Raw genomic sequence first — 57,671 nt, forward strand, 5'->3', positions numbered from 1 at the left:
GACCCCGCGGCGTCCCCCCAGCTCAACCACCGGGGCCGGGCGTGGGCCCCCCCCCGAATCCGGTCGGCGCCCCTCGCGTTTCTTGTTCGATCCGTTGACACGAGTCAACGACAGTCATAGTTTCCGCTTCGGTTTTGCGGTGTCTAACGATGCGTCAAGTCCGTTTTGTCGCACAGTGCGTTTAGTGCTCGAACGCAACGAGGAGAGACAGCCCATGCCCCACAGCGGAAACAGCGCGGACGAGGTCTCCAGACGCGCGGCCCTGCGCCGGATGGGCGGCGCGATCATGGTCGCCGCCGCCGTCACCACCGGCCTCCCGGGCCCCGCGCGGGCGGCCGCCCCGCCCGCCCGCGGCGCCGGACCGCGCGTCGAGTCACTGCTCGGCAAGCTGACGCTCGACGAGAAGCTCACCTTCCTGCACGGCGCGCAGGACCCGGACGACCTCGGCCAGGCCGGCTACATCCCCGGCGTCCCCCGCCTCGCCGTCCCGCCGCTGCGCCTCGCCGACGGCCCCGCGGGCGTCCGCGTCCACAAGCACGCCACCGCGCTGCCCGCCCCCGTCCTCCTCGCCTCCTCGTTCGACCCGGCGCTCGCCCGCCGCTACGGAGAGGTCATCGGCCGCGAGGGCCGGGCGCTCGGCCAGGACGTGCTGCTCTCGCCGATGGTCAACCTGATCCGGACGCCGTACGCGGGCCGCAACTTCGAGACGTTCTCCGAGGACCCGCTGCTCTCCGCCGACATGGTCACCGAGGAGATCGGCGGCATCCAGGACGCGGGCCTGATCGCCACCGTCAAGCACTTCGCGCTCAACAACCAGGAGAAGCACCGCACTTCGGTCGACGTGCGGGCCGACGGGCAGACCATGCACGAGCTGGAACTGCGCGGCTTCGAGGCCGCCGTCCGGGCCGGCGCCGGCTCGGTCATGGGCTCGTACAACAAGGTCAACGGCACCTACGCCTGCGACAACAAGGAGCTGCTCGGTGGCATTCTGCGCGATCAGTGGCACTTCGCGGGCTGGGTGATGACCGACTGGTACGCCGCGCACACCACCGTCGCCGGAATGGCCGCGGGCCTCGACATGGAGATGCCGGGGGAGGACGCGTTCGGCGCCGCGCTGAAGAAGGCCGTCCGGGACGGCACGGTGCCCGAGGCGCAGGTGGACAGGGCGGTGCGCCGCATCCTGTCGGTGATGGACCGTTTCGGGCTGCTCGGCGGGAAGGTGCCGCCCAGGCCCGGCCGGGACGCGGCGGCGGGCGCGGCCGTCGCCCTCGACGTCGCCAAGGCGGGCGCGACCCTGCTGCACAACCGGGACCGCACCCTGCCGCTCCCCGAGGGCGGCTCCGTCGCCGTACTCGGGCCCACCGGCTACCTCCCGTTCGTCAGCGGCGGCGGCAGCGCGCACGTCGTCCCCGACCACGCCGAGAGCCCGTACGGGGCCATCAAGTCCCGGGCGCGCAAGGGCGGTTCGACCACCTACGCGCTCGGTGCCGACATCTACGGCAAGGCCCTGCCTGGCGGCGCGCTCGCCCCCGCGGCCGACCTGGAGGAGCGGCAGGTCGCGGCCGGGAAGACCTGGTCGTACGACGGGACGCTCACGGTCGACGAGTCCGACGACTGGACCTTCGTCATCCATCACTCGGGCGAGCGGCCCAAGGTGCTGCTCGACGGCACCGAACTGTTCCCCAAACTGCCCGGCAGCGCCGAGCACTTCAGCGGCGGCCTCGTCTCCGCCGCACCGGACGGCCTCTCGGTGCGCCGCAAGTCCCTTGACCTGGCGGCCGGTTCGCACCGGCTGAAGATCACGGCGAAGGGCGGCGCCAAGGGGCAGACGTTCCGGCTGCGCCGGGTGACCGGGGCGACGCGGGCGGCGGATGTCGCCGAGGCCGTCCGGGCCGCGCGCGGCGCCGACGACGTGGTGCTCTTCGCCTACGAGGACGCGACCGAGGGCTCCGACCGCACCTCGCTCGCGCTCCCCGACCACCAGGAGGCCCTCATCGCGGCGGTGGCGCGGGCCAATCCCCGTACGACGGTCGTGCTCAACAGCTCCTCCGCGATCACCATGCCGTGGCTCGACCGGGTCGGCGCCGTGCTCCAGATGTACTACCCCGGCCAGGAGGGCGCGGCCGCCACCGCCGCCGTCCTGTACGGGGACTGCGACGCCGGGGGCCGGCTCACCCAGTCCTTCCCGACCTCCGAGGCCACCCACCCGATGTCCGGGGACCCGCGCCGCTACCCGGGCGTGAACCGCGTCGAGGAGTACTCGGAGGGCATCCACCTCGGCTACCGCTGGTACGACGCGCAGCGCGTGGAGCCGCTGTTCCCGTTCGGGCACGGCCTGTCGTACACCTCGTTCGCGTACGAGGGGCTGAGTGCGCGCTGGGCGTCCGGGGGCGGCCTGGACGTGGGTTTCACCGTGCGCAACACGGGGCGGCGGGCGGGGATCGCCGTGCCGCAGGTGTACGTCGGCCCGTCGCCGGATCTCGAAGTCGACCAGGCCGTACGGGTGTTGGGCGGGTACCGCCGGATCGAGCTTGAGGCGGGGGAGCGGCGGCGGGTCACCGTGCGCGTCGCGCCCCGCACGCTCTCCTCGTGGGACGGCGAGCGGCACGGCTGGGTCCTCGGCACCGGCAGGCGAGCCGTATGGCTCGGCGCATCGGCCGGTGACCTGCTCCAGCGCACGGACGTGGTGATCGAGCGGAAGAGGGGGAAGTGACATGAGGCGCGGTCGAATACGTGTGGTGCTCGCGGCCGTGGTGGCGCTGACCGCCGCGGCCCTGCTGCCCGCACACGCCACCGAACGGTCCGAGGACCCGCTGGCGCGCACCACCTCCGGCTGGGTGCGCGGCGAGCACACCGGCGAGGGGCGGCAGTTCCTCGGCATCCCGTACGCCGAGCAGCCCGTCGGCGAGCTGCGCTGGCGGGAGCCGCGTCCCGCACAGTCCTGGCGCGGCGTGCGCGACGCCACCGCCTTCTCCAACAGGTGCGTACAGGCGTCGAGTTGGGACCCGGGATACGAGAAGCCGACCCACACGGAGGACTGCCTCGACCTGAACGTGTACGCGCCGGACGGTTCGGCGGGGCGGCCCGTGATGGTGTGGCTGCACGGCGGCGGGCTCACCGCCGGCGCGGGCGCCGACATCGTCCCCGACACCTTCGCACGGCGCACCGGCACGGTCGTCGTCACCGTCAACTACCGCCTCGGAGCAATGGGTTTCCTCGCGGCGGCGGGCCTCGACAAGCAGGCGTCCGACGGGGTCTCCGGCAACTTCGGCCTCCAGGACCAGCAGCAGGCGCTGCGCTGGGTGCGCGCCAACATCGGCTCCTTCGGCGGCGACCGGGACCGCGTGACGATCGCCGGCGAGTCCGCGGGCGGCCGCTCGGTGTGCACCCAGCTCGCGTCGCCGACCGGGCGCGGCCTGTTCCGGGCGGGAATCATCCAGTCCGGCGCGTACGGGGACTGCGCGGCCCGCGCACACCGTGCCGCCATCGCCGAGGGAGCGCGGTTCGCGGAGAAGGCCGGATGCGCCGCGGCGGCGGACACGGTCGCGTGCCTGCGTGGCAAGTCGGCCAAGGAGATCCTGGACGCGCAGGCCGGATTCGACTGGGCGCCCGTGACCGGCGGCCGCTTCCTGCCCGAACAGCCGGCCGCCGCGATCGCCGCGGGCCGCTCGGCGAAGGTGCCCGTCCTCAACGGCGCCAACAAGGACGAGGGCACCCTCTTCGCGTACGGCGCGTACGACGGCCAGGGCAAACCGCTCACCGCCGAGGCCTACCCGAAGGCGCTCACCGACACCTACGGGAAGACGACAGGGGAGCAGGCCCTGCGCGCGTACCCCCTCTCCGACCACGCGTCACCCACCCACGCCTACGCCGCCGCCCAGGGCGACCAGCTCATGGCCTGCCCGGCACTCCGCCTCGACGAGCGGCTCGCGGGGAGCGGGCCGCCCGTCTACGCGTACGAGTTCGCGGACCGCACCTCACCGCCGTTCGCCTCGATCCGGGAGGCGGGCAGGACGTTCGACTTCGGGGCCACGCACGTCAACGAGGTGCAGTACCTCTTCAAGCACTTCGGCCTCGACTCCCCGCTCGACGCCGAGCAGCGGGCGCTCGCCGACCGGATGGTGCGGTACTGGGGCTCCTTCATCAGGGGCGGCCCCCCGAAGGCCGACGGCGCGCCCGCCATGCCCGACCAGCGGCGGGCACCGGGACAGGTGTTGTCCCTGAGGACGGCCGGTGTGGGCGGGATCACGCTCTCGACGGACGTTCATCGTGCGCATCACTGCACCTTGTGGGACGCGGCGGCGTCATAGGGAGCAGGTAGGCTGCCCGGCGTGCGCGTACCGGAGGGGAGCGCGCGCCGGGCACAGGCAAGAAATCTGGTGGGTACGGGAGGCGACGTCGATGCACGTCCAGGCATGGCTCGACACGATTCCGGCGGTCGCCGTCTACGCCCTGGTGGCCGGGGTGATCGGAGTCGAGAGCCTCGGCATCCCGCTGCCCGGCGAGATCGTGCTCATCTCGGCGGCCCTGCTGTCCTCGCAGCACGGCGACGTCGACCCGTTCGTCCTGGGCGCCTGCGCCAGCGCGGGCGCCGTCATCGGTGACTCCATCGGGTACGCGATCGGCCGCAAGGGCGGGCGCCCACTGCTCGCCAAGATGGGCCGCAAGTTCCCCAAGCACTTCGGTCCCGGACATGTCGCCACCGCCGAGCGGTCCTTCGAGAAGTGGGGCATGTGGGCCGTCTTCTTCGGCCGCTTCATCGCCCTGCTCCGCATCTTCGCCGGACCGCTCGCGGGCGTCCTGCACATGCCGTACTGGAAGTTCCTCATCGCGAACGTCCTCGGCGGCGTGGTCTGGGCCGGCGGCACGACCGCCGTCATCTACTACGTCGGCGTGGTCGCGGAGGACTGGCTCAAGAGGTTCTCCTACGTGGGCCTGGCCATCGCCGTCCTGATCGGCATCGGTTCGATGCTCCTCGTGAAGCGCCGCGCGGCGAAGATGGCGGCGGAACACGAGGAGAAGGCCGCCCCTGAGGTGGAGCCGGTCAGTTCCAGCCCCTCCGGCGTTTGAGGAGCGGGGTCCGGGGCAGAGCCCCGAGACCGCAACCCCGTCGCAGGCTGAAGGCTTACCCGTGCACACCCCTGTGCACCTTCGCCAGCCCCACATAATGCGTCCCGTTGAGCGTCACCATCTCCCGCTCCTCCGCGGACAGCTCACGCCGCACCTTCGCGGGGACGCCCGCCACCAGTGACCCGGGCGGAACCACCATGCCCTGCGGCACGAGCGCCTGCGCCGCGACCAGCGAACCCGCCCCGATCACCGCGCCGTTGAGCACGGTCGCCCCCATCCCGATCAGGCAGTCGTCCTCGACGGTGCAGCCGTGCAGCACCGCGTTGTGGCCGACGGAGACGCGCTCGCCGATCGTCGCCGGGAAGCCGAGGTCGACGTGGACCGTGCAGTTGTCCTGGATGTTGCTGTCGGCGCCGAGCGTGATCGGCTCGACCTCGGACCGCAGCACCGCGCCGTACCAGACGCTCGCCCCCGCGTGCAGCGTGACGTCGCCGATCACCACGGACGTCGGGGCGACGAACGCCTCCGGGTCGACCTTCGGTTCCTTGTCACCGATGCCGGTGACGAGTGCCTCGTGGGACATGAGGTCTGTGCTCCCTACGTGTCGTACGTGTCATGCATGCGTCGCGCCAAGGGAAAGGTACCCGTGGGGCGAAGATCACAGGTCGTCGAGGTGGGGGTGGTCTGTACGCGTGGGTAACGTGACGCCGTGCCGAAGAAGCGGAACGACAAGGGTGGGCCGGCGCACCGGCTCGTACAGGCCGGCTGGCGCTGGGTGCAGCGCAAGGGCGCGGTCACCGCGCGGCAGCCCGGCGGGCACCGGTTCGGCGCGATCGGGCACGGCACGAAGCTCGCGTTCCCCCAGGGCACGGTGTTCGGCGAACCGTGGATCCGGCTCGGCGCGCACTGCATCATCGGCGAGCAAGTCACCCTGACCGCGGGCCTGATGCCGGACCTCGACCTCGGCCAGGACCCCATCCTGACCCTCGGCGACGGCGTCGTGATCGGCCGCGGCAGCCATGTCATCGCCGATACGACGGTGCGGATCGGCAGCGACGTCTACATGGGCCCGTACGTCTACATCACCTCCACCAATCACTCGTACGACGATCCGCACGAGCCCATCGGCAAGCAGTGGCCCCGGATGGAACCGGTCGAGATCGGGCCCGGCTGCTGGATCGGCACCGGCGCCGTGATCCTGCCGGGCGCCCGCATCGGCCGGAACGTGGTGGTCGCGGCCGGGGCCGTGGTGCGCGGTGAGGTGCCCGACCACGCGGTGGTCGCGGGCGCGCCCGCACGCGTCGTACGGAGCTGGGACGCGGAGTCCGGCTGGCAGCCGCCGCTCAGGACGCCGGCGCCGCGGGCGATACCCGAGGGCGTCACGCCGGACCAACTGCTCGCTCTGTCCGAACTCGACGACGGCGCCTGGGACACTGAACCCCGGACCAGATAGATGTAGCGAGCAACCAGGGAAGCCGTGGACACGAGCGAGACGAGCGACGACAGCAGAACCACCGGCGGCACCGACGGCGCGGAGGCCGAGGCCAAGCCGCGCGGCTGGCGCCGCTGGGCCATGGACACCCGGCCCCTGCGCATCCCCGCCTACCGCCGCCTGTGGTCCTCGACCATCGTCACGGCCGTCGGCAGCCAGCTCACCGCGGTCGCCGTGCCCAAGCAGATCTTCGACATCACCGGGTCCTCGGCGTGGGTCGGCGCAGCGAGCATGGCGGGACTCGTGCCGCTCGTCGTGTTCGCGCTGTGGGGCGGCGCGATCGCCGACCACATGGACCGCCGCAAGCTGCTCCTGATCACGAACTCCGGCATCGCCGTGACGTCGGTGCTGTTCTGGATACAGGCGATATCCGGGCTCGACTCGGTGGCCGTCCTGATGGTGCTGCTCGCGATGCAGCAGGCGTTCTGGGGCCTCAACGCGCCGGCCCGCAACGCGTCCATCGCGCGGCTCGTGCCAGAGAGCCAACTGGCGGCCGCCAACGCGCTCGGCTCGACGGTCATGCAGACCGGCCAGGTCGTCGGCCCGCTCCTCGCCGGTGTCCTCATCCCCGTCATCGGGCTGCCGGAGCTGTACCTGATCGACGCGGTCGCGCTGTGCGTCACCGTGTGGGCGGTGTACCGGCTGCCGTCCCTGCCGCCGTTGGTCGCGGCGGCGACGAAGCGGGCGGGCGTGCGCGAGATCGTCGACGGCTTCCGCTACATGTCCACGCACAAGGTGCTGCTGCTGTCCTTCCTCGCGGACATCATCGCGATGGTGTTCGGCATGCCGCGCGCGCTGTTCCCGCAGCTCGCCGATCAGACGTACGCGCCGTACGGGGAGGGGCTCGCGCTCGGGCTGCTGTTCGCGGCGATCCCGATCGGGGCGGTGCTCGGGGGACTGTTCTCCGGGACGTTCTCGCGGGCGAAGCGGCACGGGTGGATGGTGATCGGGGCGATCGTGGCGTGGGGCCTCGCCATCACCGGGTTCGGGCTGAGCGGGAGTCTGTGGCTCGCGGTCGTCTTCCTCGCCCTGGCCGGAATCGCGGACATGGTGTCCATGGTGTTCCGCGGGGCGATCCTGTTGTCGGCGGCGACGGACGAGATGCGGGGCCGTATGCAGGGGGTGTTCACAGTGGTTGTCGCGGGCGGGCCGCGTCTGGCGGATGTGTTGCACGGTTCGGCGGGGTCGGCCTTCGGTGCGCGGTCGGCGGTCGCCGGGGGAGGCCTGTTGGTGGTGCTGGCGATGCTGGTTCTGGCCATGGCGGCGCCTGCGCTGCGCCGCTACCGCGTCTGACCCGTCTGTTTCCCGCGGCGCCGTGGCTTGTGCGCCTACCCGTGCCCGGCGCCGAACCGGCCCTGTGCACGCGGCAGCGTGGCTTCTCGCTTCGCCGGGGCCGGGGTCGTCGTTCCTGTTGCGCGGCAGCGTGACTTCTCGCCTCGTCGGGGCCGGGTCCGTCGTTCTTGTTGCGCGGCACCGGGGGCCGCCTTGCCCACCCTGCCGCCCTAGGCGGCAGATTGCCCAAGGCGGGGCGGCACCTTGCCGTCACGGGTGGGGGTCCGGGGCGGAGTGGCGGGCTGCCCAAGGCGGGGCGGCACTCTCCCGTCACGGGTGGGGAGCCGTGGAGGATGGCGGATTGCTTCCGGGCGGGGCGGCACTCTCCCGTCACGGGTGGGGAGCCGTGGTGGGTGGCGGATTGCTTCCGGGCGGGGCGGCCCTCAGCGTCACGGGTGGGGAGCCGTGGTGGCGGCAGATTGTGCAAGGCGGGTGGCGGTTGACCGTCATGGGTGGGGAGTCTTGACGGGGGCAGGGTGCCCGAGGCGGGTGGGGTCGACCGTCATGGGTCGGGAGCTGTCCTGGCGGCAGATTGCTCAAGGCGTTGGCCGGCACCCCGTGAGGCCGAAGCCCCCGGAGGGGGCGGGTGGGTGGGAGATGGGCGGTGGTACGGGGCGGAGCCCCGAGGGTGCGACGCCGGTTCGGCAATTTCAGCCCCGCCGGCGATTGAGGCGCGGGGTCCGGGGCGGAGCCCCGGGAGCGGAACCACGTCCGCCGAAACATCAACCCGATGCCAACAGCACCGTTCCCACCAGCGCCAGCCCCGCCCCCGCCGCCTGCACTCCCCGCAACCGCTCACTGAGCACCGCCCGCGCGGCGAGCGCCGTCACCACCGGGTACGACGACGCCAACACCGCCGCCACGGTGACCGGCCCCGCCTGAGCGGCCAGCGAATACGTACCGTTGGCCGCCACATCCGCGAGCCCGACGAACGCCAACGCCGGCAGCGACGCCCGGATGAGCCGCCAGCCACCTTCCTCCGGCAGCACCCGCCCACCCCGCTTCCAGGACACGTACAACGCGCCCCCGCCCGCCAGGACGTTCGTCACCCGCTGCACGAACAGCGCGAGGAAGAGCCCGGTGAGCGTCGTGGACGCCTCCGCGATCAGCGCCATCACCGCACCGAACCCGAACGCCGCGAGCAACGTGAGCAGCACCGCCTGCCGCTGCACCGGCGCGCCCCTGAACTGCGGCCCACCCGCGAGGACCACTCCCACGACGGCGACCAGGATGCCCGCGAACTGCAGCACCCCCGGCCGCTCCCCGAGCACGAGCCCGACCCCCACCGGCACCGCGACCCCGACCGAGCCGAGCGGCGAGACGACCCCCATCGGCCCGAGGGCGAGCGCCTTGTAGAAGGCGAGCATGGCGACCGGTCCGACGAGCCCCGCGGCGACGGCGAACCACAGCTGCGGCCCCGCCTCCGAGAACGCGCCCGTGGCGACGACGACCACGCCGAGCACGACCACGGCGATCGCCTGCGAGACGACGACCACGGTGAGCGCCGGGGTGCGTCGCGTCAGCAGCCCGCCCCCGAAGTCGGCCAACCCCCACATGAGACTCGTGGCCAGGGCGAAGAGTGCTGTCATGCCGAACCTCGCAGTACAGTTTGCTGGACGCTTTGGTGCACCACACCGTAGTTCAACAAACTGAACACTGTCATCCAAAATAATGTCCCGCAGTCTCTATCAGTCTCTATCCTGGACGGAACGTGGCGGATCTCGATCTCCTGAACCAGGCGCTCGCGCGCAACGTCAAGCACTGGCGGTCCGAGCGCGGCTTCACCCTCGACGCGCTCGCCGCCCGCGCGGCCGTCAGCCGCGGCATGCTCATCCAGATCGAGCAGGCCCGCACGAACCCCAGCATCGGCACCGTCGTCAAGATCGGCGACGCGCTCGGCGTCAGCATCACCACGCTGCTCGACTACGAACAGGGCCCCAACGTCCGCATCGTGACGGCGGATCAGGCCGTACGCCTGTGGCACACGGACGCCGGCAGCTACAACCGGCTCCTCGCCGGAACCGAGGCCGAGGGCCCGCTGGAGATGTGGGACTGGCGGCTCGTCCCCGGTGAGGGCAGCGACTCCGACCCGCACCCGCAGGGCACCGTCGAACTGGTCCATGTCACGGCCGGCGAGCTGACCCTCGTCGTGGACGGCGCCCCGCACGCGGTGCCCGCGGGCGCCAGCGTCTCGTTCGAGGCGAGCACCGGGCACTCCTACCGCAACGACGGGACCGAGGACGTTGAAATGATCATGGCCGTGTCGGTGCCTTTCGTACGCTGAGACGCCCGGTCGGCGCCGGGGCGGCGGCTGTTAGCGTGCCGCCATGCGCGCACCCATCGGAACCTTCGACCACGTCCTCGCGGCCCCCGACGCCCTCGACCTCCTCACCCGGCCCGTGGCCGACGCCGTCCGCGCCTGGCGCGGCACCGTGCCCGCGCAGGACCTGATCCACGTCGACACCGATCCCGAGTGGGCCGACACCGCGACGTTCGTCGAGCACTACGGCCCCGACCTGCTCGCCACCTCCGCGAACTGCGTCGTCGTCGCGGGCAAGCGCGGCGGCGAGACCACCCTCGCGGCGTGCGTCGTGCTGTCCGCGACGAAGCTCGACGTCAACGGCGCGGTGCGCCGCCAACTCGGCGCCCGCAAGGCCTCGTTCGCCCCGATGGACACCGCGACCGGCGAGTCCGGCATGGAGTACGGCGGCATCACCCCGATCGGCCTGCCCGCCGACTGGCCGGTTCTCGTGGACGCGGCCGTCGTCGACCTCCCGCACGTCCTCATCGGCAGCGGCACGCGCCGCGGAAAGCTGATCGTGCCGGGCAAGGCGCTCGCCGAACTCCCGGGCGCCGTCGTGGTGGAGGGCCTCGGCGTCACGGTCTGATCCGCCCGGCGGGGCTCACCCCCGCCGCGCCTGCGCCGTGCTCTCCCGCACCACGAGCCGCGTCGGCACCAGCGTCGTGCCCTGTTCCGCCTCGCTCTCCCGCACCTGGCGCAGCGCGCTCTGGACGCAGCGCCGGCCGACCTCGGCGAAGTCCTGGTGGACCGTGGTGAGCGGGGGCTGGTACGAGCCCGAGTCGGGGATGTCGTCGAAGCCGATGACCGACACGTCCTCGGGGACCTTGCGCCCGCGCTCCTCCAGGGCCCGCAGCAGTCCGAGTGCCATCTGGTCGTTCGCTGCGAACACCGCGGTGCAGTCGGCCTGTTCGGCCAGGCGCAGGCCCGCGCGGTAGCCCGACTCGGCCGACCAGTCGCCCCGTACGAGCGGCGGGACGGCGCGGCCCGCGTCCTCAAGTGCCGCGCGCCAGGCGCCCGTTCGGCGTTGCGCCGCGAACGACTCGGAGGGGCCCGCCAGGTGCCAGACCGTGCGGTGGCCGAGGTCGAGAAGGTGGCGCACCGCGTCGCGGGTGCCGCCCGCCTGGTCCGTGTCCACCACCGCGTACCGGTCGCCCGCGTCGGAGTCGGCGACCACCACCTTCACGTGTGGCGGCAGGGAAAGGCGCGCCGAGTCGAGCAGGTGGACCTCCATGATGACGATGACCGCGTCGACGGCCAGCTCGCCGAGGCGGGAGAACGCGCCGCGCACCTCGTCCTGCGTGGGCACCGCGACCGGGAGCAGCGTGACCGCGTAGCCCTCCTGGGCGGCCGAGGTGGCGATGGCCTCCAGCGTGCGCATGTTGCCCGTCGTGGACAGCGTGAACGTGATGACGCCGATCGTGCGGAAGTCGCCCCGCTTCAGCGCCCGCGCCGCGCTGTTGGGCCGGTAGCCGAGCTCCTTCATCGCGGCGAGGACCCGCTCGCGGGTCTCCTCGTTGACGCCGGGGAAGCCGTTCGAGACGCGGGACACCGTCTGGGACGAGACGCCCGCGACGCGGGCGACGTCGGCCATCGACGCGTTCTGTGTACGGCGCCTGCCGCGCTGGGGGGCGCTCTCCTGGGTTGTCACCGTGTCCCTCACCGACTCTTGACCGTCCTCCTCGGGGCAGTGTAGACATGCCGCCACCGAATGTTTACGCAAACATAACAGCTGCCGGGCCCTTCACGCCCAAGGATGTTTACGCAAACATCGCGACCTGTGATCCACGGACGAGTGAGGGACGCGAGATGACCACGCTGCAACCGCCGGTCGCCCTGGGGCGGCGCCGCTCGTGGACGGGCTGGGGGTTCATCGGCCCCTTCGTGCTCGTCTTCGCCCTGGTCTTCCTGGCGCCGCTCGCCTACTCGGTCCACCTGAGCCTGTTTCGTACACAACTCATCGGCGGCACGACCTTCGTGGGCCTGGAGAACTACCAACAGGCGCTCCAGGACGCCCAGTTCTGGGCCGGGGTCGGCCGCGTCGGGCTCTTCCTGCTGATCCAGGTGCCGGTCATGCTGGGCATCGCCCTGCTCGTCGCCCTCGCCATCGACAGCGGCCGCCTCTACGGCAAGGACTTCTTCCGGATCACCGTCTTCCTGCCGTACGCGGTCCCCGCCGTCGTCGCGACCCTCATGTGGGGCTTCATGTACGGCACCCGCTACGGCCTGGTCGGCGACCTGGGCGACGCGTTCGGCACGAAGCTGCCCGACCCGCTCTCCGCCGACCTGGTCCTCGCCTCTCTCGGCAACATCGTGACCTGGGAGTTCGTCGGCTACAACATGCTGATCTTCTTCGCCGCGCTGCGCGTCGTACCGCACTCCCTGTACGAGGCGGCCGAGATCGACGGCGCCGGGCAGTGGCGCGTCATCACCGCCATCAAGCTCCCGGCGATCCGCGGCGCCCTCGTCATCGCCACGATCTTCTCGATCATCGGCAGCTTCCAGCTCTTCAACGAGCCGGCCATCCTCCAGAAGCTCACCCCGAACGCGATCACCACGGACTACACCCCGAACTACTACACGTACTCGCTGTCCTTCGCGGGTCAGCAGCAGAACTACTCCGCGACGGTCGCCATCGTCATGGGCGTGATCACGATGATCGTGGCCTACGTGGTCCAGCTGCGCGGCATGCGCAAGGGAGCGTGAGCGTGATGACCACCACCACCTCCGTGCGGACCTCCGCACCGCTCAAGTCCGCGGCCCCGCGCCTGCGTTCACCCCGCCGACCTTCGATGTCACGCCGTCCGCGACGCAGTGTCCTGCTGACCGTGCTCACGGGCGTCGTCCTCGTCTACAGCCTGCTGCCGCTGGTGTGGCTCCTGATCAGCGCCACCAAGTCGCCGCAGGGCCTGGCCCGTTCCTTCGGCCTCTGGTTCGACTCGGACTTCGACCTCTGGCACAACATCGCCGAGACCTTCACGTACCAGGACGGCGTCTTCGGCCGCTGGCTCCTCAACACCCTCCTGTACGTGGTGGTGGGCGCGGGCGGCGCCACCTTCCTCGCGGTCCTCGGCGGGTACGCGCTCGCCAAGTTCGCCTTCCCGGGCAAGCGCGCCGTGTTCGCCGTCGTCATCGGAGCGGTCGCGGTGCCGGGCACGGCGCTCGCGGTGCCCACGTTCCTGATGTTCAGCAAGATGGGCCTCACCGACACCCCGTGGGCCGTCGTCATCCCGTCGCTGATCTCGCCGTTCGGCCTCTATCTGATGTGGGTGTTCGCCACCGAGGCGATCCCCACCGAGCTGATGGAGGCCGCCCGCATCGACGGCGCGAGCGAGCTGCGCACCTTCTTCCAGGTCGCGCTGCCGCTGCTCGCGCCCGGCACCGTCACCGTCCTGCTCTTCACCACGGTCGCGACCTGGAACAACTACTTCCTGCCGCTGATCATGCTGAAGGACCCCGACTGGTACCCGCTCACGCTCGGCCTCGACTCCTGGAACAAGCAGGCGCAGACGGCCGGCGGCGAGGCCATCCCCCATCTCGTGCTCACCGGCTCGCTGCTCACCATCGTGCCGCTGATCGCCGCGTTCCTGCTGCTCCAGAAGTACTGGCAGTCCGGTCTCTCCGCCGGAAGCGTCAAGGAGTAGACCCCGCTCACCCCACCCTCCGTAGGACCACGAAGAAGTGGAAGCATGCCCATGCCCAAGAACTCCCGCCGCGTGCTGCGCGGCATAGGTCTCCTGTGTGTCCTCGCCCTCGGTGCCACCGCCTGCGGCGGCTCGGAGGACGACGGGTCCGCCGACAAGAAGGTCGGTTCGGCCGACATCGAGTCCGCGCTCAAGAAGGGCGGCACCGTCACGGTGTGGGCGTGGGAACCCACCCTGAAGCAGGTCGCCGCCGACTTCGAGAAGAAGCACCCGAAGGTCGACATCAAGCTGGTCAACGCGGGCACCAACAACGACCAGTACAAGGCCCTGTCGAACGCGATCTCCGCGAAGAAGGGCGTCCCCGACGTCGCGCAGATCGAGTACTACGCCCTCGGCCAGTACGCCCTGACCAAGCAGATCGACGACCTCAAGGCGTACGGCGCCGAGAAGCTGGCGGACTCGTACTCGCCGGGCCCCTGGAACTCCGTGAAGTCCGGCGACGGCGTCTACGGCCTGCCCATGGACTCGGGACCGATGGCGCTCTTCTACAACAAGAAGGTCTTCGACAAGCACAAGATCGCCGTCCCGACGACCTGGGACGAGTACGTCGAGGCCGCCCGCAAGCTGCACAAGGCGGACCCGAAGGCGTACATCACCAGCGACGTCGGCGACGCGGGCCTGACCACCAGCCTGCTGTGGCAGGCCGGTTCGCACCCGTACAAGGTCGACGGCACCAAGGTCGGCATCGACTTCACCGACCCTGGCGCCAAGAAGTACACCGACACCTGGCAGAAGCTGATCGACGACAAGCTCGTCTCGCCCGTCACCGGCTGGACCGACGACTGGTACAAGGGCCTAGGCGACGGCACCATCGCCACCCTGCCCACCGGCGCCTGGATGCCCGCCAACTTCGCCTCCGGCGTGAAGGGCGCGTCCGGGGACTGGCGCGTCGCCCCCATGCCGCAGTGGGAGAAGGGCGCGAACACCAGCTCCGAGAACGGCGGCAGCTCCCTCGCCCTGCCCGAGCTCGGTAAGAACAAGGAGCTCGCCTACGCCTTCGTCGAGTACGCCAACTCCGGCGCGGGCGTGCAGACCCGCGTCAAGAACGGCGCGTTCCCCGCGACGACGAAGGACCTGAACTCCTCCTCGTTCCAGAACACCGAATTCCCGTACTTCGGCGGCCAGAAGGCCAACAAGATCTTCGCCGAGTCCGCGAAGACCGTGCCCACCGACTGGAAGTACCTGCCGTTCCAGGTGTACGCCAACTCGGTCTTCAACGACACCGTCGGCAAGGCGTACGTCTCCTCGACCAAGCTCACCGCCGGACTGAAGTCCTGGCAGGACGCCTCCGCCAAGTACGGCACCGATCAGGGCTTCACCGTCGAGAAGTAGCCCGCGCCCCCTCTTCGTGACCGCATCCCCGGAAGGACGTGCATGACCGCCCCCCTCACCTCCCGCTTCCCGTACGCGAAGGGCTCGGACGGCACCCGGCGCCTCGGCTACGGAGCCGACTACAACCCCGAGCAGTGGTCGCGGGAGGTGTGGGCGGACGACATCCGGCTGATGCGCGAGGCCGGCGTGAACGTCGTCTCCCTCGCCATCTTCTCCTGGGCGCGGCTCCAGCCCACCGCCGACACCTGGGACTTCGGCTGGCTCGACGAGGTCATGGACCTGCTGCACGCGGGCGGCATCGGCGTCGACCTGGCCACCGCCACCGCCTCGCCGCCGCCGTGGCTGACCGCCGCGCACCCGGAGATCCTGCCGGTCACCGCGAGCGGCGAGACACTGTGGCCGGGCGCCCGCCAGCACTGGCGGCCCACCTCGCCCGTCTTCCGCGGGCACGCCCTCACCCTGGTCCGCCGGCTCGCGTCCCGCTACGCCGACCACCCGGCCCTGGTCGCCTGGCACGTCAACAACGAGCTGGGCTGCCACAACGTCTACGACTATTCGGACGACGCGGCCCGCGCCTTCCGCCTGTGGCTGCGCCGCCGCTACACCACGCTCGACGCCCTCAACGACGCCTGGGGAACGGCGTTTTGGTCCCAGCGCTACAGCGACTGGGAGCAGCTGCTGCCGCCGCGGCTCGCCGCCTCGCACCCCAACCCGACGCAGCAGCTCGACTTCAAGCGGTTCTCGTCGGACGCGCTCAAGGACCATCTGCTGGCCGAGCGCGAGATCCTGCGCGAGCTGACCCCGGACACACCTGTCACCACCAACTTCATGGTGATGCCCGGCACCAAGGGCATGGACTACGCGGACTGGGCCGGCGAGGTGGACTTCGTCGCCAACGACCACTACGTCATCCCCGGCCCGCAGGCCCGCGACGAGCTGTCCTTCTCCGCCAACCTCACCAGCGGCATCGCGGGACACCGCCCCTGGTTCCTGATGGAGCACTCCACCAGCGCCGTCAACTGGCAGCCCGTCAACCTGCCCAAGAAACCAGGGGAGTTGGCGCGCGACTCGCTGCTGCACGTCGCGCACGGCGCCGACGGCGTCTGCTTCTTCCAGTGGCGCCAGTCCGCCGCGGGCGCCGAGAAGTACCACTCCGCGATGCTCCCGCACGCCGGAGCCGACAGTGAACTCTTCCGCTCCGTCGTCGAGTTGGGCGCCACCCTCGGCGCGCTCGCCCCGATCGCGGGCAGCGGGCGCGAACCCGCCCGCGTCGCGATCCTCTTCGACTGGGACTCCTGGTGGGCGAGCGAGCAGGACTCCCACCCGAGCTCCCGCCTCGATTACCACCGCGAGGCACTCGACTGGTACTCGGCGCTGCTTCGCCTCGGCATCCGCGCCGACGTGGTGCCTGCGCACGGCACCGACCTGTCCGCGTACGACGTCGTCATCGCGTCCGTCCTGCACGTGATGCCGCAGCCGCTCGCCAAGGACCTGACCCGCTACGTCGAGGGTGGCGGCCACCTCGTCGCCACGTACTTCTCCGCGATCGTCGACGAGAACGACCACGTGTGGCTCGGCGGCTATCCGGGCGCGCTGCGCGACGTCCTCGGCATCCGCATCGAGGAGTTCGGACCGCTCCTCGACGGAGACACCGTCGACCTGGACAACGGCACCACCGGCAGCCTGTGGACGGACCGGATCTCCGTCACCAACACAGACGTCGAGGTCCTCGCGGGCTACCGCACCGGCACGTACGCGACCCGCCCGGCCGTCACCCGGCGCGGCACCGGCCGCGGCTCGGCCTCGTACGTCTCCACCCGCCTCGGAGTCGACGGCCTGACCGTGCTGCTGCCCGAACTGCTCGCGCCCGCCGGCGTGCGCAGCGAACTCCCGGAGCACGCGCGGGGGTTGGTCGAGCAGGTCGTCCGGCGTGACGCCGAGCACCGCTACCTCTTCCTGGTCAACCGGAGCGACGAGCGGGTGGCGCTGCCGGGGCTCACCGGTGACGTACTCGTCGGCCCGTCCGGTGAGGAACTCGTCCTGGCCCCCCGTCAAGTCGCCGTTCTGAAGCAGCCGCTCGACTCCTGGAACCACTCCGACCGAGCACCACGACACCCCACTCACACCGGGAGCACACGTTGGCGCGCTTGACCCGCAGACGGTTCATCGGCATCGCGGCGGCCACGGCCGCGGCGGCCGGAACCCAGATCTCCGCCGCACGGCTCGTCGCCGCGGCGGACACCGAGACAGGCACCACGGCGACGGTCACGGTCACCCCCGACCCCTCGTACCGGCACGACCGCTTCGAGGGGTGGGGCACCAGCCTCGTCTGGTTCGCGAACGCCACCGGGCACTACCCGGACGAGATCCGCGAGAGGATCGCCGACCTCGTCTTCGGGCGGGACGGCCTCGCCCTGAACATCGCCCGCTACAACATCGGCGGCGGCAACGCCCCCGACGTGCCCGACTACCTGCGGGCGGGCGGCGCCGTCGAGGGCTGGTGGCAGGCGCCCGAGGGCACCACCCGCACCGACACCGACTGGTGGGACCCGGACGACGCGGACCACTGGAACGAGGACGCCGACGCGACCCAGCGCTGGTGGGTCGACCGCATCAAGAAGGACATCACCCACTGGGAGACGTTCTCCAACTCGCCGCCCTGGTTCATGACGGTCAGCGGCTATGTCTCCGGCGGCTTCGACGCGTCGAAGGAACAGCTGAAGGAGGCGTCCGTCGACGAGTTCGCCACCTACCTGGCCGGTGCGACCCGGCGTCTGGAGAAGGCGCACGGCGTCAGGGTGAAGACCGTCGACCCGTGCAACGAGCCCAACACCAACTACTGGGGTACGAAGTTGGGCGCCGACGGCAATCCGACGGGCGGCCGTCAGGAGGGCTGTCACATCGGGCCCGCCCTCCAGCAGAAGATCGTGACCGCGCTCGACGGCGCGCTGAAGAAGGCGCGCACGACGGCCGTCGTCTCCGCGATGGACGAGACGAACCCGACGACCTTCGTCACCAACTGGACCAGCTATCCGGCCGACGTGAAGGACCGCGTCGCCCAGATGAACGTCCACACGTACGGCACCGGCGGCCGCACCTCCGTCCGTGACCTCGCCAAGGCCGAGGGCAAGCCGCTGTGGATGAGCGAGGTCGAGGGCGACTGGGGCGACGGCCAGTCCTTCACCGACATGCGGCCCGGCCTCGGGCTCGCCCAGCACATCGTCGACGACCTGCGCGATCTGGAGCCCAGCGCCTGGGTGTTCTGGCAGCCCGTCGAGGACTGGGACAACATGAAGCCCGGCGGCGAGTCCGCCAAGGGCGGCAACTGGGGCGAGGTCCAGGTCTCCTTCAGCGCGGGCCCCGACGACACCCTGGAGACCTGCCCCGTCTACACGAACACCAAGTTCGACACCGCGCGGAACTTCACCCACTACATCCGGCCCGGCGACCACCTCGTCAAGACCGACGACACCAACAGCACGGCGGCCGTCACCCGCGGCGGCACCGGCGCCACCGTCGTCCACGTCAACGGCACCGCGAGCGCCCGCACGGTGACGCTCGACCTGTCGAAGTTCGCGACCGTACGCCGAGGCGCGACCGTCACCCCGGTCGTGACCAGCACGGACGGCAAGCTGGACGAGCGGGCGCCGGTGACGGTGACGGGCCGCAGGGCGAGCTTCACGGTGCCCGCCCAGTCGGTGACCACGTTCGTGGTCAAGGGTGTGTCCGGGGTGGCGAAGGACGCCGCCGAGCTGCGCCAGGGACGCACCTACGAGCTGACGGGTGTGCAGAGCGGCAAGGACCTCACGGTCGCCGACGGCGGGGGCACGCTCGTCATCAGGTCGGGTACGGGGGCGCCCGGCCAGCGGTGGCGGCTCGCGCGGATCAGCGGGGAAGGGCCCGCGAACCGCAGGCGGTATGTGTTCACCAGCGCCGCCGACGGCAAGCGGCTCGCCGTGCGCGAGGGTGTGCCGGTCGTCGAGGCCGACACGGGGGAGCGGGACGCGGCCGCGCAGTGGCTCGTTTCGACGACGGGGGACGGCACGTACACCCTCGTCAACGCGGGCACCGGCCGTCTCCTGGAGGTCGGCGGGCAGGCCACGAACGAGGGCGCCGCCGTCGGGACGTGGCAGCCCAACTCCGGCTCCAATCAACGGTGGAGGGTCTCCGACGTGACGTCCTGACCGGCCTCCCGCGCGCCCCACGGCCCTGTGCCGTGGGGCGCATCCAGGCGACGAGGAGCCGGGGTGGGCCCCGGGCGGTCAGATGTGCTGCGCCCTGCGCTCCTTCAGCAGCAGCCACGCCAGGAACAGGCCGCCCGCGACGCCCGTCACCACACCCACCGGCATCAGCGCCGAACCCGTCACCCGCTGTGTCACCAGGTCGGCCGCCGTCACCAGGAGGGCGCCCATCCACGCGGCGGGCAGCACGTTCGGTCCCGGCGCGCGGGTGACACGGCGGGCCAGCTGGGGCGAGGCCATGGCGAGGAACGGGATCGGCCCGGCGGCGGCCACCGCCATCGCGGTCAGTCCCGTGCCCGCGCACAGCAGGATCAGACGGCTGCGTTCCGGTGGCACACCGAGCGCGCCCGCCGTGTCGTCGCCCATCTCCAGCATCGTCAGCCGGCGGCCGAACACCATCACCACGGGGACGCAGACGAGCAGGCCGAGCGCGGCCGTCCTGGCCTCGGTCCAGCCGCGGTCGTTGAGCGAGCCGATCGTCCAGCTCGCCGCCTGGGCGGCCTTGCCGATGTCGGCGCGGACGTAGAGGAAGCTGGTCGCCGCCCCGAGCACCGCGGACACGCCGATGCCGACGAGCACGAGCCGGTAGCCGTGCACGCCGCGCCGCCAGGCGAGCAGATAGACGGCGGTGGCCGTGGCGAAGCCGCCGACGAGCGCGCCCAGAGCGGTCTGCGGAGCCCCCGCGTCGAGCACGATGATCGCGACGAGTGCCCCGGCCGACGCGCCGTTCCCGAACCCGATGATGTCCGGGCTGCCCAGCGGATTGCGGGTGAGCGACTGGAAGACGGCGCCCGCCATGCCCGTCCCGAAGCCGACGAGCACCGCCACGACGGCACGCGGAAGGCGCAGGTCGAGGACGATGAACCCGGCGCCGGGCGGTCCGTCCCCCGCGAACGTCCGCAGCACCTCCATGGGCGACAGCGCGTACGTGCCCGTGCCGACGGAGAGCACCACGAGGCACGCCGTGACCACGATCAGCGCCAGGCAGACGAGCACGGAGCGCGGGTCGAAGCGGACCGAGAGCCGCCCCGCCCGCACTCTTCCGTGCCGCAACTCGGCCTCGTAGGAGCGGGGTCGGTCCTGCACCGCGGTCACAATTGAGCCACCTTCCGCTGCCGTACGAGATGGACGAAGATCAGGCCGCCGATGAACGACGTGACGATGTCCGCCTGGATCTCCGAGGGCGCCACCACGATCCGGCCGATCACGTCGGCCACGAGGAGCAGGCTGGGCGCGAACAGCGCGCAGTAGGGCAGCATCCAGCGCGGATCGGGTCCGGTGAACGCGCGGACCGCGTGCGGGATCATCAGGCCGACGAAGCCGATCGGCCCGCACACGGCGGTCGCGCTCCCGCACAGCAGCGTGACGGCCACGATCGACAGGACCCGGGTGCGCCGCACCGAGGTGCCGAGCGCGCGGGCGTGGTCCTCGCCCAGCGAGAGCGCGCCGAGCGGCCGGGCGAGCGCGAACGCGAGGAGCGCGCCCGCGACCAGCAACGGCAGCGCGGTGAGCAGGAGTTGGGGGTCGCGCTTGTCCAGCGTGCCGACGGACCAGTGGCGCATCGAGTCCAGGGCGTTCAGGTCCCACTGCTGGAGCCCATTCACGTAGCCGAACAGGGCCGCGTTGACGGCCGTGCCGGCGAGCGCGAGGCGGACCGGTGTCGCCGACCGGGTGCCGCCCAGGGCGTTGACGAGGACGGCGGCGACGGCGGCGCCGAGCAGCGCGAACCACAGGTATCCGGTGAACGAGGTGATGCCGAAGACGCTGATCGCGGTGACGACGGCGGCCGCCGAGCCCGCGTTCACACCCAGAAGTCCCGGGTCGGCCAGGGGGTTGCGGGTCAGTACCTGCATCACGCCGCCCGCGAGGCCGAGCGCCGCGCCCACGGCGATGCCGATGAGCGTTCGCGGCAGCCGCAGTTCCCGCACGATGCCGTCGCTCGCGGAACCCGTCGGCGCGAAGAGCCCGCTCCAGACCTGGTCGGGCGCGAGGTGCTGCGTGCCCACGGCGAGCGAGAGGGCGGCGGCGGTGACGAGCAGTGCCAGACCGAACAGGAGTCCCGTGGTGCGGGGCGGTCGGCTGCGCGGCTCGGTGGCCGGGAGTTGCTGTGTTCCGCCGGGGCGGAGTCGTAGTCCTGCGGGCATGTGGTTAGCTTAGGCTAACCTAACCACGTCTGCTAACAATTACGTCGACAGAAAAGCCCGGGTCGTTTCCGGGGAGCGCACGTCATTTCCGGACAACGCGGGTCGTTTCCGGAGGAAGAGGAGCCATGAGCGTCCAGTCCGTTGCCGCCCTGCCGGACCACCGGCCGGACCGCGTCACCGGTGCCCGCGTCGCGCGCCTCGAGGAGCGCATCGCCGCGGCCGACGACGCTCAACGCGCCCGCATCGCCGAGGAGTTCTGGCGGGAGGCCGCCGCCCGTGGCACGCCGCTCGTCGAAGAACTGGACGGCGAACCCGACCACCGCGCGGTCACCTTCCTGTGGCGCGGCCACCGCGCCACCCGGCAGGTGCTGCTCATGGTCAGCCACCTCGGCGACCGCGCCCACCTCGCGGGCTCCCTCATGGAGCGGATCGCCGGCACCGACATCTGGCACTTCGGGCTGCGGCTGCGCGCCGACCACCGCGCCTCGTACCGGATCGCCGCCGACATCTCGGCCAAGGAGCCGCCCGAGGACCCCGAGGTGCTGCAGGCGCGGCTGCGCTCCCTCACGGTGCACGGGGCCCACGACCCGCTCAACCCCCGGCGCCTGCCCACCCGTTGGGGCGCGGGCGACAGCTCCGTCTTCGCCCTGCCCGAGGCCCCCGCCCCGGCCTGGACCGAGCGGCGCGGCACCGTGCCCGCCGGGCTGCTCGAACGGCACAGCGTGGGCGCCGCGGCACTGAGCGCGGAGCGCGACGCGAGCGGCGAACGCGACGTGTGGGCGTACGTGCCCCCTGGTCCTCGCGGGAGCACGGAACGGCTGCCCGTCCTCGTGCTCTGCGACGGCGACATGTGGTTCGGCCGCCTCGGCCTCCAGCACACTCTCGACGCGCTGATCGCCGACGGGCGGCTGCCGCCGCTCGCCGTGCTCGCACCTGACGCCGTCGACCGGGACACCCGGCACCGTGAACTCGGCGCGCGGGACGCCTTCGTGGAGTTCCTCGCCGACGAACTGCTGCCGTGGGCGACGGACCGCTGGCCGCTCGCGACGGACCCGGCGCGCACCGTCGTCGCGGGACAGAGCCTCGGCGGCCTGGCCGCCCTGCACGCGGGGCGGCTGCGACCGGACCGTTTCGGCCATGTCGTCGCCCAGTCGCCCTCGCTGTGGTGGCGGCCGAGCCTGCCGCCGGGCGTCGTGCAGAAACACGTCTTCGGAGTGCCGTGGATCGTCGCCCGGTACGCCGAGGCCGACCCCGCGCCGATCACCGTCCACCTCGACGCGGGTCTGCACGAGGGCGCGATGGTCGACCACTGCCGCACCCTCTACGACACGCTGCACTCGGCCCGCTACCAGGTGACCCGCAACGAGTTCAACGGCGGTCACGACTACGCCTGTTGGCGCGTCGCCCTCGTCGACGCCCTGATCCGTCTCCTGGGTGCCGCCCCCGCCTAGGTCCTGTCTTCAAACTCCCGTCTGCGTCTTCGGGCGACGACGGGAGTTGGAAGACAGGCCCTAGCGCGGCCCCTCGGACCTCCCCCCCCCCCCCACACCATCTCTCTCCTCTCATCTCCCTAAGGAGCCCTACGCACATGTCCTCCCCGAGAATCCGCCGCGCCGCCCTCATACCGGCCGCCGCCGTCACGGGCGCCCTGCTCCTGAGCGCCTGCGGCAGCGACAGCGGAGACGACGCAGGCGGCGCGGAGAAGGCCGGTTCCGCGTCGAAGACGCGGCAGCTCACCGACGCCCAGGGCCGCGAGGTCAAGGTGCCGAGCGACCCCAAGAAGGTCGTCGCGCTCAGCGAGCCGACCCTCGACGCGGCGCTCGCCCTGGGCGTCGAGCCGGTCGGCACCACCGCGGGCCGCGGCCAGAAGGGCGTCTCCTCCTACCTCGCGGACAAGGCCACCAAGGCGCAGGTCGTCGCCTCCGTCGCCGAGGCCGACATGGAGAAGCTCGCCGCGCTCCAGCCCGACCTGATCCTCCTCGACGAGACGACCGGCGCGAAGAAGACCGTCGACAAGCTCCAGGAGATCGCGCCGACCGTCGTCACCGCGAAGCTCAACGAGGACTGGAAGACGGCGTTCACCGACACCGCAGACGCCCTCAACAAGAAGTCCGACGCCGAGAAGTGGCTCGCCGACTTCGACACACAGGTCGCCGGCACGAAGAAGAAGCTCGGCGACAACGCCGGAAAGTCCGTCTCCGTCATCCGCTGGCAGGACGGCGCGCCCTCCGTCGTCGGCAAGGGCGCGGGCCACGTCGGCTCGACGCTCAAGGCGCTCGGCCTCGACCGCCCCGAGGACCAGCAGGGCGCGAGCACCGGACACAGCGAGCCGGTCTCCCTGGAGAAGCTCGCGAGCATCGACGGCGACTGGCTGTTCCTCGGCGCCCTCGGCAGCGAGGACGACAGCCGGAAGGCCTACGCGCAGGCCCGGAAGGTCACCAACTTCGAGAAGTTGAAGGCCGAGAAGGAGGACCACGTCGTCGTCATCGACGGCTCGGCGTGGAACAGCGCGGGCGGCCCGCTCGCCGCGCGGACCGTCCTCGACGACATCAAGGGGGCGCTCGCCAAGTGATGTCTCCCAGCACTGGCCTTGACCTGGCCGGCCGGCTCGCCCTCGTCACGGGGGCGGGCCGGGGGATCGGCGAGGCCGTCGTCGCCGCGCTCGCCGCGCGCGGCGCCCGCGTGATCGCCACCGACCTGGACGCCGAAGCCGCCGCGAAGGCCGCGGCCCCCTACGCCGAAGGGCAGGTCGTCGCCCGCCCCCTCGACGTCACCGACGCGGCGGCCGTCGAGGCGCTCGTCGCCGACACCGAGGTCGGCCACGGTCCCCTCGACATCGCTGTCAACGTCGCCGGGATCCTGCGCGGCGCACCCGTCGTGGACCTCGCCGACGAGGACTGGGCCGCCTGCTTCGCCGTCAACACCAACGGCGCGATGCATGTCTCGCGGGCCGTCGCCCGCCGGATGGTACGGCGGGGGAGCGGGAGCATCGTCACCGTCGCATCCAACGCCGCCGGCATCCCCCGCCAGGGCATGGCCGCGTACGCCGCGTCGAAGGCGGCCACCGCGATGTTCACCAAATGCCTCGGCCTGGAGGTCGCCGCGCACGGGGTGCGCTGCAACAACGTCTGCCCCGGCTCGACCCTCACCGACATGCAGCGCGGCATGTGGGAAGCGGCGCCCGGCGGCGACGCTGAGGCCGGTGCCCGCGCCGTCATCGAGGGCGACCTCGCCGCGCACCGCACCGGCATTCCCCTCGGCCGCATCGCCGATCCCGGCGACATCGCGGAGGCGGTGGCGTTCCTCGCCGGAGACCGGGCCCGGCACATCACGATGCAGGACCTGTACGTCGACGGCGGGGCGACCCTCCGCGGGTGACCGGGAGCCGTTCCCACGTCGCGGGGCGCCGCCCCGGACCCCGCTGCTCAAACGCCGCAGGGGCTTGATCGTGCCCCTGTCCACTTGATCGCGTCCCCGTCCTCAATCACCGCAGGGGCTTGTTCGTGCCCCGTTCTTGAAGGCCCCCACCCTTGGAGACACCCATGACCACGGTCGCCAGGCCCAGTGTGCCCGAGCTCGTCCCGCCCGGTTCAGCCACCGCCCTCCTGGAGGAGTACGCGCCCGTCACCGACCGCTTCCTCGCCACCCCGCACCGCACCCTCCTCGGGCGCGGCGTCGTCGCCGAACTCCCGCACAGAGAAGGCCCGTTGAGTTCCCGTGTGCGGGCGCTGCTCGACTCCCGGCGGCGCGCCGGTGACCCGAACCCCGTCGTGATGGGTGCCCTGCCCTTCGACCCCGGTGCCGCGCCCGCCCTCGCCGTGCCGGAGTCCGTGCGGTGGGCGCCGCCGCTGCGCGAGGACCCGCTCATCGCGCTGCCCGTGCCGACCGCCGGTGCCCAGTGGTCCGTGCGCGAGGTTCCGGAGCCCGAGGTGTACGGTGCCGCCGTCGCCGCGGCCGTCGAGCGGATGAAGGCCGGCGAGTTCGACAAGGTGGTCCTCGCCCGCACCCTCGAACTGACCGCCCGCGAGGCCCCTGACCTGCCCGTCATGCTGCGCCGCCTCGCCCGCCGCGACCCGGCCGGCTACACCTTCGCGGTGCCCAGCGCCCCCGGCCGTACGCTCATCGGCGCGAGCCCCGAACTCCTCGTGTCCCGCACCGGAGCCACGCTCACCGCCAACCCCCTCGCCGGCTCCGCGCCGCGCTCCGCCGACCTCGCCGAGGACGTGCGCCGTGCCGCCGCGCTCCTCGAATCGGCGAAGGACCTGCACGAGCACGCCGTCGTGGTGGACGCGGTGCGCGAGGCCCTCGCCCCGTTCTGCGCCCGCATCGACGTGCCCGCCCGCCCCACCCTCGTACGGACGGCCGCCATGTGGCACCTGTCCACGACCGTGACCGGCGAACTCGCGGACCCCGGGCGCACCACCGCCCTCGACCTCGCCGCCGCGCTGCACCCCACCCCCGCGGTGTGCGGCACACCGACCGGCCTCGCGCGGCAGGTCATCGCGGAGTCCGAGCCGTTCGACCGCGGCGCCTACACCGGCATGGTCGGCTGGCAGAACGCCGACGGCGACGGCGAGTGGGTCGTCACCATCCGCTGCGCCGAGGCCGAGGGCAATCTGCTGCGCCTGTTCGCGGGCGCGGGGATCGTCGCCGAGTCCTCGCCCGAGGCCGAGACCGCCGAGACCGGCGCCAAGTTCCGCACCTTCCTGAACGCCGTGGGAGCCGCCCTGTGAGCACCAGCCCCCTCGCCCCCGGTGTCGACGCGCCCACCTGGCCCGCCGAGTACGCCGAGCGGTACCGCGCCGCCGGGTACTGGCGCGGCGAGACCTTCGGCGGAGTGCTGCGCGAGCGCGCCGAATCCCACCCCGACCGGATCGCCCTCGTGGACCCGGCCCCCTCCAGACGCACCTGGACCTACCGCCAACTCGACGACCAGGTCGACCGGTTGGCCGCCGGGTTCGTGTCACGCGGCATACGCAAGGGCGATCGTGTCGTCGTCCAGCTGCCGAACGTCGGCGAGTTCGTCGAGGTCGTCTTCGCCCTGTTCCGCATCGGCGCGCTGCCCGTGTACGCGCTGCCCGCGCACCGCGAGAGCGAGATCGCGTACTTCTGCTCCTTCACCGAGGCCGTCGCCTACGTGATCCCCGAACGGCACGCGGGCTTCGACCACCGGGCGCTCGCGAGCAAGGTCCGGGCAGCGACACCGAGCCTCAAGCACGTGTTCGTGGCCGGGGACGACGCCGGCGAGCACACCGCACTGTCCGAAGTGCCGTGCGAACCCGTCGAGTTGGACGGCCCGCAGCCGCACGAGCTGGCCTTCCTCCAGCTGTCCGGCGGCACCACCGGGCGGCCCAAGCTGATCCCGCGTACTCACGACGACTACCTGTACTCGCTGTGGGGCTCGAACGACATCTGCGGCGTCGACGCCGACACCCGCTTCCTCGTCGTGCTGCCCGCCGCTCACAACTACCCGATGAGCAGCCCTGGTTGGCTCGGTGTGCTGTACGCGGGCGGCACCGTCGTGCTCGCGCCCGCGCCCGACCCGGACACCGCGTTCCCGCTCGTCGCGAGCGAGCGGATCACCATGACGGGCCTCGTGCCGCCGCTCGCCCTGGTGTGGACGGACTCCGCGGCCGGCACCGCGCACGACCTGTCGAGCATGGAACTCGTCCTCGTCGGCGGCGCCAAGTACAGCGAACAGGCCGCCCGCCGCCTCGAACCCGCCCTCAGCTGCCGCCTGATGCAGGTCTTCGGCATGGCGGAAGGGCTCGTCAACTACACGCGCCTGGACGACGATCCGGAGACCGTCGTCGCCACGCAGGGGCTGCCGATCTCCCCGGACGACGAGGTGCGCGTCGTCGACGACGCCGACCAGGACGTCCCCGAGGGCGGCTTCGGGCATCTGCTCACCCGCGGCCCGTACACCATCCGCGGCTACTGGCGGGCCCCCGAGCACAACGCCCGCTCCTTCACCGCCGACGGGTTCTACCGCACCGGCGACATCGTGCGCCGCACCCCGACCGGGCACCTCGTCGTCGAGGGCCGGGCCAAGGACCAGATCAACCGGGGCGGCGAGAAGATCGCCCCGGAGGAGATCGAGAACATCCTGCTCGCCCACCCCGCCGTGCACGACGTCTCCGTCGTCGGCGTCCCCGACGAGTACCTCGGCGAACGCTCCCTCGCCTACGTCATCCTGCGCGCCGACGCCGGACCCCTCAGGTCCGTCGCCGTCAAACGCTTCGTACGGGAGCGGGGCGTGGCCGCGTACAAGGTGCCCGACCTCGTCGAATTCGTCGACGCCTTCCCGCAGACCGGCATCGGCAAGATCAGCAAGAAGCATCAGCGGTCCGCCGCCGAGCAGCACTGAGAGGTACCCCCACCATGGCCCTGCCCGCCATCGCCGCCTACCCGCTCCCCACCCCCGGGGAGCTCCCCGCGAACCGCGTCGCCTGGACCGTCGACCCGGCCCGCGCCGTGCTGCTCGTGCACGACCTCCAGCACCACTTCCTCGCCAAGTACCCGCAAACCGAACAGCCGTTGACCGGCATGCTCGACAACACCGCCCGGCTGCTCAAGGAGAGCCGCGGCCTCGGCATCCCCGTGTACTACTCCGCGCAGCGCGGCGGCCAGAGCCCCGAGGAGCGCGGGCTGCAGCTCGACTTCTGGGGCCCCGGCGTCGCCGACGATCCGGCCGTCCTCGCCATGCCCGGGGCCGTCGCACCCGAGGACGGCGACACGGTCCTCACCAAATGGAAGTACAGCGCGTTCGTCCGCACCGAACTCGAGGAGCTGATGCGGGAGTCGGGCCGCGACCAGCTGGTGATCGTCGGCGTGTACGCGCACATCGGCGTGATGGTCAGCGCCGCCGACGCGTGGATGCGGGACATCCAGGCGTTCGTCGTCGCCGACGCCGTCGCCGACTTCACCCGCGAGGACCACGACATGGCGCTGCTCTGGGCCGCGGGCCGCTGCGCCGTCGTCACCACCACCGACCAGCTCATCGAGGAGGTACGGGCCGCATGACCACGCTCACCGTTCAGAGGATCCGCGAGGACGTCGCCGACTGCCTCGGCGAGGACGACCCCGCCGAGATACCCCTCGACGAGAACCTCGTCGACTACGGGCTCGACTCCGTGCGCGTCATGACCCTCCTGGAGCGCTGGCGCAGGGACCACGGCGCCGAGGCCTCGTTCGTCGACCTCGCCGAGCAGCCGGCCATCGAGGCCTGGGCGAAGATCCTCGGGGTGGCCGCCTCATGACCGCGACCGTCAGCGAGCCCACCGAGGCCCGCGACCTCGTCCTGCCGCTCACCTCCGCCCAGTCCGGCATGTGGTTCGCGCAGGCCCTCGACCCGCTCAGCCCCGCGCAGAACACCGCCGAGTACCTGGAGATCGACGGCGACATCGACCCGGACCTCTTCGCCGAGGCGCTGCGCCGGGTCGTCGCCGAGGCCGACGCCCTGCGCGTCCGCGTCGAGGACACCCCCGACGGCCCCCGCCAACGCGTGTGCGGCAGCGTCGAGTTGCCGCTCACCGTGCGCGAGGACCTCAGCGAGGACGAGGCCCTGGCCTGGATGCGCGCCGACCTCGCCGAGGCCTGCGACCTGGCGGAGGGGCCGCTGTTCCGGCACGCCCTGTTCCGCGTGGGGGAGCGGCGCTGGCTCTGGTACCAGCGCATCCACCACCTCGTCGTCGACGGTTTCGGCTACTCGCTCCTCGTCGGCCGGACCGCCGCCATCTACACGGCACTCGTACGCGGCGACGACCCGGGCCCCCGCGCCTTCGAGACCCTTGCCGACCTGCTGGCCGTCGACGCCGAGTACCGCGCCTCCGACGCCTTCGCCGCCGACCGCGCGCACTGGGGCGAGGCCTTCGCGGACCGCCCGGAGGCCCCCCGGCTCGCGGGCCGCGGCGCGCTGCCGTCCCGCACCTTCCATCGCCGTACGGCACGGATCGCGCCGGAGACCACCGAGCGGCTGAAGGAACTCGCCGCGCGCACCCGCGCCACCTGGCCCGACGTCCTCATCGCCGCACAGGCCCTCTACACCTCCCGCGCCACGGGCCGCGAGGACGTCGTCCTCGGCCTGCCGATGATGGGCCGCATGGGCTCGGTCGCCCTCCGCGTCCCCGGCATGGTCATGAACGTGCTGCCGCTGCGCCTCACCGTCACCCCCGACGCCACCTTCGCCGAGCTGGTCCGCCAAGTGGTCCTGGGCGTAAGGGAAGTGCGCCGCCACCAGCGCTACCGCTACGAGGACATCCGCCGCGACCTCGGCCTGCTCGGCGAGAGCCGGGGCCTGGTCGGACCGCTCGTCAACGTCATGCCGTTCGACTACGGCGCCGAGTTCGCGGGCGCCCCCGCCCGCGCGCACAACCTGTCGGCCGGGCCCGTCGACGACCTCACGGTCAACATCTACGACCGCGCCGACGGCCGCGGCCTGCGCATCGACCACGACGGCAACCCGGCCCTCTACGCGGACGAGGACCTGGCCGCACACCAGACCCGTTTCCTCGACCTCCTGGGCCGCCTCGCCGAGACCGACCCGCAGGCACCGATCGCCACGCACACCATCGCCACATCGGCCGAACTCGCCCTTGTTCTCGACGAGTTCAACCGCACCGAGCGGGCCCTGCCGCCCACCACCCTCATCGGCCCCATCGAGGCGCAGGCCACCCGCACTCCCGACGCGACCGCCCTCGTCTGCGGCGGCACGGTGCTCACCTACGCGCAACTCAACGCGCGGGCCAATCAGTTGGCTCGCCACCTGCAAGCGCTGGGAGCCACCCCCGGCCGCCTCGTCGCGCTCTCCCTGCCGCGCTCGGCCGAGCTGATCGTGACGCTGCTCGCCGTCCTCAAGTCCGGCGCCGCGTATCTCCCGCTCGACCCCGACTACCCCGAGCAGCGCCTCACGTACATGCTCCAGGACGCCGAACCCGTCTGCGCCGTCACCGACACAGCGGACCGCCTCCCGGCCGACGCGGGCACCCCGCTCGTCGTCCTCGAAGGCCTCGACCTGTCCCCGTACGCCACCGTCGACCCGGCCCGCGCGCTCACCCCCGCCCACCCCGCGTACGTCATCTACACCTCCGGCTCGACCGGCCGCCCCAAGGGTGTCGTCGTCCCGCACTCCGCGATCGACAACCGGCTCCGCTGGATGCAGCACGAGTACGGGATCGGGGCGGCGGACGTCGTCCTGCAGAAGACGCCGTCCTCGTTCGACGTGTCGGTGTGGGAGTTCTTCTGGCCGCTGCGCGAGGGTGCGACGCTCGTCGTCGCCGAACCGGGCGGCCACAAGGACCCGGCGTACCTGGCCCGGATCATCCGCCAACAGGCCGTCACCACCTGTCACTTCGTGCCGTCGATGCTCCAGGTGTTCCTCGCCGAACCCGACGCCGCCTCCTGTGCGGGCGCGCTGCGCCGCGTCTTCTGCAGCGGCGAGGCCCTGCCCCGCGAGACGGTGAACGCCTTCGCCCGCACCCTCCCCGGCGTGGCCCTGCACAACCTGTACGGCCCGACGGAGGCCGCCGTCGACGTCACGTACCACGCGTGCGAGCCGTCCGGCACCGGGCCCGTGCCCATCGGCCGACCGGTGTGGAACACCCGCCTGTACGTCCTCGACCCGGCCGGACAGCCGTGCCCGCCCGGCGTGACCGGCGAACTGTACTTGGCGGGACGCCAGTTGGCGGACGGCTACCTCAACCGTCCCGAGCTGACCGAAGAGCGCTTCGTGTCGGACCCGTTCACGCCGTACGAGGGCCTTCGCATGTACCGCACCGGCGACCTCGCGCGCTGGACCGAACGCGGCGAGGTCGAGTACCTCGGCCGCACCGACCACCAGGTCAAACTGCGCGGCCAGCGCATCGAACTCGGCGAGATAGAAGCCGAGTTGGCGGCACAGAAGGGCGTCGACGGTGCGTGCGCGCTGGTCCTCGACGACCGCCTCGTCGGCTACGTGACAGGGGACTCGCCCGACCCGGCAGAGATCCGCGCCGCGCTCGCCCGCACCCTGCCCGAGCACATGGTGCCCTCCGCGATCGTCCCGCTCGACACGTTCCCGCTCAGCCCCAACGGCAAGCTGGACCGCCGCGAGCTGCCGAAGCCCGTGTTCACCGGCGGCGGCACCAGGCGACCGGGGAGCCCGCGCGAGGAGACACTGACCCGCCTGTTCGCCGAGGTGCTCGGCGCCGAAGGAGCGGGCCCCGACGACGCCTTCTTCGACCTGGGCGGCACCTCGCTGCTCGCGGTGCGCCTCGTCAACCGGGTCCGCGAGGAACTGGGCGCGGAACTGACCATCGGCTCGCTCTTCGCCTCGCCGACACCGGCCGCGCTCGCCGCCCGCATCGACGACGCGTCACCGGTGTCCGCGGACGCCCTCGGCGTCGTCCTGCCGCTGCGCCGCGAGGGCGCCCGCCCGCCGCTCTTCGCGATCCACCCGGCGGGCGGCATCTCCTGGTGCTACGCGGGACTGACCGCACGCCTCGACCGCGACCAGCCGGTGCACGGCCTTCAGGCACGCGGACTGACCTCGGACGACGCACTCCCGGACACCCTGTGGGAGCAGGCGGCGGACTACGTCGACGAGATCCGCCGGATCCGGCCGCACGGCCCCTACCGGCTCATCGGCTGGTCCGTCGGCGGCATCCTCGCGCACACCGTCGCCGTACTGTTCCAAGAGGCCGGCGAACAGGTCGAACTCCTCGCGCTGCTCGACGCGTTCCCAGCCGAGCAGTGGCGCGAGCGCCCGGCCCCGGAAGAGGGCGACGCCCTCACCGCGGTCCTGCGCATGGCCGGCTTCGAACGCACCGACGAGGCCACCCGCGAGGACGTCCTCGCCACCCTGCGCAGGGCGGGCAGCCCGCTCGCAGGCCTCAAGGACAGCACCCTGTCGCGGATCGTCGACATCGTCCCCAACCACGCCCGCATGATGCGCGCCCACGAGCACCGGAGCTTCGACGGCGACGTCCTGTTCTTCACGGCCGCCGCCCCACGCCCCGAGGACTGGCTGACCCGCGAGGCCTGGCGCCCGCACATCACCGGCCGCATCACCAACCACGATCTGCCGTGCACCCACCCGGAACTGCTCAAGGAGGAGCACGTGGAACGGATCGCCGACGCCCTGGCCACCCGTCTGAAGGAGCTGGACGCCTGACGCAGGCGTACCGTGCGGCAGGTGACCGACACCGACCGCGAACGCCTGCGCGGCACCTTCACCCAGAACGCCGACCGCTACGACCGCGCCCGCCCCGGCTACCCGCCCCGGATGTACGACGACCTTCCCGGGGCGGGGCCGGGGTGCCGCGTGCTGGAGATCGGGTGCGGCACGGGAAAAGCGACCGTGCCGCTGGCCGAGCGGGGCTGCCGGATCGTCGGCGTGGAACTGGGCGCCGAGCTGGCGGCCGTCGCCCGCCGCAAGCTGCCCGGCGCGACCATCGACGTGGCGGCCTTTGAAGGCTGGCCGCTGCCGCCCGAACCCTTCGACCTCGTCCTCGCCGCGACGTCCTTCCACTGGATCGACCCCGCCGTCCGCATCGCCAAGAGCGCGGACGCACTGCGTCCCGGCGGCACGCTCGCCACCGTCTCCACCCACCACGTCGCGGGCGGCACCGAGGACTTCTTCGCCGAGGTCCAGGGCTGCTACGAGCGCTTCGACCCGTCGACCCCGCCGGACCTGCGCCTCACCCCGGCCGCCGCCATCCCGTACGACAGCCAGGAGGCGCCGAACCGCAACGTCTTACAGGGCAACGCGGCGCTCCCCGGCGCCGACCGCTTCGAGCCGCCCGTCTTCCACCGCTACGAACGCGAACTCACCTACGGCACCACGGACTACCTCGACCTGCTCGGCACGTTCTCGGGCACCCTCGCCCTCGACCCGGCCGCCCGCGCCGGCCTGCTCGACTGCATCGGCAGACTCATCGACACGCGCTACGGCGGCCGGGTCACCAAGCGCTACCTGACGGAACTCCGCCTGGCCACCCGCCGGTAGGGCCCCTGCTACTCGAACGCGGCTGCCGCCTCCCGTAGTGCCTCCGCCACGGCCTGCGGCGAGTCCGGTCCCGGTGTGCCCGGCTCGTAGGTGACCGAGCGGAGGGCGCCCGTGTAGCGGAAGACGCCGTGGCGTTCGTGCAGCGGCCAGGACACCGGTGACTTGCGGTCCAGGCCGACGCTGATGCCCTGGAACGGTGCCATGCCGATCAGCTGGTGGACCGAGGGCGTGGTGGCCCGCTCGGCGCCGTCGACGCAGAGGGTGAAGCGCCAGCGCAGGCCCGGTTCGGCGGTGGCGGTGAGCCGGACGGTGCGGGTGCCCGGCGGCAGCGGGCCGGCGTCCGTCTCGCGCAGCGCCCCGTACTCGTTGTACGCGAACCGCAGCCGGCCGCCCTCGACGTAGAGGCTGTAGCCGCCGCCCTGGTCGCCGTGCGAGACGAGGACGCCGCTGTCCCCCTCTTCGTACGCCGCGAGTTCCACCCTGACCGTGAAGGAGCGGAAGGCGATCAGGCGTGAGGAGCGGTAGCGCTCCAGCTCGGGGGTGCCGGGCAGCAGCGTGACCGGTCGGGAGAGGCGCTCCTCCGCCGGTCCGCGCACCGCGAGGGCGCCCGAGGCGTCGGGCAGCGGGAAGACGCCGTTGGCCCAGGCGGCCGCCTCCCACGCGGCGGACAACTCCTTGACGATCTCCGGGTGTCGGTCGGCCAGGTCGTGGATCTCGGTGGGATCGGTGCGGATGTCGTACAGCGCCCATTCGGAGTCGTCGTACGGGACGCCCGGCCGGTGCAGGGTGACCAGCTTGTGGCCGTCGCGGTAGTAGCTGCGGTTGCCGGTCATCTCGCAGTACTGCTCGGGGTGGGTGCTGTCGGTGCCCGGATCGGTGAGGACGGGGGCGAAGCTGCTGCCGTCCTGTTCCTGAACCCCCTCCAACGGCCGCTGGATTCCGGCGAGTTCGAGAAGGGTCGGAGCGATGTCCGTGACGTACTGGTACTCGTGGCGGATGCCGTCGTCCCCGGCGGAGCGGCGCAGTCCGTCCGGCCAGGAGATCAGGAACGGCACCCGCACCCCACCCGCGTACGTGTGCCGCTTGTAGAGCCGGAACGGGGTGTTGGAGGCCATGGCCCAGCCCCGCGGATAGTGCACCAGGCTGCGCGGGCCGCCGATCAGGTCCGGGTCGCGGCCCACGTCCACGGGCCAGTCGGCGGGGAGGCGGGGGTGGTGGGCGAACCGGCTGAAGTAGCTGCGGCTGCCCTCGGCGCCGCCCTCGCCGCTCCCGCCGTTGTCGGAGGTGAACACGATGATGGTGCTGTCGAGTTCGCCGAGCGCCTTCAGGGTGTCGACGAGGCGGCCGAGGTTCTGGTCGACATTGTCGACCATCGCCGCGTACACCTCCATGTAGCGGGCGCAGAGCCGCTGTTCCTCGGCGGTGAGCGCGTCCCAGGCGCCCACGTCGGCGCCGACCTCGGTGTTGCGGGGCGGCAGCTCGGTGTCGTCCGGGAAGAGCCCGGCCGCCTTCTGGCGCGCGAAACGTGCCGCGCGCAGGGCGTCCCAGCCCTCGTCGTAGCGGCCCCGGTGGCGGTCGATGTCGGCCTGCTTCGCCTGGAGCGGGGCGTGCACGGCGTTGTGCGCGAGATAGAGGAAGAAGGGCTTGTCCGGGTCGTGGGCGCGCAGCGACGTCACCATGGAGATCGCCTGGTCGGTGATGTCGTCGGTGTAGTAGTAGTCCTCGGGGAACGCGTCGATGTCCAATGGCGAGTTGTCACGGACCAGTTGGTGCGGGTGGAAGAGGTTGGTGAGCCCTTCGAGGACGCCGTAGTACTGGTCGAAGCCCTTCTGCAGCGGCCAGTTGGCGCGGTCCGCCGCCGCGTTGGAGGACGCGTCGCGGGACAGGTGCCACTTGCCGACCGCGTACGTCGCGTAGCCGGAGTCGCGCAGTGTCCGCGCGAGAGTGGGGAAGTCGTCGGCGATCTCCATGCCGTAGCCGGGGAAGCCGGGGTCGGCGTTGGCGACCATGGCGTAGCCGACGCGGTGCGGATTGCAGCCGGTAAGGAGCGCGGCGCGGGCCGGTGAACAGAGCGGCTGCGTGTGGTAGTTGGTGAGACGGACGCCGCGGTCGGCGAGCGCGTCGAGCGTCGGGGTGGGGACCTCCGCGCCGAACGGGCCGATGTCGCTGAACCCCATGTCGTCCAGGTAGACGAGGACGATGTTCGGGGCGCCGGCCGGGGGAGTGCGCCGCTCGGGCCAGGCGGGCCGGGATTCGGCGAAGGTGCGGCCGACGTGGCCGGGGAAGTTCTCGTACGGATCACGACGGGGAGCGGTCATGCGGGTCCTTGAGGTGGTGTGGAGGGGAGGCTCGGTCACGCGGCGGGTACGCGCGGAATCGCGGTGGGCACCGGCTCCGGCGCCGCCGCCAGGAGGGCCTGCGTGTACGGGTCCTGGGGCCGCTCGCACACCTCGTCCGCGCGACCGGTCTCGACGATCCGGCCGTGGTGCATGACCGCGATCCGGTGACTGACCTGCCGGACGACCGCCAGGTCGTGGGCGATGAACAGCAGGGCGAGACCGAGGTCCCGCTGGAGGTCGGAGAGCAGGTTGACGATCTGCGCCTGGACCGACACGTCGAGCGCGGAGACGGGCTCGTCGCAGATCAGGACGGACGGCTCGGGGGCGAGGGCGCGGGCGATGCCGATGCGCTGGCGCTGGCCGCCGGAGAAGGCGCGCGGCAGCCGGTCGGCCGCCGTCGCGTCCAGGCCGACGAGCTCCAGGAGTTCGGCGACGCGGGCGCGGCGGGCCGCGCGTTCCGGCCGGAGACCGTGCACGAGCAGCGGCTCGCCGATGATGTCGCCGACCGTCATGCGCGGGTTGAGGGAGGCGTACGGGTCCTGGAAGACCAGCTGCACCTCGCGGGAGGGCCGGGTGACGTCCTCCCCGCGCAGGGCGATCGTCCCGGCGTCGGCCGGGTGCGCGTGCGCGAGCAACCGGGCGAGGGTCGACTTCCCGGACCCGGACTCACCGACGACGCCGAGGGTCTCACCCGCGTACAGCTTCAGCGAGACTTCGTCGACGGCGACGAGCGGATGCCGCCGACCGGCGCGCCCGCGGCCGCGGAACTCCTTGCGCAGAGCAGTGGCTTCGAGGAGAGGTGTCCCGTCGGCGGTGGGTGAGTAATTCAAGCCCCGCTCTGGGACGAGAGCCCGCGGGGTCCGGGGCAGAGCCCCGAGGCCTGGGGAACCATCGACCTCCCCCTCACCGGCTACCGGCTCGTCCGGATGGTGGCACGCCACGAGATGCCCACCCTCCCGGCCCCCCTCCAGCACCGGCCGCCCGGTCCCGCACCCCGCATCCGCGAACCCGCACCGCGCCGCGAACGCGCACCCGACGACCGGCAGCGAGAGGTCCGGCGGAGCGCCGGGAATCCCGGTGAGCCGGGTGCCGGACGGCGCGGACAGCCGCGGCACGGCGGCGAGCAGCCCGCCGGTGTACGGGTGCCGGGGCCGCGTGAGGACCCGGTCCGTGGGGCCGTCCTCGACGACCGAGCCGCCGTACATCACCAGGACCCGCTCGCAGGTGCGGGCGACGACGCCCATGTTGTGGGTGATGAGGACGAGCGCCGTGCCGGTCTCCTCGTTGAGCCGGGTCACCAGGGACAGGATCTGCTCCTGCACGGTCGCGTCGAGCGCGGTGGTCGGCTCGTCGGCGAGCAGCACGTCCGGCTCGTTGGCCAGCGCCATCGCGATGAGGACGCGCTGGCGTTGGCCGCCGGAGAACTGGTGCGGATGGTCGTCGAGGCGGCGCCGCGGATCCGGGATGCCGACGAGCCCGAGGAGTTCCTCGGCGCGGGCCCGGCGGGCGGCGCGGTCCCCGCCGCCGTGCGCCCGCAGCACGTCGTCGATCTGGGCGCGTACGGACAGCACCGGATTGAGCGAGGTCATCGGGTCCTGGAACACCATCCCGATCCGGGCGCCGCGCACCGCCCGCAGCTCCTCCTCGCCCGCGGTGGTCAGTTCGGTGCCGTCGAGGCGTACGGAACCGGCGGTGATCCGGCCCGCGCCCGGCAGCATCCGGGTCAGCGCGAGCGCGGTCGTGGACTTGCCCGAGCCGGACTCCCCGACCACGGCCAGGGTCTCGCCGCGGCCCAGGGTGAAGGACACGTCCCGTACGGCGTGCACCGTCCTGCCGTCCGGGGCGGGGAAGTCGACGCTGAGGCCGCGCACGTCGAGCAGCGGCGCGGTCGGCTGGTGCGGCGCGGAGGTCATCGGCGGATCTCCCGGTTCAGGGCCTCGGCCAGCAGGGACAGGCCGAGGACGAGGAAGGTGACGGCGAGCAGTGGCCCGGCGGCGAAGGAGGGGGACTGGGCGAGATAGGGCAGCGCCTGGTTGAGGATGCCGCCGAGGGTCGGCTCGGGCGGGCGGACGCCGACCCCGAGGAAGCTCATCGCGCCCTCCAGGAAGACGGCGACGGTGAGCGAGACGGCGATCTGCACCACCAGCGGATCGGCGCAGTTGGGCAGGATGTGCCGCAGTACGAGCCGCGCCTTTCCGGTGCCGCCTACGCGCGCGGCGACGGCGTACTCGCGGCTGCGCTGGACGAGGATCCCGGCCCGCAACTGCCGCCCGAACACCGGGACCTCCGCCAGCGCGATGACGATGATCACGGGCAGCCGGCCGGGCCCGAGCACGGCCGTGATGGTGAGCGCGAGGATCAGGCCGGGGAAGGCGAGCACCAGGTCGAAGGCCCGCTGCACCACCGTGTCGAGCACCGGGTGCGCCGCCGCGAGCAGGGCGACGGCGCAGCCGAGGAGCGCGCCCAGCGGCACCGCGAGCGCGATCACCCCGAGGTCGGTACGGATGCCGTAAAGCACCCGGCTCAGCAGGTCGCGGCCCACGTCGTCGGTGCCGAGGAGGTGGCCGGGGGTGCCCGGGCCCGCGAGCGCCTGGCCGCTCTGCGCGGTCGGACTGTGTGCGGCGAGCAGCGGCGCGAGCAGCCCGGCGAGGACGACGAGGCCGATCAGGGTGAGGCCGATCCGGGCGCGGGTGGAGGCGAGAGCGGCGACGTACGGATGCGAGGAGGCCCGCTTCCGTACCCCTGCGAAGGACAGTGTGGTCATGGCAGCGGTCACTCCCACCGGATGCGCGGGTCGAGGAGGGCGTACAGCAGGTCGGTGAGGAGTTGCACGAGGACGAACACCGCCACGAGGAGCAGCAGCAGGTCCTGGACGACGGGGTAGTCGCGGCGGGTCAGCGCCTGTTCGGCGAGCTGGCCGAGCCCCGGCCAGGCGAAGATCGCCTCCACCAGGACGGCGCCGCCGAGGAGATGGCCGATCTGCATGCCGAGCAGCGTGACGACGGGCGGCAGGGCGTTGGGCAGCGCGTGCCGCCACAGCAGTCTGCGCGGTGCCACACCGGCCGCCGTGGCGGTGCGGACGTAGTCCTCGGCGAGTGCCCGCTCCAGGCCGTCACCGAGGTAGCGGCCGAGCACGGCGGCGCTGGGCAGGGCCAGGCACAGGGCGGGCAGCAGCAGATACTGCAGCTCCAGGTCGGGCGCTTCGAAGAGGCCGATCCGGCCGCCCGCGGGCAGCACGCGCAGCCCCACCGCGAAGACGAGCACCAGCAGCACACCCGTCACGAAGGGCGGGACGGCGAGCGCCGCGGTGGTCAGCGCCCGGACGGCGGCCCGCACGGGCCCGCGGCGCGAGGTCGCGCCAAGCACGCCGAACAGCAGGGCGAGCAGAACGGTGAAGAAGAGCGCGCCCAGGGTGAGTTCGACGGTCGCGCCGAGACCGTCGCCGATCAGGTCGGAGACCTCGCCGCCGGTGGCGTACGAGGGGCCCGGGTCGCCGCGCAGCAGATCGCCGATCCAGGCGGCGTACTGCGTGAACAGCGGGTCGTCCAGACCGAGTTGGTTCCGGATGGCGGCGACGGACGCCGGACTCGCGTCGGGCCCGGCGAGCACCTCGGCGGGGTCGCCGGGGACCAGCCGCAGGATGGCGAAGATGAGGAAGGAGGCCAGGAGCAGCACCAGGAGTGCCGAGGGCAGCTTCTTGAGGAGTTGGCGAGTCATGGCCGCACCAGGTACGCGTCGTCGAGGTCGAGATACGAGAACTTCGTGAGCCGCGGCCCGTGCAGCTCCTTCGCGGCGACCTGCACCGCGCCCTGCACGGCGAGGTCGATGATGAACGCCTCGTCGAGCAGCAGGTCCGAGATCCTCTGGTACCGGGCGAGCGCCTTCGCCCCAGTCGGGTCCTTGTGCCGCCAGGCGTCCTGTACGGCCTCCGTGTACGCGTCGGAGCGGTAACCCGAGGTGTTCTTGGCCTCGTTGAAGGGGTACGCGCTGACGGCCAGGGTCGCGGGCTGCACCTGCGCGAAGCCGTGGCCGTTGATCCACAGCGTCGGCATGGTGCCGGAGATCAGCTTCTTCTGGAACGAGGCGGGGTCTGAGGGCTGCAACTCCGTTCGGATGCCGATCTGTTGGAGGTCGTACTGGACGATCTCGGCGATCGAGGTGTGCAGCGCAGTGGTCGGGTGGCCGAGCGGCAGGGTCTGTTTCGTGGACACACCGGAGGCCTTGAGCAGCTGTCTGGCCCTGCCGGGGTCGTGCCTGTAGTGGGTGCGGTTGGCCTCGCTGTACGCGGGCGAGGAGCGGGGCCAGGGCGCCGCGGACGCCAGACCGTAGCCGCCGAGGGCCTGCTCGACGACGCGGTCGCGGTCGACGGCCCAGGCGACGGCCTGCCGGAACTCGCGGGAGTCGGCCGGTGCCTTGTGCACGGAGGCGCCGACGTACACGGCGCCGTTCCCGGTGTTGTACTTCCTGATCGTGAAGTTGGCGTTGCTCTTCAGCGTCGCGAGGTGCTTGCCCGACACGTGGTACGAGAGGTGGACCTGGCCCGAGCGCAGCGCGGACAGCAGGGCGTCGGGCTGCGTGTAGAGGCGGAGCTCGACGGCGTCCAGGTAGGGGCGGCCCGGTATCCAGTACCTGTCGTTGCGGGTGAGGCTGAGCGCGGCCCCCGGCCGCCACTCCTTGAAGCGGAACGGACCCGTGCCGTTGAACCTGGTGCCCTTCACTGCCTCGTCGACCGTGTGCCGATCCGTGATGATCATGAATTCGAAGAGGTCGAAGAGATTGCTCACCGGGTGCGCCAGCTTCAGCACCAGCTCGTGCTCGCCGCGCTTCTCGAACCCGGTCACCGTCCTCGCGGTGGCCGCCAACTGGGCGGACCGTTCGGGCTTCTTGAGGTTCTCCACGGCGAAGACGACATCGTCGGCCGTGAACCTCCGGCCGTCGTGGTACGTCACGTCGTCCCGCAGCTTCAGCGTGATGCTCCTGCCGTCGGCGGCGTACTTCCACGAAGTGGCCAGCTCCGGCCGCGGCCTGAGCTCGTCGTCGTAGCGGATCAGGGTGTTGTAGATCAGCCGGTGCTGGATCGACTCGCCGCTCTGCGTGAAGAGCAGCGCCGGGGTGAAGTCCTGGTTGATGCCGATGGTCAGCTTCCCGCCGCGCTTCGGTCCTGCCGCCGCCGCGTTCTCCTGCGCGGACACGGCCGAGCGGCAGCCGGCCAGACCGCCGCCCGCGCCGAGGAGAAGGGCGCCGGCGCCCGCGGCGCGCAGGGCGGTGCGCCGGGACAGCGGATCCGGGGGAGGGGAGGGGCGTGTGCGCATGGCGGACTACCTGTTCGTGTCGCGGTGGCGGGAAGGGGTGGCCCGCGGAGGCGAGGACGCGGACGGGCCGCGGGCGTAAGGAGGTGGGGGTGACTCAGCGGCGGACGGCACAGAGCGCGCCGGCCTGTCGACAGAGGTCGACGTGCCGGCGGCAGACGAGGCGCAGGTCCGGGGTCACGCGCCGCAGAATGTCAGGGCGTGCGCGCGGGGGTCAACAGCCCTCTGTGAACGGCGAGTTGATGGCATGAAGGCAGTGTTGCGGCGGCATTGACACCACCTTGCGGCACCCTCCTGAGCAGCGTCTTCGATGACACCTCCGGGCCCGTGGGGAGAAGTCCCGCCGGTCCAGCATGTGGGCACACGTGTCGCACGCATTGCAGGGTCGTGAAGCGGTCCGGCGAAGCCTTGACCGGCTTTCGGACGGCCGCACATTCTCCTGTTCACCGGCCGGGAGCGCCCGCCCCGCTCCGCCGGAAAACGCCCGCCCACCCAGTGAAGGGGCCCCTCCATGACGTCCACCGCACCCGCCGCGGCCACCACGCCCACCGCCACCGAGGTCACCGTCCAGAAGGTCGGAGGCCGGCTCGGCGCCGTGATCTCCGGGGTCCGCCTCGGCGGAGACCTGGACGAGGCCACCGTGGCCGCGGTCCGGGCCGCCATCGTGGAACACAAGGTCGTCTTCTTCCGCGGCCAGGACCACCTCGACGCCGGGAGCCACGAGGCGTTCGCCCGCCTCCTCGGCACCCCGGTCGCCCACCCCACCGTCCCGTCCGTCGACGGCCGCTACGCCCTCGGCATCGACAACGAGCACGGCGGACGCGCCAACCAGTGGCACACCGACGTCACGTTCGTGCCCGCGTACCCCGCCTTCTCCATCCTGCGCGCCGAGGTCGTCCCGCCGTACGGCGGCAACACCCTGTGGTCCAACACGGCGGCGGCGTACGCCGAACTCCCGGAACCCCTCCGAGTCTTGGCCGACAGCCTGCGCGGCGTGCACACCAACGACTACGACTACGCGGCGGCCCGCCCGGAGGCCCCCTCCAAGGCGCTGGAACAGCATCGCAAGGTGTTCACGTCGACGAAGTTCCAGACCGAGCACCCCGTGGTGCGGGTGCACCCGGAGAGCGGCGAACGCACGCTGATCCTCGGGAACTTCCTGCAGAAGCTCACCGGATTCAACGCCCGCGACTCCCGCGCGCTGATCGGCGTCCTCCAGTCCCACGTCGAGCGCCCGGAGAACACGGTCCGCTGGCAGTGGCGCGCCGGCGACGTCGCCATCTGGGACAACCGGGCCACCCAGCACTACGGCGTCGACGACTCCGATGCGCACACCCGGACCCTGCGCCGCGTCACCATCGACGGCGACGTACCCGTCGGCGTGGACGGCCGCCGCTCGACACTGCTGGCCCCCACGTCGGTCCCCGACCCCGAGTACGGCATCGCCTCCGGCGCCTCCACGGACGGGGCGGACGCGGAGGCGTAACGGTGTCCGCTGCGGGTCAGCCGAGCCGCGGGATCTCGATGGCGGGGCACTTGTCCATGACCATGGAGATCCCCGCGGCCCGCGTCCGCTCGTACGCCGCCTCGTCGACGACACCGAGCTGGAACCAGACCGCCTTGGCGCCGATCGCGGCGGCCTCGTCGGCGACCGGGCCCGCGAGCTCGCTGTTGACGAAGACATCGACCACATCGACGGGGAACGGGATGTCCGCGAGCGAGGCGTAGCCCTGCTCGCCGTGCACGGTCTCCGCCTTCGGGTGCACCGGCACGATCCGCTTGCCGAAGCGCTGCAGGACATCGGCGACCCCGTACGCGGCGCGGGACCGGTTCGAGGAGAGGCCGACCACCGCCCAGGTGTCCCCGGACTCCGTGAGGATCTTGCGGACCGTTTCGTGATCGCCGTACATGGGGCCTCCTGGGACGGGACGCTTCTTCGTACGGTCAGCACAACTCCTCGCGCGGCGCGAGGATTCCGGAGGGCCCATGGAACTCGGCCCACGCGCACGCGCGGGCGGCGTGCCGGGTCCGGGCCCGGCCTGTGCGGCGGGCGGGGGCGAGTCCGGTGTCACCTGCGCATACGCTGGTCGGATGCAGGACGAGTACCGCACAGTGGCCCGCGAGGGCGTGCACGAGACAGAGATCAGCCGCTCCCGGTTCCTGTGCGCGCTCGCGCCCGCCGCGACCGAGGAGGAGGCCCAGGCCTTCGTCGCGCGCGTCCGCAAGGAACACCCGTCGGCGAACCACAACTGCTACGCGTACGTCATCGGGGCCGACGCCTCCGTACAGAAGGCGAGCGACGACGGCGAGCCGGGCGGCACGGCGGGCGTGCCGATGCTGCAGATGCTGACCCGCCGCGACATGCGCTACGTCGTCGCCGTGGTCACCCGCTACTTCGGCGGCGTCAAGCTCGGCGCGGGCGGCCTCATCCGCGCCTACGGAGGCGCGGTGGGCGAGGCCCTCGACGCGCTCGGCACGGTGACGCGACACCGCTTCCGCCTCGCCACGGTGACGGTCGACCACGCGCGCGCGGGCAAGATGGAGAACGACCTGCGGTCCACGGGCTGCGAGGTCCGGGACGTCCAGTACGGCGCGGCGGTCACGATCGAGATCGGGTTGCCGGAGGCGGAGGTCGAGCGGTTCCGGGGCTGGCTCGCCGACGTGAGCGCGGGCACGGCGGTCTTCGAACTGGGCGGCGAGGCGTACGGGTGACCGCTCCCGTCGCAGGAGTCGCCACCGATGTCAGACCCACCCGTTAGCCTCGTGCACCATGAGGTTCCTGCACACATCCGACTGGCACCTGGGCCGCTCGTTCCACCGCGTGAACATGCTCGACGCCCAGGCCGACTTCGTCGCCCACCTCGTCGCCACCGCCCGCGAGCGGAGCGTCGACGCCGTGGTCGTGTCGGGTGACGTGTACGACCGGGCGGTGCCGCCGCTCGCGGCCGTGGAGCTGTACGACGACGCGCTGCACCGCCTCGCCGAGCTCGGCGTGCCCACGGTGATGATCTCCGGGAACCACGACTCGGCGCGCCGCCTCGGCGTCGGCGCGGGCCTCATCGGCCGGGCCGGCATCCACCTGCGGACGCAGCCGTCCCGCTGCGGCGAGCCGATCGTGCTGCCGGACACCCACGGCGACGTCGCGTTCTACGGACTGCCCTACCTCGAACCGGCTCTGGTCAAGGACGAGTTCGGAGTGGCGAAGGCCGGGCACGAGCAGGTGCTCGCCGCCGCCATGGAGCGGGTGCGGGCCGACCTCGCCGCGCGCCCGGCCGGCACCAGATCGGTCGTCCTCGCGCACGCCTTCGTGACCGGGGGCGCGCCCAGCGACAGCGAGCGGGACATCACCGTGGGCGGCGTCTCGGCGGTGCCGTCCGGCGTCTTCGACGGCGTGGACTACGTGGCGCTCGGACACCTGCACGGCAGCCAGGTCATCAGCGACCGGGTCCGCTACTCGGGCTCCCCGCTGCCCTACTCCTTCTCGGAGGCCGACCACCGCAAGAGCATGTGGCTCGTCGACCTCGACGCCGAGGGCGCGGTCACGGCCGAGCGCCTCGACTGCCCGGTGCCGCGCCCGCTGGCCCGCCTGCGCGGCGACCTCGAAGACCTCCTCGACGACCCGGCCCTCGCCCGCCACGAGGACGCCTGGGTGGAGGCGACGCTCACGGACGCGATCCGCCCCGACGACCCGATGGCCCGCCTCGGCGAGCGCTTCCCGCACACCCTCAGCCTGCTCTTCGACCCGCGCCGCACGGACGACGAGGAGCCGGACGCCAGCTACGCCGAGCGCCTCAAGGGGCGCGACGACCACGAGATCGCGGAGGACTTCGTGACCCACGTCCGGGGCGCGGGGCCCGACGAGAGCGAGCGGGCGGTGCTGCGTGCCGCGTTCGACGCCGTGCGCACGGACGACGTGGCGCGCGAGGTGGCCAGGTGAGGCTGCACACACTCACGATCACGGCGTTCGGCCCCTTCGGCGCCACGCAGAAGGTCGACTTCGACGACCTTTCGGCGGCGGGCCTCTTCCTCCTCCACGGCCCGACGGGCGCGGGCAAGACCTCCGTCCTCGACGCGGTCTGCTACGCGCTGTACGGGTCCGTGCCCGGCGCCCGGCAGGGCGGAAGCGGCCAGGGGCAGAACCTGCGCAGCGACCACGCCGAGGCGGGCGTGCGCACCGAGGTCACCCTCGACCTGACCGTCGCGGGCCGCCGCCTGGAGCTCACCAGGCAGCCGCCGCATCTGCGCCCCAAGAAGCGCGGCACCGGCTTCACCACGGAGAAGGCGCAGAGCTGGCTGCGCGAGTACGACGCCGTGGCCGGCAAGTGGAAGGACCTCAGCCGCTCCCACCAGGAGATCGGCGAGGAGATCACGCAGCTGCTCGGCATGAGCAAGGACCAGTTCTGCCAGGTGGTCCTCCTCCCGCAGGGTGACTTCGCGCGCTTCCTGCGGGCCGACGCCGAGGCCCGCGGCAAGCTGCTCGGCCGCCTCTTCGACACGCACCGGTTCGCCGCCGTGGAGCAGCGGCTCGCCGAGGACCGCAAGGCCGCGCAGAAGCAGGTGGCCGCGGGGGACGCGGAGCTGCTGGCCGACGCGCACCGTATGCAGCAGGCGGCGGGGACCGTCGTGGAGCTGGACCCCGTGGACGCGGTGCCGGGCGACCCCGGCACCGCCGACGCCGTCCTGACCTGGGCGGCCACAGCCCGCTCGACGGCGCGCGAACACTTCACGCACGCCCATCTCGCCCTGGACGCGGCCGAGGCGGCGCGGATCGCGGCGCAGCGCGAGCTGTCCGAGGCGACGGAGACGCACCGCCTGCAGCTCCGCTCCGCGCAGGCCCGCGAGCGGCAGGCGGCCCTGGACGAGCGGGCCGATGAGCACCGCGCCGTCCAGGACCGCATGGACCGCGCCCGCAAGGCGGCGACGGTGGAGCCGGCGCTGGCCCTCCGTGAGGAAGCGGAGACGGCGCACAGGACGGCCCTGACGGAGGACCGTCGGGCCCGGCAGGAGCTGACGGCGCAGTGGCCGGGGGGTGCGCGCTGGGCGGACGACGGTCCGGCGGCGGACGGCGCGGGTGACGCAACCGCGACGGGAGACCCCGGCATCCCGACCTCCCCCGAGGCGCTCGCCGAGGCCGCTCGGCGTGTCGCTCATGAGCTCGGGGGCCTGGACGCGGCGCGCCGCGCCGAGCGGCGGCTCGCCGAGCTCACCCGGGAGCGTGCGGGGCTCGACCGTGAGGAGCGCTCCGACGCCGATCTGCTCGCCGACACCGAGGGGTGGCTCGACGGCTGGGACGCCCGGCGCGCCGGCCTCCAGGCCCGGGTCGACGAGGCGCAGGACGCCGCGACCCGCGCGGAGCACCTCGCGGGACAGCTCGAACCGGCCCGCAAGCAGGCCCGCGCCGCCGTCGAGCGCGACCGGCTCGCCGAGCGCGCCGAATCCGCCGACGCCGACGCGCTGCGGGCCCGCGAGCGCTCTGCCGCCGCGCACGAGCACTGGCTCGGCCTGAAGGAGCAGCGGCTGCGCGACGTCGCCGCCGAACTCGCCGAGGCCCTCGTCGACGGCGAGGCCTGCACGGTCTGCGGCGCGACCGAGCACCCGGCGCCCATGCGGAAGTCCGAGGGGCACGTCGACCGGGCAGCCGAGGAGGCCGCGCTCGCCGCCTACCGCACCGCCGACACACGCCGCACCGAGGCGGAGCGGGCCCTGGGCGGCGTACGGGAGGAACTGGCGGCGGCGAGGGCCGCGGCAGGGGAGGCCCCGGCCGCGCAACTCGCCGAGGCGGCCCGTGAATGGGCGGAGCGACACGCCGAGGCGCACACCCTCGCGGCCACCGCGCATCCCGCCCGCGAGGCCCTCGCCCGCGCCGAGAGCGAGCACGACCGGCGCCTCGCCGCCCGGCAGGAGGTCGCGCAGCGGACGGCGGGCCGGACCTCGCTGCGTGAGGCCCTCGACCGCGAACAGGCGGGCCTGGAGCGGGAGTTGGCGCACGCGCGCGGCGGCGCGGAGAGCGTCGAGGCGCGCGCGGGCCAGCTGGAGCGGCACGCCGCGCTGCTCACCGACGCGGCGGACGCGGCCCGCGCCGTCGAGGACACGGCGCGGCGGCTCAAGGACGCGGACGCGCGACTCGCCGACGCCGCGTTCCGGGCCGGGTTCGACACGCCGCAGGCCGCGGCCGCCGCCCTGCTCGACGACGCCCGGCACCGGGAGCTCCAGCACCGCCTGGACGCCCGACAGACGGAGGAGGCGGCCGTCCGCGCGCTGCTCGCCGAGGAGGACACCGCGGAGGCGGCCCGCAGACCGGCGGCCGACGTCGCCGCTGCCCAGGCCGCCGCGCAGGCGGCCGACGCGCGCGTGCGGGCCGCGGCCTCCGCGCGCGACGCGGCGCAGCGCCGCTGCGCCGAACTCGACCGGCTCTCCCGCCGCGCCGCCACCGAGGCCCGCCGCCTCGGGCCGCTGCGCGAGACGTACGACCGGGTGGCCCGCCTCGCCTCCCTCGCGGCCGGCACCGCGGCCGACAACGAGCGCAAGATGCGCCTGGAGTCGTACGTGCTGGCGGCCCGCCTGGAGCAAGTGGCGGCGGCGGCGACCGCGCGGCTGCGCCGCATGTCCTCGGGCCGCTACACGCTGGTGCACTCCGACTCCCTCGCGGGGCGCGGCCGGTCGGGTCTCGGCCTGCACGTCGTGGACGCGTGGACGGGCCGCGAGCGCGACACGGCGACGCTCTCCGGCGGTGAGACCTTCTTCGCCTCGCTCGCCCTGGCGCTCGGCCTCGCGGACGTCGTCACGGACGAGGCGGGCGGCGTGCGCCTCGACACGCTCTTCATTGACGAGGGCTTCGGCAGCCTGGACGATCAGACCCTCGACGAGGTCCTTGACGTGCTCGACTCGCTGCGCGAGCGGGACCGCAGCGTGGGCATCGTCAGCCATGTCGGCGACCTGCGGCGCCGTGTGCACGCGCAGCTGGAGGTCGTGAAGGGGCGGGACGGCTCGGTGGTGCGGCAGCGCGGGATCCCGGGCGTGTAGGCACACAGCGGACACCCCGCGCCGGTTCCCGGCCGAGAGGCCGGGACCGACGCGGGGTGTCACCGCACGGGGGCGTGTGTCACTTGTTGGCGCAGACGTTGCCGAGAGCCGGGTTGAGCAGGCCGACGACGTTGACGCTGTTGCCGCACACGTTGACCGGGATCTCGACCGGCACCTGGACCACGTTGCCGGAGACCACACCGGGCGAATCCTTGGCCACGCCAAACGGGTCGGTGTCGGCGGCGGCCAGGCCGGCGGTTCCGAGGACGGCGATACCGGCCGCAGCTGCCGTGAGACCCAGCTTGATCATGGTCGACATGAAGACTCCTTGGGTGAGACGGAAGGAAGACGGACACGCGTTCCGTCACCACCCAGGCACTCACAGTTCTGCCCGGTTCGCCTCTCGGGAGGGCCGATCGCGGGGTGTCCCAGCGGCTCAGCGGGACCGCTCGGCGCGCCTGCCCACCGCGGCCAACCGGCGGATCATCAGCGCGCGGTGCGCACCGGAGCCGATCACCAGAAGCCGGTAGCCGCGGCCGAGCGGACCTGGGAACGAGGCGTACGTACGGGCGCGCACCAGGGTGCCGCCGGGGCGCTCGGACAGGTCGAGGGCCAGCTCGTAGCGCGCGTAGAAATGGCGTCCGACGAGCCGGGCCGAACGGCCGGGAACCGCCTCGGCCACCGCGAAGCCCGGCAGCGTCGAGCCCTCGTCGAGCGGGGCCCCGCGGGATCGCAGCGGCTTCGCGCCGATGAACCTCGCGTACGCCTCGAAACCCCGGCCGCCGGTGCTGCCGAACTCGGCCGCGAGGACCGGCCAGACCCGCTCGGCGGGCGCGGCGACGACGATCCGGTGCTCGTCGACGAAGGGCGGGCGGGGCGGTGCGACGGAGCGGGCGGCGGGGTCTGCGGCTGCGGCTGCGTCCATGAAGTCAGCATAGGCACGCGGGAATTCGGTTCGGTTCGAAGGGGCCGGTCGGGCATGATCCGGGCATGCCGAAACTTCCCCACCCCACCCCGACCGAACTCCGCCGCGACCCTCTCCCGCTGCGCGGCCGCACCGCCCTCGTCACCGGTGCGAGCCGGCGCGGCGGCATCGGATTCGCCGTGGCCCGCCGGCTCGTCGCGTACGGGGCGAGCGTGTATCTGCACCATCACGTGGCGCACGACGAGGCGATGCCGTGGGGCGCCGACCGGCCCGCCGAGGTGGCCGACGCCGTGCGGGAGGTGCGCGGCGACCCGGCTGCCGTCGTGGCGCACGGCCCGGCGGACCTCACCGAACCCGACGCCCCCGCACGCCTGATCCGGGACGCCGCCGAAGCCCTCGGCGGACGGATCGACATCGTCGTCGCCAACCACGCCCTCAGCGGCGGCGACGGCACGCTCGACACCATCGACGCCGCCATGCTGGACGCCCACTGGGCCGTCGACGCCCGCTCCGTGGTGCTGCTCGTGCAGGCCTACGCCCGCCACCGGGAAGCGGCTCCGGGTGGCCGCGTCGTCATGATGACCTCCGGCCAGGACATCGCCGACGGCATGCCGGGCGAGATCGCGTACGCCCTCCAGAAGGGCGCGCTCGCGTCGATCACGCGCTCCCTCGCCACGACGCTCGCCCCGCAGGGCGTGACCGTGAACACCGTCAACCCGGGCCCCGTGGACACGGATTACCTCGACGGGGAGGTGTACGACTCCATCGCCGGCCTGTTCCCCGCCAAGCGGTGGGGCATGCCCGACGATCCGGCGCGGCTCATCGCGTGGCTGGCCACGGACGAGGCCGAGTGGATCACCGGGCAGGTCGTCGACTCGGAGGGCGGCTTCCGCCGAACCCTCGGCTAGGCGCCGAATTCCCGGCCGGGCACCCAACTCCCGTACCGGAACTACAACTTGGACAGCTCGTCCACCAGGTCGTCGAGCCCCAGCGAGCCCTGCGACAGTGCCGCCATGTGCCACGCCTTCGCGTCGAAGGCGTCGCCGTGCGCGGCCTGCGCGGCCGCCCGGCCGAGCAGCCACGCCCGCTCGCCCAGCTTGTAGCCGATCGCCTGGCCCGGGATCGACAGATAGCGGGTCAGCTCGCTCTCCACGAAGTCCGCGGGACGGCTGCTGTGCGCGCCGAAGAACTCCTGCGCGAGCTCGGGCGTCCAGCGCTCGCCGGGGTGGAACGGCGAGTCCGCCGGGATCTCCAGCTCCAGGTGCATGCCGATGTCGACGATGACGCGGCAGGCCCGCATCATCTGCGCGTCGAGGTAGCCGATCCGGGTCTCCGCGTCGGTGAGGAAGCCCAGCTCGTCCATCAGTCGCTCCGCGTACAGCGCCCAGCCCTCCGCGTTCGCGGAGACGATGCCGAGCGTCGCCTGGTAGCGGGAGAGGTCGCCGGCGACATGGGCCCACTGGGCGAGCTGGAGGTGGTGGCCGGGCACGCCCTCGTGGTACCAGGTCGACACCAGGTCGTAGACGGGGAAGCGGGTCTGGCCCATCGTCGGCAGCCACGTCCGTCCCGGGCGCGAGAAGTCCTCCGACGGAGGTGTGTAGTAGGGCGCCGCCGCGCTGCCCGCGGGGGCGATGCGGGACTCCACCTGCCGCACCCGGTCGGCGAGTTCGAAGTGCGTGCCGTCGAGCGCGCCGATGGCCTCGTCCATCAGCTTCTGCAGCCACCGCCGGACCTCGTCGACGCCCTCGATGTGCCGCCCGTGCTCGTCGAGGTGCGCGAGCGCCACCCACGGCGTCGCGGCGCCGGGCAGGATCTTCTCCGCCTCCGTGCGCATCTCGGCGAGCAGCCGGTGGAACTCGCTCCAGCCGTACGCGTACGCCTCGTCCAGGTCGAGGTCCGTGCCGTTGTAGTAGCGCGACCAGCGGGCGTAGCGCTCGCGGCCCACGACGTTCGGCGCGTCCTCGACGGCGGGCGCGTACATGTCCCGCATCCAGTCGCGCAGCTCGACCGTCGCGGCGTCGGCGGTGCGCGCCGCCTCCGTCAGCTCGGCGCGCAGCGCCTCGGGTCCGGCGGCCGCGAACTCCTCGAACCAGCCCTGCCACTCGTCGAGCTGGCCGATGAACGTCTCCGTCGGCCGGGGCGCCGCGTGCAGCTTGCGGTCCAGGCCGAGGGAGAGGGTCTCCCGGTAGCCGGCGAACGCCGTCGGCACCGCGCGCAGCCGCTCCGCGATCGCCGCCCAGTCCTCGTCGGTTTCGGTCGGGGTGACCGTGAACACCTCTCGTACGTTGTGGACCGGCGAGCCGAGGTTGGAGACCTCGCGCAGGTGTTCGTCCGCCTCGTGCACCGCGAGCGCGGCGGTCAGGCGCTCCCGCAGCAGCCGCGCGCAGCGCCGCTCGACGTCGCTGTCGGCGCCGGGCGCGCGCTCCGCCTCGTCGAGCCGGGCGAGGGTTTCGCGCGCGAGGTCCGCGACGGCGGCGAGGCCGGTGGGGGAGAGGTCGGGCAGCCTGCTGTGGGACTCCCGCACACCCAGGAAGGTGCCCTCGACGGGATCGAGGGCGACCATGGCGTCGACGAAGGCGTCGGCGACCTGCCGGGGCAGTGGGGCGGTGGAGGGCTGGGAGCTCGCGGTGTGTGGCATGCGACACATCCTCGTACGAGTCAGGTGGCCGCGTCACCAAGATTCGCCGCGGGCGGAAGCAGTGGCCCGCACTCCCACTGCTGGAAGATCAACCGGGTCTCGACGCGCGCCACTTCGGGGCGCGAGGTGAACGAGTCGAGCACGAGCCGCTGAAGGTCGGCCATGTCGCGGACGGCGACGTGCACCAAGTAGTCGTCGGGCCCCGTCAGATGGAACACGGTGCGGGCCTCGGGCAGCGCGCGGACCCGCTCGACGAACGGTCCGACGAGCTCCCGGCGGTGCGGGCGCACCTGCACCGAAAGCAGCGCCTCCAGGCCGCGGCCCAGCTTCGCCGGGTCGAGCCGCAGCACATGTCCGAGGATCACGCCGCCGCGCCGCAGCCGGTTCACCCGGTCGAGACACGTGGAGGGCGCGACACCGACCTGCGCCGCGAGCTCCCGGTACGTGGTGCGGGCGTCGTTCTGCAGCAGCCGCAGTATGTCCAGGTCGACCGGATCGAGTACGACGGAGTCGGTCATCGGCCGAACGTAGCACGGGAGTTGAACCACGGGCCCCGCCCGTTGTTCAGGATGCCGACCATGGATACGCACTGGGACATGAGCGGCGCCCGCACCCGGGCCTTCGCCACCGAAGCCGTGCACGCGGGCCGCGACGACCTCGCCGCCCTCGGGCCCTGTCGTCAGACTCCCGCCTGCCCCGCGGCGTCTGGCACGCACGCTCGCCGCGTTGCCGAAAAGCCCTGGTAGCTCCGCTACGAGGGCTCTCCGGCGCCTTGCGATCGCACGCACCAGACGCCGTGGGCCCGCCCTCCGGGCGACGGCGGGAGTCTGACGACAGGGCCCGGCTGTGCACGCCCCGCCCCTCGACCTGTCCACCACCTATCCGTCCCACGACACCCGCGGCGAGGCCGCCCGCATCGACGCGTTCGCCGCCGACGGCGCCCTCGACGACGGGCCGCCCGTCTACGGCCGCCTCGGGAACCCGACCGTCGCCCGCTTCGAGACCGCGCTCGCCCGCCTCGAAGGCACGGACAGCGCGGTCGCGTTCGCGAGCGGCATGGCGGCGCTGACGGCGGTGCTCCTCGTACGGCTCGGGGCGGGCCTGCGCCATGTCGTCGCGGTCCGTCCGCTGTACGGGTGCAGCGACCACCTGCTGACGGCGGGGGCGCTCGGCTCCGAGGTGACCTGGGTCGACCCGGCGGGGATCGCCGACGCCGTACGGCCCGACACCGGTCTCGTCATGGTGGAGTCGCCCGCCAACCCGACGCTCGCGGAGGTCGACCTCGCGGCCGTCGCGCACGCCTGCGGCTCGGTCCCGCTGCTCGTCGACAACACGTTCGCCACGCCGGTGCTCCAGCGGCCCGCCGAGAGCGGCGCCCGGCTCGTCCTGCACAGCGCCACGAAGTACATCGGCGGCCACGGTGACGTCCTCGGCGGCGTCGTGGCCTGCGACGAGGCCTTCGCCCGCGAGCTGCGCAAGGTGCGGTTCGCGACCGGCGGGGTGCTGCACCCGCTCGCCGGATACCTGCTGCTGCGCGGGCTCTCGACCCTGCCGGTACGCGTGCGGGCCGCCTCGGCGACGGCCGCCGAGCTCGTCCGGCGGCTCGCCGCCGACCCGCGCGTCACCCGCGTCCACTACCCGCGGATCGGGGGCGCCATGGTCGCCTTCGAGATCGCGGGCGACCCGCACGCGGTGACCGCCGGGGGCGAACTGATCACCCCGGCGGTCAGCCTCGGCAGCGTCGACTCACTGATCCAGCACCCGGCCTCGATCAGCCACCGCGTGGTCGCCGCCGACGACCGCAGGGCGGCGGGCGTCGGCGACAAGCTGCTGCGGCTCTCCGTCGGCCTGGAGGACGTCGAGGACCTGTGGGCGGACCTGGACCGGGCGCTGGGCGCAGGGCCCGGGGCCGCCCACGCGGTCAGCGGGACTGCTCGGCCCGCTCGTACGCGTCCTCGTTCGCGTACGGACGCAGGGACGCCACCGGTGCCGCATCGAGCCGGGCGGTGATCACCAGCGTGCCCTCCTCGATCTGGTAGTCGAGGGGCAGACCGAGGCCGCGCATCGCCGCGACCATGCCCGTGTTGGCCGACCGCGTCACCGCGTACACGCTGGCGCAGCCCGCCTCGACCGCCATCGACACCAGACGGCCGAGGAGTTCGGCGCCGATGCCCCGGCGCTGCCAGTCGTCCTCCACGAGCAGCGCGACCTCGGTCTCGTCGCCGTCCCACAGCAGGTGGCCGAGGGCCACGATCCGGCCCGATGCCGTCTGCGCGGCGAGGGTGCGGCCGTAGCGCGGGCTGAGCAGGTGGTTCAGATATCGGTCCGCGTCGGCGACGGGCCCGTGGTAGCGGCTGCTCAGCGTGGCCTGCGAGCACCGCTCGTGCATCGCCTTCGACAGGACGAGGTCGCCGACGTCGGCGCGCCGCACCGTGATGTCGTTGCCCTCGGGCAGCGTCAGGACGTCCTCGCCGTTCGGCACCCGCGGGCCGAGCCGCGTGTCCAGCTCCACGAGGGCGCGGGCGCGCGCGAACTCGGTGGGCGTGAACGGCAGATACGGCCGCTCCACCGCGATGACCCCGCCCTCCGGGGTGCGCAGCCGCAGCACCGTGTCGTCGAAACCGCCCTCGACCGGCGCGCCGGACGCGGCGGCGGCCTTCGCGGGCAGCTGCCGGATGGTGCAGCGGCCCAGCAAATGGCGCAGCGCGAGCGGGAGTTCGGCGGCGTCCAGGGCGGTGCGGGTGGCGAGTCCGAGGATGCGGGTGGGGGCGTCCACCAGGTCGTGGGCGTCCGCCCGCTCGACCCAGGTGTCGGCGCCGCCCGCGCCCGCGACGGCCCCCGCGAGATCGTCCGAGGTCAGCTCCTCGGGCGCGCGCAGCAGGAACTCGTCCACGGTGCCGTCGGCCAGCGGGTGCGTCTGCAGGCTCAGGATGTCGACCCGCTCACCGGCGAGCACCGTGCACAGCGCCGCCAGCGAGCCCGGCTCGTCCCGCACGGTCGTGCGCATCCGCCACAGCGCGCTGCTCGCGGGGTCGAGCGGCCCGGCCGCGGCCTCCGCAGAGGCCGGCGGCCGGGCGCCGGTATCCGCCGTCGGTGGCGCGTGCCCCTTGCGTTCTGTCCACAACAACCGGAACCCGAAGGCGGCGATGGCGAGCAGGGCGGCGGCGCAGCAGAGGACAACGGTGACAACTTGCGTCTCATTACTCATGAGTCCACTGTGCAGGACCGGTGTTGCGTGATCACAAACGCTTTGTGACCGACTGGTTAAGCGTGCTTATGTCGGTTTTCGGACGCCGGGCCTCCGGTGGGGTCACTGCCCCACCCGCCCCGGCTGCAAGGTCTGCGAGAACAGCACGTCGCCGCCCTCCTGCCGCAGTCGTACGGTGAGTTCCCCGCTGCCGCCGTCGATCTCGACCTCGCCGAAGTACGGCGGGGTCTCGGCCGGCGACGTGTTGTTCCGGTCCGGCGCCTTCACGAACACCTGCCGCGGGCCGAACGTCCCGTCCAGCTTCAGCGCCTTGAACCCGCCCGCCGCGAGCGGCCCCGACACGAACTCCCAGAACGGCTCGAAGTCCTGATACGCCGCGTTCGACGGCTCGTAGTGCTGCGCCGACGTGTAGTGCACATCGGTCGTCAGCCACAGCGTGCCGGTGATCCGCTCGTGCTTGATGTGCCGCAGCAGCTCGGCGATCTGCAGCTCACGCCCGAGCGGCGCGCCCGGGTCGCCCTGTGCCACCGCCTCGAAGTTCGTGCCGTCCGGGACGACGAGGCCCAGCGGCATGTCGGAGGCGATCACCTTCCACACGGCGCGCGAGCGCGACAGCTCCCGCTTCAGCCACGCGAGCTGTTCGGCGCCGAGGATGCCGGTCGCGTCCTCGGTCTGCCTGCCGGTCGAGTTCGCGTTGCGGTACGTCCGCATGTCGAGCACGAACACGTCGAGCAGCGGCCCCTGCCGCAGCACCCGGTACACCCGGCCGTCCGCGTCGCCCGGCTGCAGCGTCGAGATCGGGAAGTACTCGCCGAACGCGCGCAGCGAACGGGCCGCCAGCACGTCGACGTTCTTCTCCGTGTAGCGCTCGTCGGTGAGGATCTGGCCGGGGTACCAGTTGTTGCGCACCTCGTGGTCGTCCCACTGCGTGATCGTGGGGACCTGCGCGTTGAAACGGCGCAGGTTCTCGTCCAGCAGGTTGTAGCGGAACGCGCCGCGGAACTCGTTCAGCGTCTCCGCGACCTTGGACTTCTCCTCGGTGGTCACATTGCGCCACACCCGCCCGTCGGGCAGCGTCACGCTGGGCAGGATCGGGCCGTCGGCGTAGATGTTGTCGCCGCTGCACAGGAAGAAGTCCGGGTCGAGGGCGCGCATGTCCTCGTACACACGCCAGCCGCCGCGGTCCGGGTTGATGCCCCAGCCCTGCCCGGCGATGTCGCCGGACCACAGGAACTTCACCCCGTCCCGCCGTGACACGGACGCCGTGCGGAAGGTCCCCTCGACGGGCTCGCCGGTGCGCCGCGGGTCGTCCGGGTCGGCGAGCCGCACCCGGTAGTGGATCTGCTCACCGGGCGGCAGCCCGCGCAGCCGGGTCGTCCCGGTGAAGTCGGTGTCGGGACCGACGAGCGGCCCCCGCCATCTGGTGACGTTCTTGAACGTGTCGGTGGCCGACGTCTCCACGACCATCCTGGCCGGTCGGTCCGAGCGCACCCACACGAGACCCGAGTGCGCGCCCACGTCGCCCGCCTGGACGCCCCAGCCGGCCTTCGGCCGCCCGGACAGCGCGAACGCGGGCGCGGCGGCCCCGCCGATCGCAGGAAGGGCCAGCGCGGCGGACGTGGCGAGCGCGCCGCGCAGCACTCCGCGGCGGCCGGGCAGGGGAGCTTGTGGACGGTCTGACATGGACGCCTCCAGTGACGGTCTCGACGACAGCACGGTGCCATGGCCTGCGCGCGGCGCCGCGCTGCCACTCCTACTGCGGTGCCACGGCGCGCACACGAACCCCAAGTGAACAACTGTCCCCACCATCAAGGGAACCGGGCGCGCACGGCCGCGTGCGCCAGGAGACGTACCCCCTCGGTGATGCGGGGCGCGGGCAGATGCGCGTAGCCGATCACCAGGGACACGGCCTCGCCCGCGCCTCCTCCTCCGTAGTGGTCCAGCGGGCGCACGGACACCCCGGTGGACGCGCAGCGGTCCAGGAACTCCTGGCGCGGTCCGCAGTGGCCGGGGAGCGTGGCGATGGCGTGCAGGCCCGCCGCGATGCCGGAGATCTCGGTGCCGGGCAGGTGCTCGTGCAGCGCCGCCACCAGGGCGTCGCGGCGCTCCTTGTACGCGCGTTGGCAGCGGCGCAGCTGCCGGTCGTAGTCCCCGCGCTCGACGAAGCGGGCGAGCACCGCCTGGTCGAGGGCCGGGTTGCCGAGGTCCATGTACCGCTTGCGCGCGACGACGTCGTCGGCCAGCGCGTCCGGCACGATCAGCCAGCCGAGCCGCAGCCCCGGCGCCAGCGACTTGCTCACCGAGCCGGTGTACACGACGTGCTCGGGGTCGAGACCCTGCAGCGCGCCCACGGGGGCGCGGTCGTAGCGGAAGTCGCCGTCGTAGTCGTCCTCCACGACCAGGCCGCCCACCCGCCGCGCCCAGGCGAGAAGTTGTGTCCGCCGGGCCGCCGAGTACGCGATGCCCGAAGGGAAGTGGTGCGACGGGGTGGTGACCGCCGTGCGGACCCCGGAGTTGCGCAGCGGCCCCATGGCGAGCCCCTCGTCGTCCATCGGGAGGCGCACCGCCCGTGACCCCACCGTCGCGAACAGGTCCTCGTACTGCGGGCTGCCGGGGCTCTCCACACCGATGT

The 57,671-nt window shown here is 72.5% G+C and carries 46 protein-coding genes (1 of these 46 running past the window's edge); 27 read left to right on the plus strand and 19 right to left on the minus strand.

The features are described 5' to 3' along the window. Positions 1-214 precede the first annotated feature (214 nt). The 3 genes from ACFV9W_RS23400 (at position 215) to ACFV9W_RS23410 (ending at position 5,070) form a co-directional block, all read left to right on the plus strand. Complete coding sequence (locus ACFV9W_RS23400; RefSeq protein ID WP_385763940.1) at positions 215-2,713, plus strand: beta-glucosidase; 2,499 nt, start codon at positions 215-217, stop codon at positions 2,711-2,713. Between the two features lies 1 nt (position 2,714). Continuing rightward, positions 2,715-4,310 (plus strand): carboxylesterase/lipase family protein, encoded by a 1,596-nt coding sequence (locus ACFV9W_RS23405; RefSeq protein ID WP_385763942.1) that lies wholly within the window; start codon positions 2,715-2,717, stop codon positions 4,308-4,310. 91 nt (positions 4,311-4,401) lie between these two features. Then, on the plus strand, positions 4,402-5,070 hold the full coding sequence (locus tag ACFV9W_RS23410) for a DedA family protein (RefSeq protein ID WP_385763944.1): 669 nt from the start codon (positions 4,402-4,404) through the stop codon (positions 5,068-5,070). Positions 5,071-5,125: 55 nt separating this feature from the next. On the opposite strand, the gene ACFV9W_RS23415 is transcribed toward ACFV9W_RS23410, so the two are convergent. Beyond that, the gene (locus ACFV9W_RS23415) at positions 5,126-5,653 is read right to left on the minus strand and encodes a gamma carbonic anhydrase family protein (RefSeq protein WP_385763946.1); all 528 of its coding nucleotides are present in this window, start codon (positions 5,651-5,653) and stop codon (positions 5,126-5,128) included. A gap of 126 nt (positions 5,654-5,779) precedes the next feature. On the opposite strand from ACFV9W_RS23415, the gene ACFV9W_RS23420 reads away from it, so the two are divergent. Both ACFV9W_RS23420 and ACFV9W_RS23425 read left to right on the plus strand, forming a co-directional pair. Further along, positions 5,780-6,523, plus strand: coding sequence for an acyltransferase (locus ACFV9W_RS23420; protein WP_385763948.1), 744 nt, complete (start codon positions 5,780-5,782; stop codon positions 6,521-6,523). 24 nt (positions 6,524-6,547) lie between these two features. Further along, positions 6,548-7,855, plus strand: coding sequence for an MFS transporter (locus ACFV9W_RS23425; protein WP_385763950.1), 1,308 nt, complete (start codon positions 6,548-6,550; stop codon positions 7,853-7,855). 761 nt (positions 7,856-8,616) lie between these two features. On the opposite strand, the gene ACFV9W_RS23430 is transcribed toward ACFV9W_RS23425, so the two are convergent. Further along, on the minus strand, positions 8,617-9,483 hold the full coding sequence (locus ACFV9W_RS23430) for an EamA family transporter (protein ID WP_385763952.1): 867 nt from the start codon (positions 9,481-9,483) through the stop codon (positions 8,617-8,619). Between the two features lie 122 nt (positions 9,484-9,605). On the opposite strand from ACFV9W_RS23430, the gene ACFV9W_RS23435 reads away from it, so the two are divergent. Together ACFV9W_RS23435 and ACFV9W_RS23440 are read left to right on the plus strand one after the other, a co-directional pair. Then, on the plus strand, positions 9,606-10,178 hold the full coding sequence (locus ACFV9W_RS23435; RefSeq protein ID WP_385763954.1) for a helix-turn-helix domain-containing protein: 573 nt from the start codon (positions 9,606-9,608) through the stop codon (positions 10,176-10,178). 43 nt (positions 10,179-10,221) lie between these two features. Then, positions 10,222-10,782, plus strand: a complete 561-nt coding sequence (locus ACFV9W_RS23440) for a YbaK/EbsC family protein (RefSeq protein ID WP_385763956.1) — start codon at positions 10,222-10,224, stop codon at positions 10,780-10,782. 15 nt (positions 10,783-10,797) lie between these two features. On the opposite strand, the gene ACFV9W_RS23445 is transcribed toward ACFV9W_RS23440, so the two are convergent. Further along, entirely contained in the window at positions 10,798-11,787 is a 990-nt protein-coding gene (locus ACFV9W_RS23445; protein ID WP_385763958.1) for a LacI family DNA-binding transcriptional regulator, read from the minus strand. Between the two features lie 215 nt (positions 11,788-12,002). Between ACFV9W_RS23445 and ACFV9W_RS23450 the strand changes: the two genes are divergently transcribed. The 5 genes from ACFV9W_RS23450 to ACFV9W_RS23470 are packed head-to-tail and all read left to right on the plus strand — an operon-like array spanning position 12,003 to position 19,413. Then, positions 12,003-12,899, plus strand: a complete 897-nt coding sequence (locus tag ACFV9W_RS23450; protein ID WP_385763960.1) for a carbohydrate ABC transporter permease — start codon at positions 12,003-12,005, stop codon at positions 12,897-12,899. 5 nt (positions 12,900-12,904) lie between these two features. Continuing rightward, on the plus strand, positions 12,905-13,837 hold the full coding sequence (locus ACFV9W_RS23455) for a carbohydrate ABC transporter permease (protein ID WP_385763962.1): 933 nt from the start codon (positions 12,905-12,907) through the stop codon (positions 13,835-13,837). A gap of 51 nt (positions 13,838-13,888) precedes the next feature. After that, entirely contained in the window at positions 13,889-15,229 is a 1,341-nt protein-coding gene (locus ACFV9W_RS23460) for an ABC transporter substrate-binding protein (RefSeq protein ID WP_385764199.1), read from the plus strand. Between the two features lie 42 nt (positions 15,230-15,271). Next, positions 15,272-17,380 carry a beta-galactosidase gene (locus ACFV9W_RS23465; RefSeq protein ID WP_385763964.1) on the plus strand — a complete coding sequence of 703 codons (2,109 nt, stop codon included), beginning with the start codon at positions 15,272-15,274 and terminating at the stop codon, positions 17,378-17,380. After that, complete coding sequence (locus ACFV9W_RS23470; RefSeq protein WP_385763966.1) at positions 17,368-19,413, plus strand: RICIN domain-containing protein; 2,046 nt, start codon at positions 17,368-17,370, stop codon at positions 19,411-19,413. The genes ACFV9W_RS23465 and ACFV9W_RS23470 overlap by 13 nt, the downstream gene beginning before the upstream one ends. 78 nt (positions 19,414-19,491) lie before the next feature. Here ACFV9W_RS23470 and ACFV9W_RS23475 read toward each other — a convergent pair whose 3' ends face one another. Next, the gene (locus ACFV9W_RS23475; RefSeq protein WP_385763968.1) at positions 19,492-20,556 is read right to left on the minus strand and encodes a FecCD family ABC transporter permease; all 1,065 of its coding nucleotides are present in this window, start codon (positions 20,554-20,556) and stop codon (positions 19,492-19,494) included. A gap of 5 nt (positions 20,557-20,561) precedes the next feature. Continuing rightward, entirely contained in the window at positions 20,562-21,614 is a 1,053-nt protein-coding gene (locus ACFV9W_RS23480; protein ID WP_385763970.1) for a FecCD family ABC transporter permease, read from the minus strand. Between the two features lie 125 nt (positions 21,615-21,739). Between ACFV9W_RS23480 and fes the strand changes: the two genes are divergently transcribed. The 9 genes from fes to ACFV9W_RS23525 all read left to right on the plus strand — a co-directional run bounded on the left by fes (position 21,740) and on the right by ACFV9W_RS23525 (position 33,597). After that, the gene (gene fes / locus ACFV9W_RS23485) at positions 21,740-23,065 is read left to right on the plus strand and encodes an enterochelin esterase (protein ID WP_385763972.1); all 1,326 of its coding nucleotides are present in this window, start codon (positions 21,740-21,742) and stop codon (positions 23,063-23,065) included. 137 nt (positions 23,066-23,202) lie between these two features. Continuing rightward, the gene (locus ACFV9W_RS23490; RefSeq protein WP_385763974.1) at positions 23,203-24,186 is read left to right on the plus strand and encodes an ABC transporter substrate-binding protein; all 984 of its coding nucleotides are present in this window, start codon (positions 23,203-23,205) and stop codon (positions 24,184-24,186) included. Then, entirely contained in the window at positions 24,186-24,992 is an 807-nt protein-coding gene (locus ACFV9W_RS23495) for a 2,3-dihydro-2,3-dihydroxybenzoate dehydrogenase (protein WP_385763977.1), read from the plus strand. The genes ACFV9W_RS23490 and ACFV9W_RS23495 overlap by 1 nt, the downstream gene beginning before the upstream one ends. Before the next feature lie 164 nt (positions 24,993-25,156). Then, entirely contained in the window at positions 25,157-26,347 is a 1,191-nt protein-coding gene (locus ACFV9W_RS23500; RefSeq protein WP_385763979.1) for an isochorismate synthase, read from the plus strand. Then, positions 26,344-27,981, plus strand: coding sequence for a (2,3-dihydroxybenzoyl)adenylate synthase (locus tag ACFV9W_RS23505; RefSeq protein WP_385763981.1), 1,638 nt, complete (start codon positions 26,344-26,346; stop codon positions 27,979-27,981). The genes ACFV9W_RS23500 and ACFV9W_RS23505 overlap by 4 nt, the downstream gene beginning before the upstream one ends. Positions 27,982-27,995: 14 nt before the next feature. Next, on the plus strand, positions 27,996-28,637 hold the full coding sequence (locus tag ACFV9W_RS23510; protein ID WP_385763983.1) for an isochorismatase family protein: 642 nt from the start codon (positions 27,996-27,998) through the stop codon (positions 28,635-28,637). Beyond that, complete coding sequence (locus tag ACFV9W_RS23515) at positions 28,634-28,873, plus strand: phosphopantetheine-binding protein (RefSeq protein ID WP_326021303.1); 240 nt, start codon at positions 28,634-28,636, stop codon at positions 28,871-28,873. The genes ACFV9W_RS23510 and ACFV9W_RS23515 overlap by 4 nt, the downstream gene beginning before the upstream one ends. Next, positions 28,870-32,763 carry an amino acid adenylation domain-containing protein gene (locus tag ACFV9W_RS23520; protein WP_385763986.1) on the plus strand — a complete coding sequence of 1,298 codons (3,894 nt, stop codon included), beginning with the start codon at positions 28,870-28,872 and terminating at the stop codon, positions 32,761-32,763. Before ACFV9W_RS23515 ends, ACFV9W_RS23520 begins: the two co-directional genes overlap by 4 nt. Before the next feature lie 21 nt (positions 32,764-32,784). Then, positions 32,785-33,597: a class I SAM-dependent methyltransferase gene (locus tag ACFV9W_RS23525; protein WP_385763988.1), complete on the plus strand. Its 813-nt coding sequence runs from the start codon at positions 32,785-32,787 to the stop codon at positions 33,595-33,597. 8 nt (positions 33,598-33,605) lie between these two features. Here ACFV9W_RS23525 and ACFV9W_RS23530 read toward each other — a convergent pair whose 3' ends face one another. The 6 genes from ACFV9W_RS23530 to ACFV9W_RS23555 all read right to left on the minus strand — a co-directional run bounded on the left by ACFV9W_RS23530 (position 33,606) and on the right by ACFV9W_RS23555 (position 41,426). Further along, positions 33,606-35,915, minus strand: coding sequence for an arylsulfatase (locus ACFV9W_RS23530; protein ID WP_385763990.1), 2,310 nt, complete (start codon positions 35,913-35,915; stop codon positions 33,606-33,608). A 35-nt stretch (positions 35,916-35,950) separates the two neighbouring features. Further along, on the minus strand, positions 35,951-37,849 hold the full coding sequence (locus tag ACFV9W_RS23535) for a dipeptide ABC transporter ATP-binding protein (protein ID WP_385763992.1): 1,899 nt from the start codon (positions 37,847-37,849) through the stop codon (positions 35,951-35,953). After that, positions 37,846-38,700 carry an ABC transporter permease gene (locus ACFV9W_RS23540; RefSeq protein WP_385763994.1) on the minus strand — a complete coding sequence of 285 codons (855 nt, stop codon included), beginning with the start codon at positions 38,698-38,700 and terminating at the stop codon, positions 37,846-37,848. The genes ACFV9W_RS23535 and ACFV9W_RS23540 overlap by 4 nt, the downstream gene beginning before the upstream one ends. 8 nt (positions 38,701-38,708) lie before the next feature. Next, entirely contained in the window at positions 38,709-39,653 is a 945-nt protein-coding gene (locus ACFV9W_RS23545; RefSeq protein WP_385763996.1) for an ABC transporter permease, read from the minus strand. Continuing rightward, positions 39,650-41,248: an ABC transporter substrate-binding protein gene (locus tag ACFV9W_RS23550; protein WP_385763998.1), complete on the minus strand. Its 1,599-nt coding sequence runs from the start codon at positions 41,246-41,248 to the stop codon at positions 39,650-39,652. Before ACFV9W_RS23550 ends, ACFV9W_RS23545 begins: the two co-directional genes overlap by 4 nt. A 94-nt stretch (positions 41,249-41,342) precedes the next feature. Then, positions 41,343-41,426: a putative leader peptide gene (locus ACFV9W_RS23555; protein WP_385764201.1), complete on the minus strand. Its 84-nt coding sequence runs from the start codon at positions 41,424-41,426 to the stop codon at positions 41,343-41,345. 330 nt (positions 41,427-41,756) lie between these two features. On the opposite strand from ACFV9W_RS23555, the gene ACFV9W_RS23560 reads away from it, so the two are divergent. After that, positions 41,757-42,731, plus strand: coding sequence for a TauD/TfdA dioxygenase family protein (locus ACFV9W_RS23560; RefSeq protein ID WP_385764001.1), 975 nt, complete (start codon positions 41,757-41,759; stop codon positions 42,729-42,731). Positions 42,732-42,747: 16 nt separating this feature from the next. Here the strand turns inward: ACFV9W_RS23560 and ACFV9W_RS23565 are convergent, their stop codons facing one another. Continuing rightward, positions 42,748-43,155, minus strand: coding sequence for a CoA-binding protein (locus ACFV9W_RS23565; RefSeq protein WP_385764003.1), 408 nt, complete (start codon positions 43,153-43,155; stop codon positions 42,748-42,750). A gap of 181 nt (positions 43,156-43,336) precedes the next feature. On the opposite strand from ACFV9W_RS23565, the gene ACFV9W_RS23570 reads away from it, so the two are divergent. From ACFV9W_RS23570 to ACFV9W_RS23580, 3 genes are read left to right on the plus strand one after another with little or no spacing between them, the layout of a single operon-like run. Beyond that, positions 43,337-43,957: a YigZ family protein gene (locus tag ACFV9W_RS23570; RefSeq protein WP_385764005.1), complete on the plus strand. Its 621-nt coding sequence runs from the start codon at positions 43,337-43,339 to the stop codon at positions 43,955-43,957. Positions 43,958-44,015: 58 nt separating this feature from the next. Further along, positions 44,016-45,182 (plus strand): exonuclease SbcCD subunit D, encoded by a 1,167-nt coding sequence (locus ACFV9W_RS23575; protein ID WP_385764007.1) that lies wholly within the window; start codon positions 44,016-44,018, stop codon positions 45,180-45,182. Continuing rightward, entirely contained in the window at positions 45,179-48,268 is a 3,090-nt protein-coding gene (locus ACFV9W_RS23580) for an AAA family ATPase (RefSeq protein WP_385764009.1), read from the plus strand. The genes ACFV9W_RS23575 and ACFV9W_RS23580 overlap by 4 nt, the downstream gene beginning before the upstream one ends. Before the next feature lie 79 nt (positions 48,269-48,347). On the opposite strand, the gene ACFV9W_RS23585 is transcribed toward ACFV9W_RS23580, so the two are convergent. Together ACFV9W_RS23585 and ACFV9W_RS23590 are read right to left on the minus strand one after the other, a co-directional pair. Next, positions 48,348-48,587 (minus strand): chaplin, encoded by a 240-nt coding sequence (locus ACFV9W_RS23585; RefSeq protein WP_385764011.1) that lies wholly within the window; start codon positions 48,585-48,587, stop codon positions 48,348-48,350. Between the two features lie 117 nt (positions 48,588-48,704). Continuing rightward, on the minus strand, positions 48,705-49,193 hold the full coding sequence (locus tag ACFV9W_RS23590) for a hypothetical protein (RefSeq protein WP_385764014.1): 489 nt from the start codon (positions 49,191-49,193) through the stop codon (positions 48,705-48,707). A 65-nt stretch (positions 49,194-49,258) separates the two neighbouring features. On the opposite strand from ACFV9W_RS23590, the gene ACFV9W_RS23595 reads away from it, so the two are divergent. Next, a complete protein-coding gene (locus ACFV9W_RS23595) occupies positions 49,259-50,101 on the plus strand; it encodes an SDR family oxidoreductase (RefSeq protein ID WP_385764016.1) in 843 nt (280 codons plus the stop codon). A 41-nt stretch (positions 50,102-50,142) separates the two neighbouring features. On the opposite strand, the gene ACFV9W_RS23600 is transcribed toward ACFV9W_RS23595, so the two are convergent. Next, positions 50,143-51,840, minus strand: a complete 1,698-nt coding sequence (locus ACFV9W_RS23600) for a DUF885 domain-containing protein (RefSeq protein ID WP_385764018.1) — start codon at positions 51,838-51,840, stop codon at positions 50,143-50,145. Between the two features lie 11 nt (positions 51,841-51,851). After that, positions 51,852-52,349, minus strand: a complete 498-nt coding sequence (locus ACFV9W_RS23605; protein ID WP_385764020.1) for an Lrp/AsnC family transcriptional regulator — start codon at positions 52,347-52,349, stop codon at positions 51,852-51,854. A 328-nt stretch (positions 52,350-52,677) separates the two neighbouring features. On the opposite strand from ACFV9W_RS23605, the gene ACFV9W_RS23610 reads away from it, so the two are divergent. Beyond that, complete coding sequence (locus ACFV9W_RS23610) at positions 52,678-53,841, plus strand: trans-sulfuration enzyme family protein (RefSeq protein ID WP_385764022.1); 1,164 nt, start codon at positions 52,678-52,680, stop codon at positions 53,839-53,841. Here ACFV9W_RS23610 and ACFV9W_RS23615 read toward each other — a convergent pair. The 3 genes from ACFV9W_RS23615 to ACFV9W_RS23625 all read right to left on the minus strand — a co-directional run. After that, positions 53,753-55,039, minus strand: a complete 1,287-nt coding sequence (locus tag ACFV9W_RS23615; RefSeq protein WP_385764024.1) for a GNAT family N-acetyltransferase — start codon at positions 55,037-55,039, stop codon at positions 53,753-53,755. The two genes, ACFV9W_RS23610 and ACFV9W_RS23615, sit on opposite strands and share 89 nt — an antisense overlap. Positions 55,040-55,141: 102 nt before the next feature. Next, positions 55,142-56,722 carry an alkaline phosphatase D family protein gene (locus tag ACFV9W_RS23620; RefSeq protein WP_385764026.1) on the minus strand — a complete coding sequence of 527 codons (1,581 nt, stop codon included), beginning with the start codon at positions 56,720-56,722 and terminating at the stop codon, positions 55,142-55,144. A gap of 125 nt (positions 56,723-56,847) precedes the next feature. Beyond that, a protein-coding gene (locus ACFV9W_RS23625; protein ID WP_385764028.1) for a PLP-dependent aminotransferase family protein crosses the window boundary here: on the minus strand, positions 56,848-57,671 show its 3' portion. 619 nt of this gene lie beyond the right edge of the window; the window shows 824 of its 1,443 coding nt (coding positions 620-1,443); the start codon falls outside the window, past its right edge; it ends in the stop codon at positions 56,848-56,850.

This window comes from Streptomyces sp. NPDC059897 (genome assembly GCF_042730865.1).
In the GTDB taxonomy this organism is placed as follows: domain Bacteria; phylum Actinomycetota; class Actinomycetes; order Streptomycetales; family Streptomycetaceae; genus Streptomyces.

Bases quoted from the DNA above. Each gene is read 5' to 3' on its own strand.
- ACFV9W_RS23400 (WP_385763940.1), top strand. From the start codon at position 215: ATGCCCCACAGCGGAAACAGCGCGGACGAGGTCTCCAGACGCGCGGCC.
- ACFV9W_RS23405 (WP_385763942.1), top strand. From the start codon at position 2,715: ATGAGGCGCGGTCGAATACGTGTGGTGCTCGCGGCCGTGGTGGCGCTG.
- ACFV9W_RS23410 (WP_385763944.1), top strand. From the start codon at position 4,402: ATGCACGTCCAGGCATGGCTCGACACGATTCCGGCGGTCGCCGTCTAC.
- ACFV9W_RS23415 (WP_385763946.1), bottom strand. From the start codon at position 5,653: ATGTCCCACGAGGCACTCGTCACCGGCATCGGTGACAAGGAACCGAAG.
- ACFV9W_RS23430 (WP_385763952.1), bottom strand. From the start codon at position 9,483: ATGACAGCACTCTTCGCCCTGGCCACGAGTCTCATGTGGGGGTTGGCC.
- ACFV9W_RS23440 (WP_385763956.1), top strand. From the start codon at position 10,222: ATGCGCGCACCCATCGGAACCTTCGACCACGTCCTCGCGGCCCCCGAC.
- ACFV9W_RS23445 (WP_385763958.1), bottom strand. From the start codon at position 11,787: ATGGCCGACGTCGCCCGCGTCGCGGGCGTCTCGTCCCAGACGGTGTCC.
- ACFV9W_RS23450 (WP_385763960.1), top strand. From the start codon at position 12,003: ATGACCACGCTGCAACCGCCGGTCGCCCTGGGGCGGCGCCGCTCGTGG.
- ACFV9W_RS23455 (WP_385763962.1), top strand. From the start codon at position 12,905: ATGACCACCACCACCTCCGTGCGGACCTCCGCACCGCTCAAGTCCGCG.
- ACFV9W_RS23460 (WP_385764199.1), top strand. From the start codon at position 13,889: ATGCCCAAGAACTCCCGCCGCGTGCTGCGCGGCATAGGTCTCCTGTGT.
- ACFV9W_RS23465 (WP_385763964.1), top strand. From the start codon at position 15,272: ATGACCGCCCCCCTCACCTCCCGCTTCCCGTACGCGAAGGGCTCGGAC.
- ACFV9W_RS23480 (WP_385763970.1), bottom strand. From the start codon at position 21,614: ATGCCCGCAGGACTACGACTCCGCCCCGGCGGAACACAGCAACTCCCG.
- fes (WP_385763972.1), top strand. From the start codon at position 21,740: ATGAGCGTCCAGTCCGTTGCCGCCCTGCCGGACCACCGGCCGGACCGC.
- ACFV9W_RS23490 (WP_385763974.1), top strand. From the start codon at position 23,203: ATGTCCTCCCCGAGAATCCGCCGCGCCGCCCTCATACCGGCCGCCGCC.
- ACFV9W_RS23495 (WP_385763977.1), top strand. From the start codon at position 24,186: ATGTCTCCCAGCACTGGCCTTGACCTGGCCGGCCGGCTCGCCCTCGTC.
- ACFV9W_RS23500 (WP_385763979.1), top strand. From the start codon at position 25,157: ATGACCACGGTCGCCAGGCCCAGTGTGCCCGAGCTCGTCCCGCCCGGT.
- ACFV9W_RS23510 (WP_385763983.1), top strand. From the start codon at position 27,996: ATGGCCCTGCCCGCCATCGCCGCCTACCCGCTCCCCACCCCCGGGGAG.
- ACFV9W_RS23515 (WP_326021303.1), top strand. From the start codon at position 28,634: ATGACCACGCTCACCGTTCAGAGGATCCGCGAGGACGTCGCCGACTGC.
- ACFV9W_RS23520 (WP_385763986.1), top strand. From the start codon at position 28,870: ATGACCGCGACCGTCAGCGAGCCCACCGAGGCCCGCGACCTCGTCCTG.
- ACFV9W_RS23530 (WP_385763990.1), bottom strand. From the start codon at position 35,915: ATGACCGCTCCCCGTCGTGATCCGTACGAGAACTTCCCCGGCCACGTC.
- ACFV9W_RS23535 (WP_385763992.1), bottom strand. From the start codon at position 37,849: ATGACCTCCGCGCCGCACCAGCCGACCGCGCCGCTGCTCGACGTGCGC.
- ACFV9W_RS23540 (WP_385763994.1), bottom strand. From the start codon at position 38,700: ATGACCACACTGTCCTTCGCAGGGGTACGGAAGCGGGCCTCCTCGCAT.
- ACFV9W_RS23545 (WP_385763996.1), bottom strand. From the start codon at position 39,653: ATGACTCGCCAACTCCTCAAGAAGCTGCCCTCGGCACTCCTGGTGCTG.
- ACFV9W_RS23550 (WP_385763998.1), bottom strand. From the start codon at position 41,248: ATGCGCACACGCCCCTCCCCTCCCCCGGATCCGCTGTCCCGGCGCACC.
- ACFV9W_RS23560 (WP_385764001.1), top strand. From the start codon at position 41,757: ATGACGTCCACCGCACCCGCCGCGGCCACCACGCCCACCGCCACCGAG.
- ACFV9W_RS23565 (WP_385764003.1), bottom strand. From the start codon at position 43,155: ATGTACGGCGATCACGAAACGGTCCGCAAGATCCTCACGGAGTCCGGG.
- ACFV9W_RS23570 (WP_385764005.1), top strand. From the start codon at position 43,337: ATGCAGGACGAGTACCGCACAGTGGCCCGCGAGGGCGTGCACGAGACA.
- ACFV9W_RS23575 (WP_385764007.1), top strand. From the start codon at position 44,016: ATGAGGTTCCTGCACACATCCGACTGGCACCTGGGCCGCTCGTTCCAC.
- ACFV9W_RS23585 (WP_385764011.1), bottom strand. From the start codon at position 48,587: ATGTCGACCATGATCAAGCTGGGTCTCACGGCAGCTGCGGCCGGTATC.
- ACFV9W_RS23590 (WP_385764014.1), bottom strand. From the start codon at position 49,193: ATGGACGCAGCCGCAGCCGCAGACCCCGCCGCCCGCTCCGTCGCACCG.
- ACFV9W_RS23595 (WP_385764016.1), top strand. From the start codon at position 49,259: ATGCCGAAACTTCCCCACCCCACCCCGACCGAACTCCGCCGCGACCCT.
- ACFV9W_RS23600 (WP_385764018.1), bottom strand. From the start codon at position 51,840: ATGTGTCGCATGCCACACACCGCGAGCTCCCAGCCCTCCACCGCCCCA.
- ACFV9W_RS23605 (WP_385764020.1), bottom strand. From the start codon at position 52,349: ATGACCGACTCCGTCGTACTCGATCCGGTCGACCTGGACATACTGCGG.
- ACFV9W_RS23615 (WP_385764024.1), bottom strand. From the start codon at position 55,039: ATGAGTAATGAGACGCAAGTTGTCACCGTTGTCCTCTGCTGCGCCGCC.
- ACFV9W_RS23620 (WP_385764026.1), bottom strand. From the start codon at position 56,722: ATGTCAGACCGTCCACAAGCTCCCCTGCCCGGCCGCCGCGGAGTGCTG.